Origin of the sequence: Streptomyces sp. NPDC001787 (assembly GCF_040297465.1) — a bacterium.
GTDB lineage: Bacteria > Actinomycetota > Actinomycetes > Streptomycetales > Streptomycetaceae > Streptomyces.
This window is the reverse complement of record NZ_JBEOZE010000028.1, coordinates 57672-115342: the sequence shown is the minus strand read 5'-3', so window position 1 is coordinate 115342 and position 57671 is coordinate 57672. Positions and strand designations below refer to the sequence as shown.

The 57671-nt window shown below is 72.0% G+C and carries 34 protein-coding genes and 1 riboswitch (2 of these 35 cut by a window edge); of the genes, 27 read left to right on the top strand and 7 right to left on the bottom strand.

Annotated features, from left to right (window positions below):
* Positions 1–848 carry part of the coding region annotated (locus tag ABT170_RS31045; RefSeq protein ID WP_351872875.1) for a peptidase C14 on the top strand (this coding region is incomplete at its 5' end). 780 nt of the annotated region lie to the left of the window's left edge, so 848 of the 1628 annotated nt are shown.
* Entirely contained in the window at positions 845–1774 is a 930-nt protein-coding gene (locus ABT170_RS31040; protein ID WP_329940978.1) for a GNAT family N-acetyltransferase, read from the top strand. The genes ABT170_RS31045 and ABT170_RS31040, both read left to right, overlap by 4 nt.
* Before the next feature lie 18 nt (positions 1775–1792).
* On the opposite strand, the gene ABT170_RS31035 is transcribed toward ABT170_RS31040, so the two are convergent.
* Positions 1793–3181, bottom strand: coding sequence for a uracil-xanthine permease family protein (locus ABT170_RS31035; protein ID WP_266929164.1), 1389 nt, complete (start codon positions 3179–3181; stop codon positions 1793–1795).
* A 232-nt stretch (positions 3182–3413) separates the two neighbouring features.
* Between ABT170_RS31035 and ABT170_RS31030 the strand changes: the two genes are divergently transcribed.
* Positions 3414–4499, top strand: coding sequence for a DNA glycosylase AlkZ-like family protein (locus tag ABT170_RS31030; protein ID WP_351872871.1), 1086 nt, complete (start codon positions 3414–3416; stop codon positions 4497–4499).
* A gap of 36 nt (positions 4500–4535) precedes the next feature.
* Here the strand turns inward: ABT170_RS31030 and ABT170_RS31025 are convergent, their stop codons facing one another.
* Positions 4536–7835 carry a right-handed parallel beta-helix repeat-containing protein gene (locus tag ABT170_RS31025; protein WP_329941044.1) on the bottom strand — a complete coding sequence of 1100 codons (3300 nt, stop codon included), beginning with the start codon at positions 7833–7835 and terminating at the stop codon, positions 4536–4538.
* Between the two features lie 217 nt (positions 7836–8052).
* Here ABT170_RS31025 and ABT170_RS31020 point away from each other — a divergent pair, with 217 nt between their 5' ends.
* Positions 8053–9336 (top strand): S8 family serine peptidase, encoded by a 1284-nt coding sequence (locus ABT170_RS31020; RefSeq protein ID WP_351872868.1) that lies wholly within the window; start codon positions 8053–8055, stop codon positions 9334–9336.
* Positions 9337–9516: 180 nt separating this feature from the next.
* On the opposite strand, the gene eccCa is transcribed toward ABT170_RS31020, so the two are convergent.
* Positions 9517–13443: a type VII secretion protein EccCa gene (eccCa, locus tag ABT170_RS31015; protein ID WP_329941045.1), complete on the bottom strand. Its 3927-nt coding sequence runs from the start codon at positions 13441–13443 to the stop codon at positions 9517–9519.
* 276 nt (positions 13444–13719) lie between these two features.
* Between eccCa and eccD the strand changes: the two genes are divergently transcribed.
* From eccD to ABT170_RS30960, 11 genes are all read left to right on the top strand, one after another.
* Positions 13720–15102 (top strand): type VII secretion integral membrane protein EccD, encoded by a 1383-nt coding sequence (gene eccD / locus ABT170_RS31010; RefSeq protein WP_329940981.1) that lies wholly within the window; start codon positions 13720–13722, stop codon positions 15100–15102.
* 117 nt (positions 15103–15219) lie between these two features.
* A complete protein-coding gene (gene eccB, locus ABT170_RS31005; protein WP_351872864.1) occupies positions 15220–16665 on the top strand; it encodes a type VII secretion protein EccB in 1446 nt (481 codons plus the stop codon).
* Between the two features lie 261 nt (positions 16666–16926).
* Positions 16927–17274 carry a hypothetical protein gene (locus ABT170_RS31000; RefSeq protein WP_329940983.1) on the top strand — a complete coding sequence of 116 codons (348 nt, stop codon included), beginning with the start codon at positions 16927–16929 and terminating at the stop codon, positions 17272–17274.
* A gap of 95 nt (positions 17275–17369) precedes the next feature.
* The gene (locus tag ABT170_RS30995) at positions 17370–17669 is read left to right on the top strand and encodes a hypothetical protein (RefSeq protein ID WP_329940984.1); all 300 of its coding nucleotides are present in this window, start codon (positions 17370–17372) and stop codon (positions 17667–17669) included.
* A gap of 34 nt (positions 17670–17703) precedes the next feature.
* Positions 17704–18081 (top strand): hypothetical protein, encoded by a 378-nt coding sequence (locus ABT170_RS30990; protein WP_329940985.1) that lies wholly within the window; start codon positions 17704–17706, stop codon positions 18079–18081.
* A 4-nt stretch (positions 18082–18085) separates the two neighbouring features.
* Positions 18086–20221 (top strand): hypothetical protein, encoded by a 2136-nt coding sequence (locus tag ABT170_RS30985; protein ID WP_351872859.1) that lies wholly within the window; start codon positions 18086–18088, stop codon positions 20219–20221.
* A complete protein-coding gene (locus tag ABT170_RS30980; protein WP_329940987.1) occupies positions 20218–20856 on the top strand; it encodes a type VII secretion system-associated protein in 639 nt (212 codons plus the stop codon). Before ABT170_RS30985 ends, ABT170_RS30980 begins: the two co-directional genes overlap by 4 nt.
* On the top strand, positions 20856–21314 hold the full coding sequence (locus ABT170_RS30975; RefSeq protein WP_329940988.1) for a YbaB/EbfC family nucleoid-associated protein: 459 nt from the start codon (positions 20856–20858) through the stop codon (positions 21312–21314). Before ABT170_RS30980 ends, ABT170_RS30975 begins: the two co-directional genes overlap by 1 nt.
* On the top strand, positions 21307–21618 hold the full coding sequence (locus ABT170_RS30970; RefSeq protein WP_114247089.1) for a hypothetical protein: 312 nt from the start codon (positions 21307–21309) through the stop codon (positions 21616–21618). The genes ABT170_RS30975 and ABT170_RS30970 overlap by 8 nt, the downstream gene beginning before the upstream one ends.
* Before the next feature lie 33 nt (positions 21619–21651).
* Complete coding sequence (locus ABT170_RS30965; RefSeq protein WP_502970584.1) at positions 21652–39270, top strand: glycosyltransferase; 17619 nt, start codon at positions 21652–21654, stop codon at positions 39268–39270.
* A 235-nt stretch (positions 39271–39505) separates the two neighbouring features.
* Positions 39506–41059, top strand: coding sequence for a hypothetical protein (locus ABT170_RS30960; protein WP_351872853.1), 1554 nt, complete (start codon positions 39506–39508; stop codon positions 41057–41059).
* Positions 41060–41172: 113 nt separating this feature from the next.
* On the opposite strand, the gene ABT170_RS30955 is transcribed toward ABT170_RS30960, so the two are convergent.
* Positions 41173–42432 (bottom strand): MFS transporter, encoded by a 1260-nt coding sequence (locus ABT170_RS30955; RefSeq protein WP_351872850.1) that lies wholly within the window; start codon positions 42430–42432, stop codon positions 41173–41175.
* 162 nt (positions 42433–42594) lie between these two features.
* Here ABT170_RS30955 and ABT170_RS30950 point away from each other — a divergent pair, with 162 nt between their 5' ends.
* The gene (locus ABT170_RS30950) at positions 42595–43785 is read left to right on the top strand and encodes an ROK family transcriptional regulator (protein ID WP_351872847.1); all 1191 of its coding nucleotides are present in this window, start codon (positions 42595–42597) and stop codon (positions 43783–43785) included.
* A 24-nt stretch (positions 43786–43809) separates the two neighbouring features.
* Here the strand turns inward: ABT170_RS30950 and ABT170_RS30945 are convergent, their stop codons facing one another.
* Positions 43810–44556, bottom strand: a complete 747-nt coding sequence (locus ABT170_RS30945; RefSeq protein WP_351872844.1) for an SDR family oxidoreductase — start codon at positions 44554–44556, stop codon at positions 43810–43812.
* Between the two features lie 151 nt (positions 44557–44707).
* A riboswitch (FMN riboswitch) is annotated at positions 44708–44838 on the top strand.
* Between the two features lie 159 nt (positions 44839–44997).
* On the opposite strand from ABT170_RS30945, the gene ribD reads away from it, so the two are divergent.
* From ribD to ABT170_RS30895, 10 genes are all read left to right on the top strand, one after another.
* On the top strand, positions 44998–46098 hold the full coding sequence (gene ribD / locus ABT170_RS30940; RefSeq protein WP_351872841.1) for a bifunctional diaminohydroxyphosphoribosylaminopyrimidine deaminase/5-amino-6-(5-phosphoribosylamino)uracil reductase RibD: 1101 nt from the start codon (positions 44998–45000) through the stop codon (positions 46096–46098).
* Positions 46099–46755, top strand: coding sequence for a riboflavin synthase (locus ABT170_RS30935; RefSeq protein WP_329940995.1), 657 nt, complete (start codon positions 46099–46101; stop codon positions 46753–46755).
* Entirely contained in the window at positions 46752–47396 is a 645-nt protein-coding gene (locus ABT170_RS30930) for a nicotinamide mononucleotide transporter family protein (protein ID WP_329940996.1), read from the top strand. Before ABT170_RS30935 ends, ABT170_RS30930 begins: the two co-directional genes overlap by 4 nt.
* A complete protein-coding gene (locus ABT170_RS30925; RefSeq protein WP_329940997.1) occupies positions 47393–48691 on the top strand; it encodes a bifunctional 3,4-dihydroxy-2-butanone-4-phosphate synthase/GTP cyclohydrolase II in 1299 nt (432 codons plus the stop codon). Before ABT170_RS30930 ends, ABT170_RS30925 begins: the two co-directional genes overlap by 4 nt.
* A 55-nt stretch (positions 48692–48746) precedes the next feature.
* Positions 48747–49232 carry a 6,7-dimethyl-8-ribityllumazine synthase gene (gene ribH / locus ABT170_RS30920; RefSeq protein WP_329940998.1) on the top strand — a complete coding sequence of 162 codons (486 nt, stop codon included), beginning with the start codon at positions 48747–48749 and terminating at the stop codon, positions 49230–49232.
* A gap of 35 nt (positions 49233–49267) precedes the next feature.
* The gene (locus ABT170_RS30915) at positions 49268–49540 is read left to right on the top strand and encodes a phosphoribosyl-ATP diphosphatase (protein WP_351872836.1); all 273 of its coding nucleotides are present in this window, start codon (positions 49268–49270) and stop codon (positions 49538–49540) included.
* 61 nt (positions 49541–49601) lie between these two features.
* Positions 49602–50450, top strand: a complete 849-nt coding sequence (gene hisG, locus ABT170_RS30910; RefSeq protein ID WP_266929143.1) for an ATP phosphoribosyltransferase — start codon at positions 49602–49604, stop codon at positions 50448–50450.
* A gap of 43 nt (positions 50451–50493) precedes the next feature.
* Positions 50494–50970 carry a PH domain-containing protein gene (locus tag ABT170_RS30905; RefSeq protein WP_351872832.1) on the top strand — a complete coding sequence of 159 codons (477 nt, stop codon included), beginning with the start codon at positions 50494–50496 and terminating at the stop codon, positions 50968–50970.
* 188 nt (positions 50971–51158) lie between these two features.
* Entirely contained in the window at positions 51159–52532 is a 1374-nt protein-coding gene (locus tag ABT170_RS30900) for a hemolysin family protein (RefSeq protein ID WP_329941000.1), read from the top strand.
* Positions 52529–53632: a hemolysin family protein gene (locus tag ABT170_RS30895; RefSeq protein ID WP_329941001.1), complete on the top strand. Its 1104-nt coding sequence runs from the start codon at positions 52529–52531 to the stop codon at positions 53630–53632. Before ABT170_RS30900 ends, ABT170_RS30895 begins: the two co-directional genes overlap by 4 nt.
* Positions 53633–53869: 237 nt before the next feature.
* Here the strand turns inward: ABT170_RS30895 and ABT170_RS30890 are convergent, their stop codons facing one another.
* Positions 53870–55810, bottom strand: a complete 1941-nt coding sequence (locus tag ABT170_RS30890) for an AAA family ATPase (protein ID WP_266930910.1) — start codon at positions 55808–55810, stop codon at positions 53870–53872.
* 313 nt (positions 55811–56123) lie between these two features.
* Entirely contained in the window at positions 56124–56753 is a 630-nt protein-coding gene (locus ABT170_RS30885) for a uridine kinase family protein (RefSeq protein ID WP_351872828.1), read from the bottom strand.
* 184 nt (positions 56754–56937) lie between these two features.
* Here ABT170_RS30885 and ABT170_RS30880 point away from each other — a divergent pair, with 184 nt between their 5' ends.
* On the top strand, positions 56938–57671 hold the 5' portion of the coding sequence (locus ABT170_RS30880) for a C39 family peptidase (protein WP_351872825.1). It continues 637 nt past the right edge of the window; only the first 734 of its 1371 coding nucleotides appear in the window; its start codon is at positions 56938–56940; the stop codon falls past the right edge of the window.

Here is a 57671-nt window from a genome sequence, read left to right as displayed (position 1 = left end):
TGGACATCGCCAACTCCGGGGCCCAGTGGGGGATATCGGCCAAGCGGATCACCGTACGCAGACACGTCTGCTCGTGGTTCACCGCCAACACCAAGATCACCGACCTCACCCTTGAGGACATCACGGTGATCGCCCGCCCGACGTTCGACCAGGCCGGCACCCTCACGGTCAACGCGGACGGCGCCCAGGTGCGCGGCTGCACCGCGAAGACGTTCGCCGTCGCCCAGCGCTCCGCCCGCTCCACCCGGCCCACCGTCATCAGCGACTGCTCCTTCGAGCCGCCCGCGGGCGCCGTCCTCGTCCAGACCCCGGTCACCGCCCCCGTCCACTTCGTACGCTGCACGTTCAAGGGCGTCGACGGAGCGGTCCTCCGGGGCGCCGGCCCCGTCCACTTCACCGACTGCACGGTCACCGGCGCCGACAACGCCGCCCCGCTCTCCGTGGGCTCCGCCGCCCTGTGGATCGACGGCGGACGCTACGAGGGCACCGGCTTCGAGGCCACCGCCGTGCGCGACCAGTCCGTCACCGTCACCTCCGGCGCCCGGTTCACCGGCACCAACAAGGCCAAGGCCTTCCTCGGCCGCGCCGCCGGACCGGGCACGGTCACCTGGGACCTCTCGGCGGTCAACAGCACCACCACCGACGCCGCGACCGCCCACGTCCGCATCGAGCACGGGACCAACCACTACGCGGCGACCGGCAGCCGCTTCACCGGCGGCACCCTCCATCTGGCTCCGGCGGCCCTCGCCTCCGCCCTGCACACCGCCTGTGTGGAGCGCGGCACCCGGCGCACCGCCGTGCCGGAGAACGGCGGCCCCGCCCGCACCGACGGGAACCTGATCCTGTGACCACGCGCCTGGAGACCGCCACCCCCGCCGACGAACCCGCGCTCCGCGCCCTGTGGGACACCTGCTTCGACGCCCCGCAGATCGCCGCGCTGTACGCCCTGGATCCGGACCGCCACCGGCACACCTTCGTCGCGCGGTCCGGCCCGGACGGCTCCATCGACGCGGTCGTGGTCTACGTACCGCGCCTGATCCGGGACGCGCACGGCACCCCGCAGCGCGTCGGCGGCATCGGCAGCGTCGCCACCCGGCCCGAGGCCCGGGGGCGGGGGCTGGTGCGGCGGCTGCTCGCGGAGGCCGAGCGGACGATGCGGGCCGAGGAATGCGCCTGGTCCCTGCTGTTCACCGGCACGCCCGGGGTGTACCGGAGTTCGGGCTGGCAGGAGTTCCGCAGCACGTACACCGAGGGGACGATCACCCCTGCGCCGCCCACCGGCACCCACCGGGTCAGGGAGGCCACCGCGGCGGACGGCGGCGCGGTGGCGGGCCTGCACGGCGCGGCCAACGCGGCCCGGCCCCTCAGCTCGCTGCGCGCCCCCGAGGACTGGGCGGTCCGCGTCCCCGCCTGGTACGGCCCGCCGGAGGGCGCACTGGTGGCCGAGGACCCGGTGACGGGCGAGACCGTCGGCTGGCTCGTGGCGCAGTACGCGGGCGAGTACGCGGAGGTACGGGAGTTCGCGGGCGCGCCCGGCTGTCTGGACGACCTGCTCGGCGCGGTCGCCGGCCGGGCCCGCGCGGCGGGACTCACCCGCGCCCGGGTCCGGCTGCCCGGCACCCTCCCGGGCGCCGGCTGGCCGGCCCTCCTGACGGAGCCGAGGTCCGTGGACGAGCACGTGGGAATGGCCCGGCCGCTGCTCGCCGCCCCCGAGGCGGTACGGGCCGCGGTCACGGCCCCCGGGGCGGTCCACTGGTACGGCGACTGCTTCTGAGCCCGGCGCCGCGCGGGGTCAGGACGCGTCCGGCCGGCCCCGGTCGTACCCCGGTTCGGCCGGTTCGGCGAGCGGCGGCTCGTTCTTCATGTGCGCGGGAGCCAGGAAGCGCAGGGCGTGGTAGCCGATGACGACGATCAGCGTCCCCAGCGCGATACCGCTGAGCTCGAAGTTGTCGGTGAGGCTCAGGCTGACATTGCCGATCCCGACGATGAGTCCCGCGGCCACCGGCACCAGGTGCAGCGGATTGGAGAGGTCGACGCGGGACCGGACCCAGATCTGGGCGCCCAGCAGGCCGATCATGCCGTAGAGGATGACGGTGATACCGCCGAGGACACCACCCGGGATGGCGGCCACGACGGCGCCGAACTTGGGGCAGAGACCGAACAGGATCGCGAAGCCGGCGGCGCACCAGTAGGCGGCGGTCGAGTAGACGCGGGTGGCGGCCATGACCCCGATGTTCTCCGCGTACGTGGTCGTGGCCGGACCGCCGACCGAGGTCGACATCATCGTCGCCGCGCCGTCGGCCATGATCGCCGTGCCGAGCTTGTCGTCCAGGGGATCGCCGGTCATCTCGCCGACGGCCTTGACATGCCCGGCGTTCTCGGCGATGAGCGCGATGACGACGGGCAGGGCGACCAGCACCGCCGACAGGGAGAAGCTCGGCGCGTGGAAGCTGGGCAGCCCGATCCAGTCGGCCCTGCCGACCCCCGAGAGGTCCAGACGCCAGTGGTCGACCGCCTCGGTACCGCCCGCCGGCGAGTGGATCCGGCCGAAGACGCGGTCGAGGACCCAGGAGAGGCCGTACCCGAAGGCCAGCCCCAGGAAGATCGCGATACGGGACCAGAAGCCGCGCAGCACGACGAGCGCGAAGCCGGTGAACAGCATCGTGAGCAGCGCGGTCCACTGGTCCTGGGGCCAGTAGGTGCCCGCGGTCACCGGAGCCAGGTTGAACCCGATGAGCATGACCACCGCGCCCGTCACCACCGGGGGCAGCACGGCGTGGATGACACGGGCGCCGACCGCACGGACGACCGCCCCGCACAGGAACAGGACGGCGCCGACGACCAGCAGCGCGCCGGTGAGCGTCGCCGCGTCGCCGCCCTGCGTCTTGATGACGGCGGCGACCCCGATGAACGACAGGCTGCTGCCGAGGTAGCTGGGGATACGGCCGCGGGTGATGAGCAGGAAGAGGATGGTGGCCACACCGGACGCCATGACGGCGAGGTTGGCGTCCAGGCCCATCAGGATCGGGGCGACGAAGCAGGCTCCGATCATGGAGACCACGTGCTGCGCCCCCAGGCCCGCGGTGCGCCCCCAGGTGAGGCGCTCGTCCGGTCTCACGACCTCGCCCGCGCCGAGGTGTTTCCCGTCGCCGTGCAAGGTCCAGCGCACGCCGAGACTCATGTTCGCTCCCTGTGGTCTGTGCGGTGCGCCGGTCCTGGTACGGACATCCGGGGTTCACCTGCGGAAAGATCGGAGCCATGGTAGGGCCTGCGGTACGGGGGCCCTGTACGCGGGAGGCGCGGCAGGCGTCCGCCGGGACCGGCTTCCGGGTAGGTTCGGGGGCGTCGGAAGAGCGGCCGTCGCGGACGTACCGGTCAGGAACGGACGTATCAGTGGGGAACGGAGGCCCGCCGTGAGCGGAGCGGACCGGAACAATGTGTCGCGGGAGCGGGTCCTGGACTACCGGGCCGCGGCGCAGCAGCTCGACCGTTCCTCCGCACAACCGGCGGTGCTGGAGCTGGGGGCGCAGGACACCCCGAGCGGCTCCGCCCGGCTCGCGCTCGCCGCCCGCGGCGCGTCCGCCGACGGCCTGGAAACGGTGTGGACCTTCCGCGGCGCGCCGCATCTGCACCGTCGGCGGGACCTTCCGGCGCTCGCCACCGCGCTGTGGCCCCTGGACGACGCCGACGCGACGGCGCGGATCAGCACCACCGTGATCAAGGAAGGCGCGAAGCTCGGCCTGGAGGCCTTCCGCGCCACCGCCGGGGCGCTGCGTGCCGTGGTGACCGGGCCGATGGCCAAGGGCGAGGTGAGCCGGGCGGTGAGCGCGGCGGTGCCGCCCTCACTGACGTTCTGGTGCGACCCCTGCGGAGCACGCCATATCTCCGGGTTCCTCTTCCAGCAGGCCGGACTGCCGGGCGCCGTCGGCGTCGGCCGCCGACAGGGCACGACCACCCTCTCCCCGCTGGAGCCGGGCTATCCGATGCCGACGGCGGCCGACGGGACCGGCGCCCTGGTACGGGCCTATCTGCGCTTCCTGGGACCGGCCACCCCCGCCGACGCCGCGAAGTTCCTCGGCATCAAGCCGGCCGTGGCCAGGGCGGTGTGGCCCGGGGACCTGGCCGAGGTGACGGTCGAGGGGAAGCGGGCGTGGCTGCCGGCCGAACGGCTCGACGCGCTGCTGTCGGCCGAGCGCCCCGACCTCGTCCGGCTGCTCCCGCCCGGCGACCCGTTCCTCCAGGCCCGCGACCGGTGGCTCCTCGCCCCCGAGAAGTCCCACGAGAAGGAGATCTGGCGCGCGATGGGCGCACCCGGTGTGCTCCTGGTCGGCTCGGAGCCCGCCGGGACCTGGCGCGCCAGGGCGGCCGGCCGCCGGGTCGACCTGACCGTCACCCCGTTCGCGCGGCTGACGGCGGCCACCCGCAGGGCGCTGGAGACCGAGGCGGCCACCGTCGCCGGGGCCCGCGGCGCCGACGAGGCCCGTCTGCACATCGCCTGAGTCCGCCGGACCGTCCTGACGCCCGCGCACCGCCTCTCAGTGCGGGGAGAGGTCCTCGGGCAGCAGCAGCCGCAGATCGTCCAGGCTCGGTACCGCGACGCCGCTCAGCCGCCCCGCGTGATGGGTCATCATCTGCTCCAGCGTCTGCCGGGCCAGCCGCGCGTTCCCGAACGCCGCACTCCTGGGGATGGCGTCGAAGTGGGTCCGCAGCGCGCCGGCCGTGCCCGGGGCGCACTCGTAGCCGTTGTCGGCCGCGTGCATACGGACGATCGTGACCAGTTCGTCCGAGGAGTAGTCGGGGAACTCGATACGGCGGGGGAAGCGCGAGTCGAGACCCGGATTGGAGCCCAGGAACCGGTTCATCTCCGTGGTGTACCCCGCCACGATCACCACCACCTCGTCGCGGTGGTCCTCCATCAGCTTCAGCAGTGTCTCCACCGCCTCCTGGCCGAAGTCCGAGGAACCGGCGCCCGAGCGGGGCGTCAGGGTGTACGCCTCGTCGATGAACAGGACGCCACCCAGCGCCCGTTCGAACACCTCCCGGGTCAGCTGCGCGGTGTGTCCGACATAGCGGCCCACCAGGTCCGCGCGAGAGACCTCGACGAGCTGGCCGCGCGGCAGCACACCGAGGGAGGCCAGCAGTTCGCCGTAGAGCCGTGCCACCGTCGTCTTGCCGGTGCCGGGCGGGCCCGCGAAGACCAGATGGTTGCTGATCCGGGGCGCGGGCAGACCGGCCTCCTTCCGGCGCCGCGCGGTGGCGAGCAGATTGACCAGATCGGCGACCTCGCGCTTGACGGCCGCGAGGCCCACCAGCGCGTCCAGCCGCAGCAGCGGATCCTCCTCCGGCCCGTCCTGCGGCACGCCGCCCGCCGGAACGCCCACGTCCTGCGCGGTCAGCACGGCCAGTTCCCGCTCGCCGGCCTCCGGCAGAGCGGCCAGCCGGGACGCCTGCCGGTCCACCATCTCCTCGAAGACCTTGCGGGCGGTACGGCCGTTGCCGAAGCCCGCGTCGCGGGGAATCCGCTCGAAGCGCGTGAGCAGTGCCGAGCGCGCCGCCGGATCCAGCTCGTAGCGGTGGCCGGTGCACATCCGCTCCACGATCGTGACCAGCTCGTCCGAGGTGTAGTCGCTGAACTCGACGCTGCGGGTGAACCGGGAGGCGAGACCCGGGTTGGACGCCAGGAAGTCCGTCATCTCCTTCGGGTAGCCGGCCGCCACCACCACCACGTCCTCGCGGTGGTCCTCCATCAGCTTCACCAGCGTGTCGATCGCCTCGCGCCCGAAGTCGGCGCCGCTGCCGCCGCCGTCGGAGAGCAGGGTGTACGCCTCGTCGACGAACAGCACCCCGCCGAGCGCCTTGTTGAAGGTCTCGGTGGTCTTGATGGCCGTCCCGCCGATGATCTGCGCCACCAGGTCCGCACGCGACACCTCCACCAGATGCCCGGAGCGCAGCACGCCGAGCGAGGCGAGGATGGAGCCGTAGAGCCGCGCCACGGTCGTCTTGCCGGTGCCGGGCGGGCCCGCGAAGACCAGGTGACGGCTCATCGGCGGGGCGGGCATGCCGATGCTCGCCCTGCGCTGCGCCATCCGGTTGAGGTTGATCAGCGTCAGCACCTGCTGCTTGACCTCGTCGAGGCCGATCAGCGACTCCAGTTCGGCCACCGGGCCCGTACCGGACCGGGCCTCGGCCGCAGCCGGGGCCGCACCGCCGGGCAGCCGGCCGTCACCCGCCGCCTCCGCGTCCCGCGCGGTGCCCCAGGCGTCCGGGGCGCCGTTGTCCGTACTGGTCAGCCCCTCGACGGTGAGCCGGTCGCCGGGCACCGTCTGACGCACTCCGCTGCCCCGGTTGGCGCGGACGGTGCAGCCGGTCAGCGCCATGGCGTCGGTGCCCTCCACCCGTATGCCGTCGGCGCCCGAACCGGTCACCTCGCAGCCGTTGAGCGAGGCCCGCGCACCGGCGGACAGCACTACGCCGCACTCGGCGGACCCCGTCACCACGGCACGCACGGCCGCCAGTTCGCCCTCGGGCGCGAGGTGGACGCCCGCGCCGCCGGACTCCTCGATCCCGGTGTCCCGCAGCGTGAGCGTACCCAGCGCCCCGATGTGGATCCCGGCCCCGGCGGAGGCACGCAGCCGGCCCTTGCCGACGAACAGATTGCCGTGGCCCGAGACATGGACGGCCGATTCGCCCGACCGCTCGACGACCCCTTCCTCCAGCCGCCCCCGGCCGTCCTTGACGACCTCCACGCCGTGCGTGCCGGCGCCGGTGACCGTGGCGCGCAGCAAAAGCGGGTTGGCGCCGCTGCGGATCACGATTCCGGAGCCGCCGCTGTCCCGTACCTCAAGGCGGTCGAACTCGGCGGCCGAGTCCTCGTCGAGCAGCACCCCGGTGCCCTCGGCGTCGTGGACGACGGTGTCCGTCAGCACCGGCGAGGAGAAGCCGGTGACCCGCACCGCGGGCTCCCCGGCGGTGGCGAACACACATGCGTCGAAAGTGCCACGACTGCGCTCGGTCACCAACAGGCCGTGTCCGCCGGTCCGTTCGGTGCTGCACCGGGTCAGCGTCGGGGAACTGCCGCCGCCCAGGACGAATCCGTGCCCGGTGACCTCGCTGACGGAGACGTCCTCCAGGACGACCGGCCCGGCGCTGTTCACGAACACACCCACGGCGGCCTTGCGGACCGTGCCGCGCACCATCCTGACCGAGCTCTCCTCCTCGACGGCGACGCCCGGCTTGCCGGTCGCCGATATCGCGCACTCCTCCAGGAGGACATGCGCCTGCCCGTTGGTGAGGACGCCGTTGCCCTTGGTGTCCCTGAGCCGGCTGAAGCGGGCCGTGATCCTGCCCTGCTCGCCGGCCACCACGGCGGAGGTGCCGAGGTGCTCGACGACGCAGTTCTCCAGGAAGCTCTCGGCGGAGGAGGTGGACACCACTCCGGCGCCCACCGGGTTGCTGATCCGGCACTGACGCAGCGCCAGGGACCCGCCGTCCCGGGCGAAGAGCGCCGACCAGGCCGAACCGTGGATGTCGCACCGGTCCATCGCGAGCTGGCCGCGCGGTGCGTCGACCACGGGAAGCTCGTCGTCGTGCCCGCGCAGCACGAGATCCCTGACCATCACCGCGTCCCCGGTGAGCGTCAGCGCCGTACCGCGCCGGGGCGCCAGCTCCACCGTCCCCTCGCCCTCGGCGGCGGTCAGGGTGATCGCGGCAGAGACCGTCAGGCTCTCCTCGTAGCGCCCCGGAGCGATTCTGACGACCGCTCCGGCACGGGCCCGTGCGACGGCCTCGCCGACGGTGCGGTGGTCGCCCGTCCCGTCGGCGGCGACGGTGAGCATCTGGCGTGACACTTATCTGACCTCCCGGACCCCTGCGCCGTAGGTACGGGGCGGAGACGCGCGGCATGTAGGGCATGGGAAACTGCTGTGCCCATCATGCCTGTTGCCGCAGGTCGCCCGCCATGGTGGTCGGCGATTCCGGGGCCGCCGGGGCACCGGAACCGGGCGGGTCCGGGGCATGTACCGGTGGTGCGGGGAGCGTCGTTACCATCGGCGCATGCGATCTTCGAGGTCCTCTGTGTCCCGCGCACTCGGACCGGCGGCACTGGCCGCCCTGCTCCTGATACCCGGCACCGCGTCCCCCGCCGGGGCGGCGGGGGACGCGGACAGCCCCTCGCTGCCGGGCATGCCCGCCACCGTCGCCGACGGCCGCCCGTGCACTCCGCGCTCCGCCAAGAAATCAGCCCAAGTCCCCTGGGCGCAGAGCTTTCTGGGGATCGACAGGGCCTGGGAGCTCAGCCGGGGCGCGGGGGTCGAGGTCGCCATCGTCGGCACCGGGGCGGACCTGCGGCGGGTTCCGGCGCTGGACGGCCGGGTCACCGGCGGCCCGGACGTGGTGGCGGGCGGCACCGTGCGGGAGGACTGCGTCGGATACGGCACGTTCCTCGCCGGGATCGTGGCGGGCGGGCGGCAACAGGGCCTCAAGGCGGCCGGGGTGGCCCCGGAGGCCGAGGTGATCGCGGTGCGGGCCACCGACGAACACGGTGCGACCACACCCGATGCGCTGGCCAAGGGCATCAGGGCGGCCACCGAGTCCGGGGCGCGGATCATCCAGGTGGCGCTGAGCGTCCCTGCCGCGCCGAAGCAGCTGAAGGACGCCGTCATCGCCGCGCAGAAGGCCGGTGCGCTCGTGGTGGCGCCCGCCTCGGCACGGGAGTGGGAGCGCGGCGCGGCGGCGTCGCAGGCGGTGGACGGGCCCGCCTACCCGGCGGCGCTGCCCGGGGTGCTGGCCGTTTCCTCGGTCGGGCCGGGCGGCGAACCGGAAGCGCCGGGCACGGAGAAGGGGCGGCGTACGCAGCCCAGGCTGAGCGCCCCCGGTGTCTCGGTGATGGGGCCGGGGCCGGGCGGCCCCGGCCAGTTCACCGGCCGCGGCGACGCGGTGGCCGGTGCGTTCGTGGCGGGTACGGCGGCCCTGGTCCTCTCCTACCACCCCCGGCTGACCGCCGAACAGCTCGCGCACCGGCTGGAGTCCACCGCGTACGGGGCCGTGGGCGATGTGCCGGACCCCGGTATCGGGCTGGGGGTCGTCGATCCGGTGCGGGCGCTCTCCGCGGTGCTCCCCGAGGAACACGCGCAGTCCCCGGCCGGAACGGGGAAGGCCGCCGCGCGGGCCGTCCCGCCGCTCGACCCGCCGGAGGCGCGCAACCGGGCGCTCGCCGTGGCCGGCGGGGCGACCGGGGTGACGCTGCTGGTCGCCTTTCTGGGCTTCGTCCTGCCCCGCGGGCGCCGCAGGGGCTGGCGGGCGGGCCGGGCGGCGGGTCCGGTCACGGAAGCGGACTGAGCCCCGGCCGGCCCACCCCCGGCGGACAACGGCCCCGGCGTCCAGCCGGCCGACCGACCGCCCGTCCCCGTCCGCGGGCGTCCGCCGGGATGCCCGGCGGCATCCCGGCCGCGACAGCCTGCCGGTACCACCGCGCCGGCGGCGCCCCGGGAGGCCGCCCGCCCCGTGCCGCCGGACGGATCAGTCCTCGCCCTCCGGGTCCGGCAGCAGCGGGGTCTGCACCTGCACCACACCCCTGCGGGTGATCAGCTGTGCCCGGCCCGGCGGCAGCTGCCTCGGCTTGGTGTCGTTGAACAGATATCCCTCCGAGGGCGGGCAGGAGAGCAGCGCGGCAGGCGTGTTGACCTCCAGCAGCCGGCGCAGCAGCGGATCGCTCATCGCCCGCGCCGCACCGTTGGCGCTGCGTGCCACGATCAGGTGCAGCCCCAGCTCCGCGCCCTGTGCGAGATAGTCGAGCAGCGGCCCGAAGTGGTTGCTCATGCTGCCGCCGGACACCATGTCGTAGTCGTCCACGACCAGGAAGACCTGCGGGCCCTTCCACCAGTCCCGGCGCTTCAGCTGGGCGGGCGAGATGTCCGCGCCGGGCAGGCGCTCCTTCATGGCCCGCGCGACGCCGTCCACCGCCTGCTTGAGTACGTCGACGGACACGGCGTAGCCCAGCCGGTGCGACTCGGGGACGCTCTCCAGCAGCCCGCGCCGGTAGTCGACCAGCAGCACCCGGGCCTCGGCGGGGGTGTAGCGGTCGGTGACCGCCTTGCAGACCGAGCGCAGCAGATTGGTCTTCCCGGTCTCCGCGTCGCCCACCACCACCAGGTGCGCGGTCTGCGCGAAGTCGTGCCACATGACGTCGAGCTGGTTGCCCTCCAGGCCCAGCGGCAGGCGCAGATCGCCGTCCGTGCCGACCTCGGCGTCGGGCAGTTCGGCGGGTTCCAGCACCGAGGGCAGGGTACGGACCGCGGGCGCGGACGGCCCCTGCCAGTGCTCGGCCACCCGGGCCACCGCGTCGGCGACGCCCGCCCCGAGGTCCGCGGCGCTGTCGCCGCCGTCCAGCCGGGGCAGAGCGGTGAGGAAGTGGTGCTTGGACTCGGTCATGCCGCGGCCGGGCGACTTGGGGATGGTCGCGGCGGCCCGCATGTTGATCATGGAGTCCATGCTGTCGCCGAGGCGCAGCTCGAAGCGGGTGCCGAGCTGGTCCCGCAGCGCGGTGGGGATCTCCGACCAGCGGCCGGCCGCCACGATGAGGTGCACACCGTAGTTGAGGCCCCGTGCCGCCAGCGCCGTGAAGGTGTCCATGATGTCCATGAAGTCCTGGCGGATCGTGCCCCAGCCGTCGACGACGAGGAACACATCGCCGTACGGCTCGTCGGGCATCTCACCGGCGGCCCGGCGGGCACGCAGCATCGCCATCGAGTCGATGCCCAGCTCGGCGAACTGCTTCTCGCGCCGGGCCACCAGCCCGTGCACCTCGGCCAGTGTGCGCTGCACCCGCTCCAGGTCCAGCCGGCCCGTCACACCGCCCACATGGGGCAGGTCGCGGAGCGATCCGAGCGAGCCCCCGCCGAAGTCCAGGCAGTAGAACTGGACTTCGCGCGGAGTGTGGGTGAGGGCGAGCGACATGATCAGATCGCGTACGAGCGTGGACTTGCCGCTCTGCGGGCCGCCCGCGATACCCACGTGCCCGCCCGCGCCGGACAGCTCGGCCACCAGGGGCTCGCGGCTCTGGTCGAAGGGCCGGTCGATGATGCCCACCGGCACCGTCAGCCCGCCGTGCAGCTCGGGATCGATGGTGGTCAGCCCCCGCTCCGCGTGCGGCTCCACCCCCATCAGCAGGACGTCCAGCGACAGCGGACTGTCCAGCGGCGGCAGCCAGACCCGGTGCGCCGGCCTGCCGCCCTCCCGCATCCGGGACACCGCCAGCGCCAGCAGGGACTCCTCGCTCTCCTCCTCCGCCACCGGCTGCGGGTCCGGGTCGGGCGCGGGGAGCCGGGGCGCGGTCCACTCCGTGCGGTACGGGACCACCTGCCCGGCGACGGCCGACGCGCCGACCCTGCGGACGCCCTGATAGGGCCCGGAGACATACGCGGCCTTGAACCGGACCAGGGTCCCGGTGTCCTTCTTCAGGATGGCGCTGCCGGGTACCGAGGGCAGCTGATAGGCGTCCGGCACGCCCAGGACACCGCGGCTCTCCATCGAGGAGAACGTACGCAGCGCGATCCGGTACGACAGATGCGACTCCAGCTGGGTCATCCGGCCCTCGTCCAGCCGCTGCGAGGCGAGCAGCAGATGCACGCCCAGACTGCGGCCCAGCCGGCCCACCATCACGAACAGGTCCATGAAGTCACGGTGCGCGGAGAGGAGTTCGCTGAACTCGTCGACCACCACGAACAGCGTCGGCAGCGGCTCCAGTTCGGCGCCCGCCGCCCGCGCCGTCTCGTACTCGTACGCCGACGTGTAGTTCCCGGCGCTGCGCAGCAGCTCCTGGCGGCGCATCAGTTCACCGTGCAGGGCGTCCTGCATGCGGTCCACCAGGGAGGACTCGTCGGCGAGGTTGGTGATGACGGCCGAGGTGTGCGGCAGACCGTCCAGTCCGAGGAAGGTCGCGCCGCCCTTGAAGTCGACCAGGACGAAGTTCAGCTTCTCCGAGGAGTGGGTGAGCGCCAGCGCCAGCACCAGGGTCCGCAGCAGCTCCGACTTTCCGGAACCCGTCGCGCCGATCAGCACGCCGTGCGGACCCATACCGCCCTGCGCCGCCTCCTTGATGTCCAGTTCCACCGGGGTGCCGTCCCCGGCGAGCCCCAGCGGCACCCGCAGCCTGGCACGCTCGCTGCGGTCCTCGCGCACGGCGTCCAGATCGACCGTGTGCAGGTCGGGGAGGCCGAGCAGGGTCGTCAGCTGCACGTCCGAGGTGAGTGCCTCACCGTTGTCCGTGGTGATGCCCATCCGGTAGGGGGACAGCAGCGTGGCCAGTGCCCTGGCCCGCCGGGGACCCAGCACGTCGGGCCTCCCGAGCGCCGAGGCGGTCTCCTTCCCCGACCGGTCGGTGCTGACCAGTTCGAGCCGCTGCCCGGCGATCCGCAGCCGCAGCGTGTGACGGGACTGACGCCAGGGCAGGGAGCCGGACACGTCCAGCGTCACCGTGTTGCGGTATCCGTCGGTGGCCAGCCGGGAGTCGGCGGGCGTCCTGGCGCTGTCCAGCACCACGACGCAGTAGGGCTCCTCGGCGCTCGGTACGGCGTCCGTCTCGAAGGCGGGCCGTCCGGTCAGTTCCTCACCGAGCAGCGATTCGAGACCCAGCACGGAATCGGTGACCAGGCGCACCGGCCCGCCGCCGTCGACCTCCGTCGGATGCTGGGCGTGCGGCAGCCACTTCACCCACTCCCAGGCGTCCCTGCGGTCATGGTCCGCCAGCACCACGATCCGCAGGTCCTGCGGGGCGTGGAAGACACTCAGCTGGGCCAGCAGGGCCCGCACCATCGCGTGCGCGTCCTCCTGCCCGGACTGGAGCAGGACACGGGCATAGGTCCGCAGATAGACCGCGACCGGCTGGTCGGACACCGTGCCGTACGCCTTGATGAAGCGCCGCAGGGCGTGCGCGGACAGCGGCTCCAGATCCTCGACCGGCTTGGTGCTCAGCGGTGTCAGCTTCGTCGCCAGCTGCTGCTCGCCCACCGCGATCCGCACCTCGGCGAAGTCCGCGTGCGCCGCCCGCCGCTCCCACAGCCTCGCCGTCGGCACCAGGCTCCACAGGGACGCCGGGTCCGGATGCGACCAGGCCTGCGCCTCCCGCTGCTGGGTGATCACCTTGCGGATACGCCTGCGGCTGATCGACAGATAGCGCATGTAGTCGCGCCGCTCACCGAGCAGCGCCCGCTTGCGGTCCCCGGAGGCCCGGACGATCTGCGAGACCAGCATGCCGACGGCCGACAGTGCCATCAGGCCGATGGCGACGTACATCATGGGACCGCCGCCACTGCCGGGGCGCAGGAAGATGAGCACCATGCCGAGCGAGCTGAGCGCCATCGGCATGTACGTGATCATGTTGCCCATCGCGCTCTGCGTCTCCGGCACCGTGGGCGGCTCCTGGAGGCTCAGTTCGCCATGGGGCATCTCGGGGCCAAGACGCCGGGGAGGCCTCTTGAAGAGGACCACGCTCAAAGGGAATCGCCTTCCTGAGGGGTGCCGGCGGTTGCCGTGACGCGTCTTCGGAATGACGGGACGTCAAACGCCTGCGGTACGGCCGACGGTGCGGGAACGCAGGCCGGTGGTCGGTGGGGGCGGGGCCGCCGATCTTGACGGCACCCCACAACGTACAGACTGCACGCACAAGTTAATGTGATCAATCTGACCGCGTCGACCACTGTCCTGGAAGGCGATGAAACGCGCTTGACCGACATTTCCGCGGCACCCCTGTGCCGCCTCACGGTGCTGACGCCCGACCGCTCCGTCGAACTCGCCGTACCGTCCGACATCGTGCTCGCCGATCTGATGCCGACCATCGTCGACCACGGAGGCACCGACCTCTACGAGCGTGGCGCACAGGCGGGCGGCTGGGTGCTCCAGCGCCTCGGCCAGGAGCCCCTCGACGACGAGAACACCCTCGGCGACCTGGGCCTGCGCGACGGCGAAACGGTACATCTGAGGCTGCGCGGGGACGCCCTCCCCGAGATCCACTACGACGACCTCGTCGACGGACTCTCCAGCCGGCTGCGCGAACGCCCCGACTCCTGGCGGCCGGTGTGGTCCCACCACCTCATGACCGCGCTCGCCCTGAGCACCCTCGCCACCGGCCTGCTGCTCCTGCTGCTGCCCGGTTCCACCGGGCTCAGGGCGGTCTGCTCGGCGGGGACCGCGATCCTCCTGCTGGCCGGTGCGGCGGCCGCCTCACGGGCGGTCGGCGACGTCGGAGCGGGCGGCGCGCTCGGCGCCGCGGCCGTCCCCTTCCTCGCGCTGGCCGGAGCCCTGGTGCCCCAAGGGGCGGCCTCCGACGCGGAACTGGGCGCCAGGCTGCTCGCGGGCTGCTCCGCGGCGGCCGGCGCCGCCGTGCTGGCCCTGGCCGCCGTGGGCGCGTGCGCCCCGCTCTTCCTGGCCGCCGCCCTGGCCGCGGTCCTCGGAGCGGCCGGGGGAGCCGTGATGCTCTTCGGCGTCCCGGTCACCGGCACGGCCGCCCCGCTGATCCTGGTGGTCGTCCTGCTGGGCCACTTCCTGCCGTCCCTGGCGTTCCGCCTGTCCGGGCTGAAGGTGCCGCTGCTGCCCACCAATGCGGGCCAGCTCCAGGAGGGCATCGAGCCCACCCCGGACGAGCGGATCGCCGCCCGCGGCGCCGTCGCCGACAGCTATCTGACGGGCCTCTACGGTGCCACCGGGCTGGTGGCCGCGGGCTGCCTCACGGTGCTGGCGTTCGAGACGTCCTGGGCACCGCTCACCCTGGCCGCGGTCCTGTGCGCGCTGATGTTCACCCACGCACGGGCGATCGGCGGCGCCTGGCAGCGACTCGCCGTCGTGCTCCCCGCCGCCTACGGTTCCGTACTGCTGACGGTGCAGCTGGTCCTGCGGACCGGCGACGCTTCCCGGCCCCTGCTGCTCGCCGGTCTGCTGGCGGTCGCGGCCGTGCTCGCCATCACGGGCTGGACGCTGCCCGGCCGCCGCCTGGTGCCCTACTGGGGGCGCGCGGTCGACCTGTTCCACCTCCTCTTCGCCATCGTCCTCGTCCCGCTGGCCCTGCTCGTCGCCGGTCTCTACCCGTACCTGCGGGGCCTCAACAGCTGAGCCGGCTCTCCGGCGTCCGCCGCCGGACAGCCGGCGGATCCCGGGATCCGCCGGCCGAAAGCCCCGGTACCCCGGGCCCTCGCGCGCCGGGCCGATGCCCGGTCGGAAAGGCAAGGAATGCAGTCCAGGCGGGACCAGGTCCACGCGCACATGTTCGTCATGAGCCGGCTGTCACTGGGAATGCTCCGGGACGACCCGGACGCCCCCGAGTCCGCGCACCGGCGGACCACCAAGGGCTTCGTCATCGGCCTGGTGGTCGCGGCCCTGGCCGCGCTCATCGTCGCGGTGTACGGGCTGGTGGTGCCGGGCGGCTCGAACGCGTGGAAGGCCACCGGAACGCTGGTGCTCGACGAGCGTTCGGGCGCCCGCTACCTCACGCTCGACGGAGTCCTCCATCCGGTCCTCAACGAGACCTCGGCCAGACTGCTGGCGGGTGACCGGATGAAGGTGGTGAGCGTCAAGCCCGCCTCCATCGAGGATGCCCCGCGCGGCGCCACCCTGGGCATCGTCGGCGCGCCGGACCCGCTGCCGCAGGCGGGCGCGCTCAGCCGCGAGGCCTGGTCGGTGTGCGCCACCCGGCCCGACGCCGCCTCGGAGCCGCTCCTCACCCTGGCCGTCGGCCTGAGCGCCGAGGGCCGGCCCGTGACCTCGGACGGGGCCACTTTGGTGCGTACCGTCCCGGGCGGCACCACGTACCTGCTCTGGCACGGCACCCGGATGCGGCTGAACACCGCGAACTACGCGGTCCAGGCGCTGGGTTACGACCCCGACGGGGCCTACCCGGTCCCCGACGCGTTCCTCAACGCCCTGCCGGCCGGCCCGGACCTGGCGGTGCCGGACGTGGCCGGACGCGGGAAGGCGGGCCCCTCGCTGGCCGGCCGGCCGACCCGGATCGGACAGCTCTTCGACGGCCCCGGCGGCCACTATCTGCTGACGGAGCGGGGTCTGACCGAGGTCACCGCGCTGGAGGAGGCGCTGCTGAAGGGCGATCCGCGTACCCAGCGGACCGCCTACGCCGGGGACGCCGTCGTCCTGGGGAGGATCGGCCCGGACGACCTGGCGCGCCACGAGGACCCGAAGGCGTCCCGGCTCGTGGGAGCCGGGGGCGGCACGGTCCCGACGGGGCTGCCCAAGCCCGGACCGGTCGGCGCGGGCGAGGGAGTCTGTGCCGTCGTCGGCACCGCCGACGGCAGGCCGACGGTCTCGGTCGTCCTGCCCCGCGCGGACGCGGTGGGCGGCCGGGCGGTGTCCAACCAGCCGGGGATCACCGCGGGTTCCGGAGCGGCCGACCTGTTCGCGGTACGTCCGGAGGGCGGAGCCCTCGTCACGGCGCTCTCCTCGGCGGGCACCGGTACGGCCTACTACCTGGTCACCGAGTCGGGTGCCAAGTACCCGGTCCCCGGGGGCGAGAAGGGACTCCAGCGGCTCGGGTACCGGGCCGATCAGTCCGTGCCGGTTCCGTCCGGTGTCCTCGGGCTGCTCGCGTCGGGGCCCGCGCTGGACGACACGGCCCTGCTGACGCAAGGCCTCGTGGAGGCGTCGGAGAACACGGCATCTCGATAGCCGATTCCCCTACGCCTTAAGGGAATTGAGGTTCCTTTGAGGATAGGGGGTTCGGGGGGCACGCGCTTTCCCCGGCATTCCCGCAGCTCACGCGCGTATCGCAGATGAACACTCAGATTGCCGGAGGACATTCGTTCCAAGATCCCGTACGGCGTATTAACCTGATGATCCGTCGACTGCCGGAGGCCTGATTCCCGGTCCGGTCGGCATGTCGTGCGCCCGTGGTGCCGCCGTGTTCCCGCAGTGTCCAGGAGGACCCCCATGTCTGATGTCTCCGGCTTCAACGTCAACTCGGCCGATGGCCTGTCCAACGATGAAACAGCGATGCTGGAGACGCTGAAGACGCTGGACCAGCATCTTCGCGACATGGACGAGGCGGGCCGCAAGGTCAGGACCATCCAGGGCCAGGTCCGGGCCGCCTACCAGGCCGTTTCCTCGGAGACCCACGCGGCGGGCATCGACGAGTGGCTCAGGGCGCACGCCCGGGTCATGGAGCGCACCCAGTTCTTCCGCGAGGGCACCGCGATGGCCAACCGGCTCCTCACGGACGCCGAGCACGAGGCGAAGGGCTACGCCGCCGGTATCGCCGGCACGATCAACCCCGGGTGACGTTTCCCGGCGCGTTCAACCCCGGGTGACGTTTCCCGGCTCTCTCCCCGCCTTTTCTTCCCCGTTCTTTCCATCGCCTCACGAGGAGTTCCGCCATGACCGTCAAAATCAGCCACCAAGGGGTCCTGGACGCCATCAAGAACATGGACTCGGCCCAGCAGGAGATGAAGGAGGCGCTCGCCTGGATGGAGAAGAACTTCGGCGCGCTGCGCGACACCCTGAGCGGCCAGACCCGTACCTCCTGGGAGGAATTCCAGGCGGAGCTGGGCCGGATCAAGCTGCAGCTCGACGAGCAGTACGGGGTCGCCCGGACCACTCTCCAGCGGATGCACGCCCGCCAGATCGACGGAGACCTCGACGGCGGCCGCGGTCTGAGCAACCTCCAGGGCAGCTGACCCGACCGACCGAATCGACGTGTGAGGTGTGAGCATGGCTGGCGAAGCGAATCCGGGCGACATCTTCCAGTCGACCGACGGCGTCTATCTCAGATACGCCAACCAGGAGATCCCCAGGTTCCGCCGTGACCTCACGGTCAAGCCGGACTATGTGAGCCTGGGATCGAAGATCCCGCTCGCCATCGGAAACCCCGAGAAGTGCACACAGGCGAAGGCGCTGGAAGGTCAGCTGGAGGCGTACCGCGCGAGCATGCGAACCCGGTACGAGACGGCCATCACGCTCCTGAACAACTTCTCGGCCAGCCTGCGGGACGTCGAGGCAAAGCACCAGGACGCCGAGGACGACTCGACGAGCATCGGTGGTGCCCTCGCCGACGAGTTCTCCGAGATCCTGACCCCGAAGGGAAAGTGAAACCATGGTCGCGGTGCCCCCCGGGATGCCGGCCAAGTGGGAGGACATCCTCGCCATGTTTCACGACGGCACCACCAAGCTTCCGGACCGGAACCTTGTGGCGGGGCCGGGGTCCAAGCGGTGGATCGCCTCGGCGGTGAACGGGGCCTGGTCCGATACCGCTACGAGGAGCGGCGGCGAGGACTGGGGGTTCGACGGGTACAAGGCATACTATTTTGCCTCCAGGTCGGAGAAGCCGTACCTCGTTTTCGGATTCAGGTATGACTGGAAGGAATTCGGAAACGACCCCGGGCCGTTGAGTGATTTCACGGGGGCCGCCGGGGCCATCTTCGGCTCCGTCTGGGCGGGTACCAACAAGGACACCAATCCGCTGATGTCCAAAAAAGCGGCCGAGGTGTTCAACAACATGGATCTGTGGACCGGCGGGTGGGCCGTCGAGTTCAACAAGTGGGCCGAGAGCGTGGGGAACGGCTCGGAGGAACTCGAAGGGAAGTCCGCGGCTCTCTTCGAAGCCGTGCTCCTGGCGGTCAAGCGTTCTCTCCTGGAGACGCAGTCCTACTACATGAGCGGCGCCGTCAAGAGCGACCTGGAAGCCGTGAGTTCCAAGCTGAAGACGACCATAGATGTTCTGGCGAAGAACGCCTGGGACTGGTTCGAAAAGCGGGAGACAGTGCCGGTGGTCGCAGGGCAGACGCCCCGCGAAGCAGGTCCCATCTCCATGCCCTTCACCCACCTCTACGCCGAATTCCTGCGGGCGTTGGCAGCCAAGACCTTCACCACGGATTACCGGGACAGGTTCGACGGTCTGGATTTCGAGAGTGTGGAAGGCGAAGCCAAGCTGAGCTGGCTCGCCGGAGTCAAGACCGAACTGGACGACGCGTCCGCACAGACGATGCTCGACCTGGCGACGGCCTACGACAAGGCGAGCGCGAAGCTCTCCGACGCGAATGCTGTCGTGAAGCCGACATTCACCATCTCGCTGACGCCCGAGGAGCAGAAGGACTTCTACGGCGACACGGGTACCGGCGATGACGGCGGCCCGGGCGGCGCCGACGACTTCCTCAACAAGTTCAAGGAGATGTTCGGCGGCGGCGCGGGCGGTGACGAAGGCGGCGGCGGGAATCAGGATCTCGGTGGCCCGCCACCGGTGACGGGGCCGAACGGGAGCGAGTCCTCGTCCAAGGGTCCGGGCACGAACGGCCTCGGTCTCGGTCCGAATCCGATCACCGGCCCCAATGGCAGCACCTCCGGCACGAGCAACCCCCTGGGAAGCGGCGGGCTGCCGGCCGGCTCGCGCATCGACCCCAAGACCGGAGCCGTCACCGACTCCAAGGGCAAGCCGGTCCTCGGTGCGGACGGCAGGCCCCTGGTCGTGCCGCCCGGCTCCACCATCGGCCCCGGCGGTAAGATCATCTCGCCCGCCGGCCCGAAGCCGCCGACGCTTCCGAACGGCTCCACCTCGGGGGGCAACGCGCTGCGTGGCTTCGGAATCGACGCCGAGGGCAACGTCATCGTCCCCAAGGGCACCAAGGTGGACGCCCACGGAAACCTGATCGGCGCGGACGGCAAACCGCTGACCAACGCGTACGGCGGGAAGCTCAGCGTTCCGCCCGGCTCCCGGATCAACGCCGACGGCACCATCAGCGACCCGCAGGGCAAGCACATCACCGAGTCCAGCAACAACCTGAAGACCCGCAACCCCAAGACGCTCGACGAGCTGTTCAACGGCCAGCGCCGTCCGTCCACGTCGAGCGGTGAGCTCTTCGGCGGCTCGAAGGGGGCCTCCGAGAACCTCCGCAGAATGGTCGACAGCAACGGCAACGCGATCCGGGAACCGTCTTCCGTCGTGGCCGGGCTCAGCAACCGGGCCCGTGCGGCCATGGGGCTGCCCGCGACCCCCGCCGTCCCGCCGACGCAGGGCAATGTGTCCACGCAGTCGCTCGGCGCCCTCGGACGGGGCGGCGCGGGCGGGACGGGGAGCGGGATGCCCTTCATGCCGCCCATGGGCATGGGCGGCGGTGGCGGCGCCCCGGGCGGCGGGGCCAACGGCGGTGACCGGCAGCGCAACGTATGGCTGTCGGAGGACGAAGAGGTGTGGGGCACCGAGCCCGACGCCGGAACGGGCGTGATCGGGCGATGAGTTCCACAGACGCAGAGGCGGCCGGGACCCCTCCCGGGGACCTGGATTCCGTCATGCCGCCGGTGCCCGACGACATCCGTGCCGCGGCGCGCACCGCACCCGAGCACTGGTTCGGCACGGTGGACCCCGCGTGGAGCGGAGACGGTGAGCCGCCGCTGTGGGCGGTGATCGGCCAGTGGCGCTCCGACGCCGGCGGCGAGATCGTCGAATGGCAGCGCAACGACCGCTACCGGCCCTCTCCGGGCATGCTCGGCTGGCCGGAGCCGACGGACGACGTGGATGCCGCCATGCAGCTCGCGGCCACCGGTTACGGCCCGGTCGAGGGCGTCGCCCTGGCCGTGGTCACGGCCGAGCTGGCCGTCCTGACGGCTCCCGGCGGTGGCGCGGTCAGCGTCTGCACCCCGGACGGCGATCCGGTGGTGCCGGTGTTCACCTCGCCCGCCCATCTGGAGCGGGCGGGCGCGATCGCCCACCGGGTGCTGCCGGTCGCGGAGGCGTTCGCACTCGTACCGGAAGGCCAGGACCTGTACCTCAACCCGACGGGCCCCGTCGCTCTGCGGCTGTCCGCGGACGACCTGTCCCGCGCGGTCGATGTGCTGGAAGCGGCGGCGGAAGGCAAGGAGGAGCAGTACTGATGGTGTCGTTCCAGGAACAGCTCGCGGAGGCCATGGCCGGCCTCGCGGAGCAGACGAAGAAGATCCAGCAGGTCCAGGAGGAACTGGCCAGGGCGTCCGCCTCGGCGACATCCAAGGACCGTATGGTGACCGCCTCGGTCAACGCCCACGGCGAGATCCTCTCCTTCAAGTTCCACACCGAGGGCTACCGCACCATGCCGGGGGCCCAGCTCGCCGAGGTGCTGAAGACCACCGTCAACGCGGCACGTACGGAGATGAACTCCAGGGTGAGCGGGACGGTCCGGCCACTGATGGGAAGCCAGGACGAGCTGGCGAGCGGCCTCTTCGGCGGAGGTGAGCTCGACGATCTGCTCGCCCCGCTGCGCGCGATGCAGCCGGAGGGGCTGACGGAGACGGTGCTGGGCGGCGGACGCAAGCCGTCCGGCAACCGCGGCGAGGAGGACGAGTTCTATGGCTGACGGAACCCTGAGCGTCCCGGGCGATCTCCCGCGCCGGTTCACACAGTTCGGCGCCATCTCGCGAATCGTCGGCGAACTGGGCGTCCTCAACGACCACATCAACCTGGAGAACAGGACGGCGGGCGGCAGGGACGACGTGTACGCGAAGGAGTACCACAAGTTCGTCGACTCGACGGGCAAGGGGCTCACCTACGGCCTCGAAGGCCTCTCCGATCTGCTCGAAATGGTCGGCATCAGCGGCAACAACGCCTCGGTCATCCTGAACGACGCCGAGGACGACGCCAACCACATCGCCGCCGGCTGAGCCGGCCGAACTCCGAAGACGCGGCACCACACCATGGCGATTGAGGTTTCCGGGGGATGGGCGACCCTCCTCAAGACTCTGACCGGCATGCCCTTTCCGCAGGCGAACGAGGACACCCTGCGGCTGGTCAGTGATGAATATCGCCAGATGGCCGAGAAGTTCCGCGAGGTGGAGGAGCTTCTTCGGCAGGTCGTCGGCCGCGTCGACGAGGACTTCGAGGGCGAGACCGCGACCCGGTTCGTCGCGTACGCCCGGCAGTTCGTCGAGAGGACGAACGGCAATGAGAGCATCCTCGAACGGGCCTACGAGGACGCCATCAAGCTGTCGAAGAACGCCCACAAGACAGCCGCCGACATCGAGTACACCAAGTGGATGATCTTCGGCCAACTGGCCCTGCTCGTCGTGCAGATAGCCCTGGCCCAGGCCCTGATGCCGGTGACCGCGGGGCTGTCGGAGATCTGGGCCGCCGCCGCCATCGCCGCGTTCCGCTCCATGGCGCTGCTGATCCTCAAGTTCCTGCTGGCCCAGATCATCATGCAGACCATCACCGGTCTCGTCGGCGGCCTGCTGCTCGACTCCATCCTCCAGCTCACCCAGATCGGCCGCGGTGACCGTACGGAGTGGAACAAGAACTTCACCGCGGACGCGGCGAAGTTCGCCGCCATCGGTGGCGCGCTGGGCGGGCCGTTCGCGCTGCTGGGCGGCGGGCTCGGCAAGCTGCTCGGCAATCTGACCGGCAAGGGCCTCGGCAAGATCCTCGGCAATGACGCGGGGAAGGTGCTGGGCAAGGGGCTGAGCGGGGGCGGCAAGGGCGCGGGCGGCGCCGCGGGCGGTGCGGGCAAGGCCGCGGGCGGTCTCGGCAAGGGGGCCGGCGGCGCGGGTGCGGGCGGTCTGGGCAAGGGCGCAGGCGGCGCGGGGGCCGGAGCCCTGGGCAAGGGCGCGGGTGCCGCGGGAGCGGGTACGGGCAAGGGCGCCGGCGCCGCGGGCGCGGGCCTGGGCAAGGGCGCGGGTGCCGCGGGTGACGGTGCGGCCGGAGCGAGCGGCAGGGCCGGAGCGGGCGCCGCGGGCCAGACGATCTCGGAGGAGTCCGCCCGCAAGCTCGGCGAACGCCTGGGCAACATCATGGGCCGGACCAACGAGTCCCTGAACCATGTGGGGGCGGACGGCGTCAGGGGAGCGGCCGCCGGAGCGGTCGGGCGAGAGGTCGTCAAGGACTTCGCGAACGCCTTCGAGAAGAACCTCGGCGGCTCCCTCGGCAACGAGACCGCCCGGAACCTCGGCCGCGACTACGGCGAGGCGCTGGTCAAGAACTGGGGCGGCAAGGCCGACTGGCAGGGGCTGACCCACTCGCTGGACGACGCGCTCAAGCCGTACGTGAAGGACCTGGGGGAGAACGGAGTGCGTGCGCTCTCGCACGACCTGCCCGGCTCCTTCGTCCAGACCATCAGTAAGAACATCGAAGGCAACATCGGCTTCCGGATCGGTAACTTCGTCGGCGAGATCGCCGGGGAGTCGGGCCACGCCGTGGTCACCGAGGGCATGTACAACCTGATCTTCGGGCCCGAGCACAAGTTCACGGTCAGCGGCTGGACCGCGGCCGCGGGCGCGGCGGGCGGTGTCATGGGCCGGGGAGTGGCCCATGGCTTCCAGGCCATGCACCACGCGGTCTCGGGCCCCCCGGCCGCACCGCCGCCGCGCCCTCCGGTCTTCTCGTCCGACTCGCCGGCACCGCCGTCCGGCGCGTCGCGGCCGAGCACGGAGTCGAACGCGACGGTGCGCGACGGCTCCGAACCGAAGAACGACTCCGACAACCGCACACTCACGGATTCGGCCTCGGACTCCGGTTCGGACAACGCCTCGCTGCGGAGCGACGACGACGGCTCGGACGGCGACAGCCTGTACTACCTGGACGTGGACGACTTCTCGGACAGCCGGACGCTCTACTCGCACGACGACGACGGGAACCCCGCGCCGTACGACACGTCCGGGGCATCCGCCCCTTCCTTCGCCACCAGTTCGAACGGCGCGGACTTCACGAACGGCTCGAACTCCTCGTACGACGGCAACCTCACGCATGACAACAACCTCACGCATGACAACAACCTCACGAGCAACACGGACGGGTCCAACACCGCGAACAACAGCAACACCGCGAACAACAGCAACACCAGCACCAACACCAACACCGCGAACAGCTCCGGCGACTCGACCACGCACTCCCTCACACCGGAGCCCCCCGTCCCCCCGGACTCCGTGACGGAGCTGGACCTCCTGCTGAACAGCCTTCCGGACGTGCCCGAGGCGCTGCCCGTCCCGGATCAGGTGCACGAGAACGTGACACAGGACGTGCCGGACGCGAACGCGCTCCTGGACGACCTCCCGGACGTACCCGACACCCCGCTGGGCACGGTGCTGTCGCCGGAGGCGGAGCGGCTTCTTGCGGACCTGCCCGACGTACCCCGCAACGACCTCACGCGGACGTCCGACGACGGTTCGGGCGTGTACTCGTCCGGCCGGGGCGACGACTCCGGGCAGGGCAACCGGACCGCGAACGACCTCGATCGACTCCAGGAGCGTCTGGACCGGCTCAAGGACCGGCGGAACTCCGACGACTCCGACTCCGACGCCGACCTGGCGGCACGGCTGGCGAAACTGCGGGAGGGCGGCTCGGACGGCCTCGGCAGCCCCGCACGCGTGGACGAACTGCGTGAGCGGTACCGCGCGGCCCTGGAGGAGGACGGGGTCGACGGGCCGGAGCCCGACGGGACGACGACGGGCATCGGAGGCGGGGGAGGTCTCCCGTCCCACGCCGCGGGCGGCATCGCGCCGCCGCCGCGCCCCGTACCGACCGTGTCCACGGGCCAGGGCTCCGGCTCCGCTCCCGGCGGGACACGGCAGCAGACACCCGGAGGTCCGTCCCCGGACGGGGCCGATGTGCTGTTGCCCGACGTCCCGCAGCACGAGCCCGGCACCCGGCCCTTCACGGAGGACGAGGCGGACCTCGTGTTCCCGGACGTGCCCGAGGCCCCGCCCGGTACCGAGCCCCCGTCCGGGAACCGGCCGGAGACGGAGCGGACCGAGAGCGACGGGCAGGAACCGTCCACCGAGGACCCGCCGAATCCCCTCCGTACGGAGTCGCAGGACGAACTGCCCTTCCGCGACGGTTTCGACATGCACGACGACGGCGGCATCGACGCGCTGATCGCACGCCTCGACGAGGCGGGCGGCTTCACCGACGACCCGGTGAGCCGGCTGGACCAGCTGCCCGACGTGCCCGAGGGCCTGACCCCCACCGAGCGGCGCAGGCTGACCAGGGACGTGGAGCGGGAGACCGACGCCCTGCTGGCCGACGCCCGGCGGGTGGGCGTCGACAGTGAGACACGGCAACGGCTGAGCGAGCGCATCCGCGACGACGCCCGGTCGGGCAGGCACGCCGACGCCGCCGACGGTCTGCGGGAACTCGGCGATCTCGTCGCCCTGCACGGCCTCGGTGAACGCCTCCAGCAGTTCCGCGGTCATATGGACGGCGGATACGAGGCGCGGGCCGCGCAGCTGGGCATGCGTCGCACGGAATGGCTGCGCCACGCGCTCGACATCGAGCAGTCGGCCCTCACCGGCGATCCCCGTCGGACGACCCGGCTGCTGGACGACTTCGAGAACCGTCTCGGCACCCTCGGGTCCGAGTTGAGCGCCCGCGCCGACAGCACTCCCGAGGCGCTCCGGAAGCAGTTGGCCGACAACCGGCGGGCGGAGGCGGAAGCAGCGGGCATGGACCGCGAGCGGTTCCGTGAATGGGAGGACCGCCGGGAGCAGGCGGCGACACCTGAGGATCTCCGCAGGGTGCAGGCCGACTACGACGCCGAGCTGGAGACGGCGCGGCGGCTGGCGACCCTGCGGGAGCTCGGTGCGTCCGAGACGGAGCTGGCCACCTGGAAGAGCCGGTTCGAGGGGCCGGGACGCGGAAGCGACCTCGACGCGCAGTACGAACGCCGCACGCTCACCCTCGGCAGGGATGCCGAACTGGCGTCCTTCCGGACGAGGCTGGACGCCCTGCGCGAGGGCGGCCACCAGCAGGAGTCCACCGAGCCGCTGCCCCCGCCGAACGACGGAGAGGGCGGCGACAGCGCTGACGGCACCCCCGGCCGTGACCGGTCCGAGGACTCCCGGGCGGAGAGCGACCGGATCCTGGAGGAGCGGCTCGACCGGCTGCGCGAGGGTACGGACGACACCTGGATGTCGCGGGAGGAACGGCAGCAGTGGGAGGACCGGCGCGCGAACGCCGAGGACGACACGGCGAGGCAGGCCGTCGAGCGCGAACAGTTCGACCGGATGGCACAGCTGGAGCGTGACCGGCGGCTGAAGGCCATCGCGGACGGCGGCCCCGAGGGCGCGGAGCGCAGTACCGAGCGCCGCGCCGCATGGCAGAGCAGGCTGGACGAGGCGGCGGGCGATCCCCAGGCCATCGACCGGGTCCTCGACAGCTACGACGCCGAAACGGCGGAGCTGAGGCGTGAGGGACAGGAGCGTCTGGAACAGGAACTGCGGGCTCCGGACCGCCTGCGGGACCTCGACCGGCGTATCGACCGCTCGCTCGGCAAGCTGCCCGAAGAGGTACGGGAACAGGCGGCGCACGACGCCCGTTCGCTGGTGGAACGCCTGCGGAACCTGGTCGCCACCGGCGATGAGGCCGGTGGGTCCAAGGTGGACGACGGCGTGGCGCACAAGAGCGCGGATGTCCAGGACACGGATCTGACGGACACGTCTGACACGTCGAACACGTCGAACACGTCTGACACGTCAGGCCTGTCGGGCCCGTCGAACACCGGCCCGTCGGCCACCGTGCGCAATCCGGTCTCCCGGACGGCGGACGTCGACGAGGGCGCCGGTCACTCGGCGAAGACCCCGCGGCCGGCCGGCCCCGGACAGGACAGGCGTGTTCCCGTGCAGCCGGGCGAGCAACTGCTGGAGGTTCCGCGGCAGTTGGACGACGCGTCGGAGTCCGGGGGCAAGGACGGGGACAGCCTTCACTCGCGGGAGCGGGACGACCTGCCGTCGCCGAATGCCCGGCGTGTGCGCACACAGACCGAGGACGACACACAGTCCCTCGACGACACACAGTCCCTCACCGATACACAGTCCCTCGACGACACGCGGACCACGTCGGAATCCGAACCGGACAACGACGCCGACCTCAAGTCCGGCCGCGAGCCGGAGGACAACGCCGAGGACAACGCCGAAGCCAACGCCGAGGACAGCACCGACGACAAGGCCGGCCTCACGTCCGACGACGACGCCGACTCCGTGGCCTTCGTCCCGAAGGACTCCGACATCCCGGTGAAGGAGAACGAGGAGCCGCCCGGCGGCCCCGGCGGTGGCGGCTCCGCACCCGCGGGCTCCTCGGGCGCGCACCAGCCCACGGCCCGTGACAAGGCCCTGAGCGCGCTCTCGGCCGACGAGTACGAGCAGCGGATGTACCGGGTGCGCCGCGACCGTCCGGACCTGACGACCGAGGAGGCCCTCCGGGACGAGGTGTTCCGCCGGATCGGGGACCCGGGCGTGAAGGTGGTGAAGGCGCACTTCGCCGATCCGCAGCTGACCGAGGGCGTGGATCCGCTCCCGCAGGAGCGGTCGGGTGAGTTCATCACGTTCGACGACAACGCGATGCTGCCGAAGTCGCTCAAGGGCCACGGGCACGGACGGATCACCGTCAGAGGTGTCGACGCGCTGGCCGAATCCATCGCGGCGGGAGGGCGTCTGCGTCCCGACGGGCTCGACGAGCTGAAGCGCGTGCTCATCCAGAGTCCGCATACGCTGCTCAGCCCCCGGACCTTCATCCTGCCGACCGTGGACGGCGGACTCCGGGAGATCTCCCTCTCGATGGAGAGCTACGGAAACTGGCGCCGTCACGCCGAGCCCTCACCGTTGGCTGTCGTGGACGACGTGATCGAGCCCGTACCGCACAAGGAGGACGGGAAGGGGAACGAGGGCGGTTCGAGCACCTCGAAGACCGACGCCTCCAAGACTGACGCCTCCAAGACCGACGCCTCCAAGACCGACGCGTCGACGAAGGACACGTCCAAGACCGCCGAGGCCGAGGCCAAGACCACCGACGCCCCCGTCAAGGTCGAGACCGAACTCCGTACCCGCCCCGGCGCGACGGAGACCAAGTCCCTCGGCACCTCGCGTGCCTTCGGAGTGGCGGTCCCGCTGGGGCCCTCCGCGGGCACCTTCGGCGCGTTCGGGTCGGTGTCCCTCAGCGCACGGCGGATGGAGGCCGGCTACACGTACACCCACGAGAGCCGCGCCCAGAGCAGTGTGACCGCGGTCGGCAAGGACGGCAGCCATCTGCATGTGAGCGACCTGCACATCGTCGTCGAGTCCTCACGCGTCTGGGACAGGAAGGGCCGTGAGCTGTCCCCGGACCAGCAGGGGCCCGGCACTCCCGTCCAGCAGCACTACCGCATCCAGGACGGAGTCACCTGGCGGGTCCCGGACAGCGTCACCGACCCGGCGATCCCGGACCGGCTGCCCACGGCCTTCGTGTTCGCGCCGGGCGCCCGGCCGCACCTGCTCGCCCCGCTGAGCGTCACCACGGAGACCCGTCTGCTGGACTGGGCCCTCGCGAACTACCCCGAGGCGACCCCCGGCAGCTTCCTGCGCCACCAACTGGCCGATCTGTTCGGCGAGGAGAGCCTGCGCACCATGATCGCGCAGAGCTCCGGCGAGACGGTGGTCAGCGCCCCGCTCTTCGCCGGTCTCGGCAACCGGTCACTGGGCTCCGTCGAGCTCCGGCTGGTCCCGGTCGATGCCACACTGCTCCGGGCGTCCGACAAGACCGAGATCAAGAAGGCCGACGCGCAGCGCTCCACCGCCACCACGGAGAAGAAGAACACGCAGGGCGCCGGGGCGGGGATCTCCGCCGGTCCCCAGTTCGCGCTGCTCCAGCCCGCCGGCACCCTGAGCCTCCAGATCGGGGGATCGGCGGCGCTGACCACCCAGCGTGCGGAGAGCAGCTACAGCGGCAACACGGCCGAGTCCGTACGGACGCTCAACAGCCGGGGCCACTCGGGGCTCTACGACGTCCGCTTCCGGATCGAGGTGCGCAAGCAGGGCGGCGGCTGGGAGTCGCCCGAACCGCCCGGGGCGACCGTCCGGGCCGACCGGAACGGCCCGCACGATGACGGCGTTTTCCTCAACGCCACCGTGCAGTTGCCACGGGCCGACGCACGCCGGCTGGCCGGCTGGGACGACGGCACCACGCCCCTCCAGGGTGCCGAGGCGCCCCCCGCCCCCGCATATCTGTCGCAGTCGAACCCGGCGACATTCGGCCTGCACGCGGTCGTGGACCTCGCGGCGACCCGTACCCGGGGAACGGTCCCGCCCCACGTCTCCCTGACGGACGAACTGGCCGACCGCATCCAGACAGGGCTGCACCACGCCTACCCCGACCTGGTGCTCCCGCCCCGCCGTGACCCCGGGGCAGCCGGCGACCGGGACAGCGCCAACGACCGGAAGTACAACAACGCGGTCCGCAACACCCACCTGCTGCGGCAGGCCCTCGCCCGTACGGTGCTCGAAGGCTCCCTGGACCGTCTGACGAGCACCGGACTGCGGATCCAGCTGGAGCAGCTCGACTCCCTGCACAAGCGGTACGTCGTCCTCACCGTGCGCGCGGAGGCGACGAACCGCCGGTTCGCGGGTACCCACCACGATCTGGGTCTGGCGAACAACGTCCTGTCGACCCGTCGCGCGGACAGCGCGACCACCCGCACCCACGGCTGGTCGGTCGGCATCGACGTGGGACTCACCGGGATCGAGCGCTACGGCGCCACCGGGAGCATCGGCTACCGGTACGGCAGGCAGACCGCCTACGGCATGACCTACGGCCCGACGCTGACCCCGGACGGCGGCATCACCAGTTCCGGGTCGCAGCACCTGTGGTCGTACGACCTGGCCTTCACCGCCGAAGCCACCAGCTTCACCCGGCCGCGCCAGATCGCCCGGACGATGACCGGCGAACTGCTCAGCACCCGGTGGTTCGTGAAGCAGGCGGCCGGGAGCGTCGATGTGCTGGCCACCGGGCACGGTGACGGACAGACCGCCCCGGCCCCCGTCACCGGCCGTGTCACCCTCGCCGTACCCGCCTCGCTGTCCGTCCCCGCCACCCTGCCCCTCATCCGGCCGGAGACGGTTGCCGTCCCCGAGCCCGTACCGATGGACCCGGCCCTGGCCGGACTGCTCTCCTCCGGAAAGCCCGTCTCCACGGACCACTGGACGCCCCACGCCCTCTTCGACGGCCTGCACTCCGTGCAGAGCGTCACCGCGCCCGAACTCGTGGTGCGCCATCTCAAGGAACTGCTCGCCTCCGTCTCCGGCAACTCCTGGGTCTACGGGGCCGACGGGACCCCTGCCTCCAGCGCTCTGGCCGAGGCGTTCACCCCCGGTCGCAACGAAGCGGACTTCAGCGACGCGGCGCAGACGGGCAAGCATGTCAGCGACCTGTTCGGGCGGACGGCCGTCACCGACATCACCGCGTCGGTCAGCGCCTGGCCCCAGGTGCGCGGCACGCGCGTCCTGGCCGTCGTCGACTCCAGCGACCTCGCCCTCTCCCACATCGGCTCGGGCACCAACGGGGCGGGACACTCGCTCGCCCATGTCCGCAGCCACACCGTCTCGGCCCTGCTGGCCTTCCGGGCCAAGCACACCGACGCGTTCCAGACCTCCGGCACGTACGGCCTCACCGCGTCGCCGTACCAGCGCACCAGCACCGCGACCACGGCCGAGACCTTCTCGGCGAACCCGGCCCACACCGTGCAGTACACCGGGCCGATGGTCCTGGTCAGCGCCGATGTGGCCTGGCACCTCGCGGCCCGCTCCCAGCCGTCCGGCCTGCTCCAGGCGCCCATGGAACTGATGCGCGGACGGCCGCCCCAGGGCCGGATCGTGGAGATCCCCGACGGCCTGCTCGTGTGGATGCCGCTCGCCGAGGCGAGGAAGGCCGGTCTCTTCGACGACGGTCTCACCGCTCCGCCGCCCCAGCCGCTCTTCACCGCCGTCGAGGCGGCCGCTCATGCCACGCTCACGGTCGGGCGCGTCGACATGTCCGGCGCGATCGGCGCGTTCATGAACCACCTGCTGGACACCCTGCCCCAGCACAAGAGCTGGCTCGGGCCCAAGAGCCTGCTGGCCGACCAGCTCGGCGGCCTGGCACGGCAGATGACCACCCTGTCACCGTCCGGCATCCGGGCTCTCCAGACGGGCATGGAGAACGGCGGCACCTCCCTGCGGCTGGCCCGGAACAAGATCGGGCCGGCCAAGGACGCCAGCCTCACGGTGACCCTGCGGCGGTCCGGCTTCACCCCCGGCGCCCTGCGCCACGACGTGAAGCCCACGATCACCCGCCCCACATCCACGGCGGAGACCGTCACGGAGAAGCTGGCGCGTGGGTACGAGGCCGGCTACCGGATCGGCGAGGTGCCCACCATCTGGGACCGCCCGGGTCTCCGCAGCGGTGGTTTCACCCTCGACGACCGGGTCGGATCCACCCGCTCGTCCTCCCTGGCCCACGCGGTATCCGACGCCGTCAGCGCGCAAGTGGCCTTCGAGGGACCGGTGGTGACCGGTCGGACGGCGTTCAGCGTCACCTTCACCCTGGAGCTGCCCGACGGGACGGTGGTGCTCCGGACGTACTCCGTCGGCGAAGCCGAGGTGGTGCTGCCGCTGAGCCTCGCCCGACCGCGGAGGACGGAACAGCAGGAGAGCAAGCAGCAGACCACTGACGACCAGCGGACGAACGAATCCCGGAAGACGGAACCGCAGAAGACGGAGCCGAAGAAGACCGTGACGTCGGCGGCCCACCCGCCCCTGGAGGCCACCCGTCCGACGCTGCTCCCCCCGGACCGGCAGGGGACCATGGCGCTACGGGAGCGCGGCACGGCGGGCAGGAAGCTGTTCGCCACCGGCCCGGAGAGCGTCGTCGTCACCACCGTCGGCGGCATCCCCGTGCTGCGGGACGCCGCGGCGTACGCCGTCGACCTCGCCGTCAAGGGACGTGGCAGCACGACCGACGCCCCGACGCCGATGCCCGTGGACACCAATGGCCGCTATGTGCGCAGGACCGTACTGACGCGGCCCGGCACCGCCGCGGGTGAAGCCCTCAAGGGGGGCGTCAGCACCGATGTGCTGAGCGCCTACCTCCCGCAGATGATCCGCGACAGCCTGACCGTCACGCTGCACGACACCACGTCGACGATCGGCGGTACGGACGCGACGCTGAAGATCTCCGCCGATGTCGACCTGTCGCGGGCCCGGCTGCTGGCCGTGGACCCGGGCGCGGGACTCGGCGGCAGCCGGCGGACCATGGACAACGACACCTACACGGGCGACACCACCGAAGCGCACATGCCGGCGATGACCGCGGGGCCGGCCTTCCAGACACAGCCCCTGGTACAGGCCACGGCCACCGTGCCGGGCTGGACGGACTCCGACGCGGCGGGCGGTGCCGCCGACCGCCGGACCTCCGCGCTGACCACGCTCAAGCCGTTCGCCGGCGGCGCCGTGCTCATCCAGGCCCCCCTGCACGTACTCCAGACGGCGAAGGCGTCGCACCGCATCGCGGACCTGCCGGTCGTCCCGCCGGCGCTCAGGCCCGGAGGCCGGCCGCCGGTCACCGTCGAGCACACGGTGCAGGACGGGGTGACGATGTGGGTGTCGTTCGAGGTCGCCCGCGAACACGGACTGCTGCCGGCCGAGGTCGAGGCAGCCGCGGACACCGTCAAGGAGCAGACCAAGAAGTACACCGAGGCCGCCACGAAGGCGGAGCAGGCCGAGCGGCGCCTGCGCGCGCTCGACAGTGAGGTCTCCTCCCTCCGCACGGAGCTCCTGCGCCTCCTGGAGACACCGGCTCCCACCGGCACGGACGTGGACGCGGCGCGGGACAGGCTCGCCACGGCCCGCTCCCGGTACGCCGAGGCCCAGCAGGACCTGGCCAACCACCGCCGCGACCTCGCGACCGCCGAGCAGCACCTCGCCGGCGCCTCCGAGGCCGCCTGGCAGGCGGTCGACCACTACACGATCACCGGTACCCGCCCGGCCGGTCCGCCGCCGGTCCCCTGGAGCGAGCCGGCCGCCGCCGAGGCCACCGAACAGGCTCCGGCCACGGTCGCCGGATATCCGCCGCTCGCCGAGGCCCTCGAAGCACCGGCCCCCCTGGACAGTCAGGCCGGGCCGCCGCACTCCGTCACGCGGGAGGACGTCCTCGCCCGTACGGAGTACTGGCTCGACAACGCCGCGCCGCTCTCGGACAGCGACGCCGTACGCCGGGAGCGGACCAAGGCCGCGGGCTGGGCGCAGCGCCTGCGGACGGCGGACGCCGCCTACCGGTCGTCGCTGGAGGCCGTACTGGCCGCGCGGCCACTCATGGAGGCCGCCAAGCTCCAGGAGGCGCGGGCCAACAAGGCAACGCGACCGGCGGAGGCCGAGCGACGGCTCGCCGCGCTCGACGACGGGCTGAAGAACGCGCGGTCGGTCTACGACCGGGCGGTCGCACGACTGACGGCCGACTATCGGGAACTCGGCCTGGTGCAGGCGAACTTCGATGCGGTGACCGCGGCCACCCGCGAGGTCCTGGAGCCGCGGGCCGAGGGCGGCCCGCCCCGTGTCGTCACCCCCTGGCACCCCGCACCCGAACCCGAGGGCCATGTCCGCCCGGCCGACGCGAAGTCCGCGCCCGAGCCGTACACCGCCGAGGGCGAGGACACCCAGGGGCGGCCGCTCGGCCTGAAGTCGCCGGACGGCCGCGTCCTGCGACTCGTGGAGCCGCCCGCCACCGGACCCGCGCATCTCGACATCGGCACGAGCTTCCACCGGTCCCTGCTCGACGCGGTCGAGCGTGCCCATCCGGAGCTCCTCGCCGCACTGGGGCTCCACGCGACCGGCCGGGCCCTGTCCGCCGACGACGTCCAGCACTTGAGGGGACGCCTCGCCGACCGGCTGATGGCGGACCGCGGCGAACTCGCCGAGTTCCTCGCGATCGACCCCCAGGAACGGTTCACCGCACAGGAGCTGGCCGACGCGGGAATCGAGCTCAGTCCGGCGCAGGCCGCCGAGCACCTCGACTCGCGCGGACGCCTCCCGGACACCGTGGCCGCCGGGCTGACTCCCGAGCAGCGCCTGGAACTGGCCCGTACGACACTGCTGCGCTCCGGCGACGGGCAGATCGGCGACCGCAAGGACGCGGGCTGGAACCACTCCGCGGGAGACCTGGCGGCTCTGCTCGCGGCCCGTGTGCTCGGGGTACCGGTCACCGTGGTCCAGTCGGATCTGAGCCATCTGACGTTCACCCCTCCCGCGACGGACACGGGAGCACCCCCGCGGTCGGGCGTGGTGCTGCACCTCGCCGACGACAGGTACCGGCCCGCCGTGCCCACCGGGACGGACGGCCTGCTGCTCAACGCCGACTCGGAGATCGTGGAGATTCCGGAGCACGCGCAGACGGCCCCGGCCGAGAACACCGCGGTCCTTCCGCAGCCGTCCGCCGAAGGCCCGATCCACTATCTGGGCGCCGGAAGCGGCCCGCGTACGGCGGTGCCCAGGGAACTCAACTTCATCTGGCTGGGCGGCGAACTGACCGAGGCGGCCCGCACCAACATCCGGGCATGGGCGGCCAAGGCCGAAGAAGCACAGTGGAAGCTGAGCATCTGGACCGACGACGACGGCTGGAAGAACAACAAGGAGTTCCTGAAGGGCCTGGTGGAGTCGGGCACCGTCCATCGGGGGCAGGTCAGCGAACTGTTCTCCGGCAACAGGAGCACGGACGGGAAGAGTCTGCCGTCCAAGGTGTCCAATCTGTACAAGGCCGCGCGCAAGGTGAGCAGCTTCGCGATGGCCTCCGATGTCGCCAGGTACGCCCTGCTCCACAAGCACGGCGGGGTGTACCTCGATGTGGACCTGGCGCCGGGGGCCGTGGTGCTGAGCCCCGGTGGTGTGATGCTGGCCAAGGGCGATGACACCCTGCCGATGTTCGGGCCCCTGCTCCAGGACTTCGGCAGCGTCCGGAGAGTGCTCGGACTCGAAGCGGACGCCCCGGTCGGGGAACGTATCCAGGAAGCCGCCGAACTCGCCTACGGTCAGGGGGACTTCGGTAATCAGTTCATCGTCGCTCACCCCCGCAGCCGTTTCCTGAGGCAGGTTCTGGAGAATCTGCCGGACATCAACAACAAGGACGCCTACGTCAGGGGTGTCCTTGAGGCGGCCATGAAGTCGAAGAACGTGGCCAGCAGTACGGGACCGGGGTTCCTCTCACGGCAGTTCGACGTGCACGTCAAGGACCTCGGGCTCGTGCCGGCCACGAGTTTCTCGTTCAGGGCGCCGCCCACCCGGTTCCGCGTCGACATGTCCGACTGGGAGGACTGGGCGGGGCTGGGCTGGGTGACCGCCGAGAGCGAGAACCAGGAAACCCCTCCGACGACGACGTCCGCGCCGTCCCGGCAGGGGACCCTGATCAAGCGCATCGGCGACACCGTCAGGAGGATGAAGGGCTCGACGCCGTGGGGCACGGGCAGGTCCGACGCGCAATCGGCACAGCTGTCGAACGACGGGACGTTGCTGACGGGCATCGACCCGGTAGCGGAGCGGCTCGACCCGGTCGGCGGGACGCCGAAGGACGAACTCGTCGGCAGGGACGGCCGGAAGGTCTCCTTCGAGCAGGCGCGGCAGAGCCTTCGCACGATCCGCGACGCCACGGGCGAGGTCATCGGATACGCCTCCCACAGTGACCGGGACTGGGCTCCGCGCAAGGACTTCTACGCGAACTACCGCGCGGACGAGAAGTCCTTCAAGGCCTACCGGGCGGTGGACGGCGGAAAATACGTCCCCGTGGCCGAGGACCAGGCGTCGCCCAACACGGTGCCCTGGCACCCCGGTACGAGCGCAGCGGCCGGGCAGCGGACTCCCAAGCCGGTGTTCTTCGACGCGCACGGCTCCCGGGACGGCGTCAAGCTCCACATCGACGGCGGTCTGCCGCTGGAGGTCGACGGCGCCCAGTTCGCACGGTTCATGGAGTCCCTGAGGGATCCCGACCAGCCTCCGGCCCCGGTGGTGCTGGTCGCCTGCGACACCGCGAGCGTCCGCCCCGCGGACGGGGGAAGCGTCGTGAGGGACGCGGCACGCGCGGTGCCAGGACGCCTCTGGTACGCCCCCGATGTCGCGGTCGGCCATGTGGGGCCGCCGGCCGGAACCGCCGCGGGCGGAGCGACCGGAGTGCTGGCCCTGCTCCAGGACCGGGCGACGGGGCGCCGGGGCCAGTGGGTGACCGCGAGCGAGCCCACCGAACTGGAAACCCTCCTCGCGAGCGGGGGCGGAAAGGCCGCGAGGACCGAGGAGACCGAGAGGGCCACCGAGGACGCGACGGAACTCCTGGAGGAGGGGCCGGCCCCGCGGCAGGGCGTGGACGAGCTGATGCTGAACAACCCGCCCGGGGGCAATCAGCCCGGCCTTCTGCGGGCGGGCGGCGGCCTGGGCGAGTCCACTCCCATCCCCAGGACGCTGCACTTCGTCTGGCTGGGCGGCGATCTGAAGCCCGCCGCCCAGGCGAACCTGCGGAGCTGGGCGGTCAAGGCCCAGGAGTCCGGGTGGCAGATGAAGATCTGGACCGATCAGGCGGGCGGCGACGTCAACAAGACGTTCCTGGGCACCCTGGAGCGGCAGTTCTCGACCGTGATCGAGTCCGCCCCGTCGGTGTTCGACAAGAAGTGGCCCGCGCCGCTCCGCGCGGGCACGCTGTCCAAGGCCCACGTCCTCTACAAGGTGGCGCAGGAGCGCCGGAGCTTCGCGATGGCCTCGGACGCCGTCCGGTACGCCGTCCTCTTCAAGCAGGGGGGCGTGTACCTGGACGTGGACCTGGGGCCCGGCGGAGTCGATCTGCCGATCGACGGCGTGCGGATGCCCAACGGGGACGCGCTGCCCATGCTCGGGCCCGGTCTGCGGGACGAGACCAGTGTGCGCGGGCGCCCCGGCGTTACCGGGACGGGGGAGGCGGGACAGGCCGTGAGCGCGGAGGACATCCGGGCGGCGGCCGTGGACTGTTATGCCAAGGGCGAGTTCGGCAATCAGTTCATCGCCGCCCACCCCAGGAACCCCTTCGTGAAACACCTGCTGAAGAACCTTCTGGACTGGGAAAACCTGTCGTCGCTGGAACAGGAGGCGAAGGACGGGGACATCCGGGACAAGAAGGTGGCCGGCATCACGGGGCCGGGGTTCATCGACGTGATGATGAACGACTACAACAGGGAGTGGGTGCGCGCGAATTCAGATCAGCCGAAGACCGATCTGAGGGGAACGCGCAGGTTCGTTCCGGCGGACGCGACCCGGGACCTCTGGCTCGACATGACCTGGGTGACCCCGGAAAGCGCCAACCAGGAGACCGCGTCCCTGGCCGGATCGGAGGAGCCCGCACCCGCTCCGATCGAGCGCCACCCCACCCTGAAGGAGAAGCTGAGGAAGTTCACCGGCACGCTCAGGGGAAGTTCCACCGGCGGAGGCGGCTCCTTCTCCGGGACGAAGGACCTGTTCGCCAACAGCCGGGCAGCGGACCTGTCCGGCGACGCCTCCACCACGCCGCCGCCGTCGTTCTCCCTGCTGTCGGACGAACCGCTGCTCACCTCGATGCCCGACAACCGGACGCCCGACGCCGTGCTCACCGGGACGGACGGCCGCCGGGTCACCTACGGTCAGGTCTACGAAGCCCTCCAGGTGGTCCGCGGCGCCGACGGCAGGACGCTGGGCTACGCGTCGCACAGCCCCCAGGACTGGGCGCCCCGCAAGGACTTCTACGCCACCTACCGCTCGGACGAGAACCTGTTCGCGCACTACCGGAGCAAGGACGACGGGTCCTACGTCCCCGACACCGGCGAGGCCTCCGCGGCCGGCGAGGTCCCCTGGCAGGCGGGTGCCGCCGCGCACGGGACGAAGGAGCCGGTCCAGCCGCTGTTCTTCGACGCGCACGGTACCGAGAACGGCATCGAGCTCCAGGTGGCGGGCGAATCGCCGCTGGTCGTCGACGGCGCCCGGTTCGCACGTTTCATGGAGACGCTCAGGGACCCGGCGCAGCCCCCGGCCCCGGTCGTCCTGGTCGCGTGCGAGACGGCGAAGATCCGGAGCGGCGACGGCGGCAGCGTGGCGAAGGACGCGGCGGACGCCATACCCGGACGCCTCTGGTACGCACCCGACACCGAGGTCGGCCATGTCCGACCGGCGAACGGCTCCGACCGTGCCACCGGCGTGCTGGGCCTGCTCGCGGACCCCGTCACCCGGCGCCGCGGCGAGTGGATCGTGGCGGGGGAGCCACACGGCTCCGTCGCCGCCTCCGTGCCCGTGCCGCGGGCGGAACCGGTGCCGCCCCCCACCACGTTCTCGGACATGATCTTCATGGCCCTCAACTCCACCTCGCAGCACAGTGCCGAGCAGACGATGGCGCAGGACCTGGCGCACAGCGGTCCGGAGGGCGAGCAGACGGAACCCGTGCCACCGGTGCCGGTCCACGAGGAGCCCGCCGCGCCGGCGCTCACCCAGCCACTGAACATCACCTACACGGGGGACGGCGCGCCGGAGGCCCTGGGGGCCGATGAGCACGCCGCGGACGGGGTGCGCAGGTACGTCTTCACGTCGCTGGGCCGGGGGGACCACGACGCGGTGGCGCTGCTGCTGGACCGTTTGGCGGCATCGGACCCACCGCCGGCCTATCTGGAGAATCTGCGCGTTCAGGTCGAGGCGCTCTCGGTGGGTGCCGTGGCGGCTCCCCCCATTCCGAAGGAGCTCCATTTCGTCTGGCTCGGCGGCGACCTCCCCCCGGCCGCGCTCAGCAATCTCTTCGCATGGGCCGAGAAGGCCCGTAACGCCGGTTGGAGAACCAACCTGTGGACGGACGGCAACACGAGACTGAGCACGGCGACCCAGTGGAAGATCCGGACCACGAAGGGACTGACGCGGATGCGGATCGAGACCGTCATCGACCCGCGCCTGGCGGATTCCTTCAAGACGGCCAGCGCGGGCGGCGCGTACCCGTTCGCCTCCGACCTCGCCCGCTACAGCATCCTCCGGGCGAGCGGCGGGGTGTACGCCGACGTGGACCTGGGCCCCGGTGACGTCGACCTCGCCCCCGCGGCGAACACTCCGCGGCTCCGGGGCAATGACCTGCCCGTGTTCGGCCCGCTCATCCGTGACGTGGCCAGCCTCAGGGAAACCCTGACGGTCAAGGCACAGCTGGCGGGCATGGGCGAGGTGACGCTGACCGGTCCGCCGACCAGGGAGCAGGTACGCGAGGCGGCGGAGTACCAGCTCCACACCGCTTCCTACGGCAACCACTTCATCGCCGTGCCGCAGGACTCGGTGTTCATCGACCGGCTGATCGACAAGGTCGCCCAGAACATCGAGGAACGTGGAGTCGACACCGTGGACGACATGAAGTCCGGGGGTCCGGTGGCCTCGGGGCCGTTCCCGCTCATCCAGCTGATGTTTCGCCATCTGAACGCGGAGTTCGGCGTGAGCAACCTCCAACCGGGCGAGTTCGGCTGGTTCCAGCGCCAGGGAAGCCATTTCCACGACGCCATGGAGTGGCTGACGGCGGAGAGCGAGAACCAGGCCTACGAGCAGTGACGGCTCGTCATGTCTAATGATGCGGGCGGGAATTGAGCTCGCCGCAGAACGACCGAGAGGATGAGAAGAGTCGATGGCAGGGAAAGAGGGCTCACCCGTGAAGCCAGTGCGATCCACCGGGGAGAGCGAGCCCGCGCGCAACCGGCGTGAGGCCGTGGGCACATCGGCTCCCGGCGGTGAGACGCCCGGAGCCCCGGGGAGCATAGGCGCCCCGTCCACGCCGTCGTCCCGCACGGTGACGGAAGGCGGCGGTACGCCGGCCCCCGGCGGCAAGGACGGCGGCGCACGGACGCCGACCTCGTCGAAGCCCGGTCCGCAGGAGACCGAGGAGCCCGCAGCGCGGACCCCGGCGGTGGTGCACGCGGCCGGGGTCTCCATCGGCAGGACCACGTCCGGGCCCGAGGGGCAACCGGACGGTGAGGCCTCGGCGGTCGCCCAGGAGGAGGCGCCGACGGCCGGGAAGTCCGCCGCGGTGGCCGTCTCCACCGCTGCTGCCGGCACCGCCATCGCTGTCTCGGCGGGTGCCGAGGAGAGCGCGACCGGGAAGACGGTCGAGGCGAACACATCCTCGTCCACCGCGGAACCGGCCCCTGCGAGCGCGACCTCCGCACCCGAGGCGACGACTCCTGCGGCGACGGCTTCCGAAGCGACGGCCTCCGAAGCGACGGCCTCCGAAGCGACGGCCTCCGAAGGGACGGCTTCCGAGGGGACGGCAGCTGCCGCCGGGCCGGCCGGCGCCACCGCCACGGCCACCGCCACGGCCGCGGCGTCCTCCAGCCCTCCGGGCGGTGCCGCGGCGGGCGAGGGCGGCGCCCCGGAGCGACCCGGCCGGGTGTCGCGCCCGATGGTGGTCGCGGCGGCCTTCGCCGGTGCGCTGCTGCTGGCGACCCCGTTCGTCGTGGCGAGCTCCCAGAAGGACGAGGCCAAGCCGGAGAGCCGCGAAGCGGCGGCGGCGTGGAAGGGGGACGGGCGGGCGGGCGGCTACGTACCGGACACCGACCCCGACAGTCCCGAGGGCAAGCGGGCCGCTGCCGCCGCCGACAAGCCGGGTGCCGGCCCGGCCCGGGGCGACAAGGGCCCCGTCGGTGACGTACGGGCGGACACGGGCGACGGGCGCAAGCCCGCGGACGGCTCCGCCGAGGCCGGGACCAAGGGCGCCAAGGGCACCAAGGGCGGGGCCGACAGCACGGCGAAGAGCGGTTCCGGCGCCAAGGCCCCGGCCGACACGGGCTCGGGCACCCCCACCAAGGCCCCCTCCTCCGGTTCGGTGCCCAAGTCGGCACCCGCCGTCGTCTACAGCGGCGTGTCCGGACCGGAGTGCCCCACGCAGCGCTTCCAGAAGTCCGGCTACTACAGCGACGGCAAGGAGGGCTGGGCCACCCACAGCGGTGGTTTCGGCGGCTACGGCTGTGCCGGGAAGTACCTCTCCATGCCCATGTCCGGCAGTTCCTCGAAGGACTCGGGCGGATCGGCGACCTGGCTGTTCGACCTGCCCGCCTCCGCCAGGAAGTGCAGCATCTCCGTCCACGTACCCGGGAGTTCCGACATCGCGCGGGTCGGCGGCGACCCGAGCTACTACACCGTGTACGACCGGTTCCTGCCCAGGACGAGCAACCTGGTCGGCTCCTACTACGTCCGCCAGCAGGACCGGCGCGGCACCTGGTACAACGTGCCGGGCACCTTCGCCGTGGACGCCCAGAAGCTCTCCGTGCAGTTGCACGACCGGGGCGAGGACAACGACTACGAGCACCACGCGATCTCCGCGCTCAAGGTGACCTGCACCGGCTGAGAACCCGCCCGCACACCGGCGCGGAAACCGCCGGACACGTCACACGGCCCGGTACTCCCGCACCCCGCACCACGTACGGGTGCGGGGGACCGGGCCCGGTCCGCGCGCCCGGTTCAGCTCCCGCCGCGCTCCACCGCGCTCCCGGCCGGTGCCGTGTCCGGCCCGGACGGCCCGGACGCCCCGGCGTCCGCCCCGGCGACGTTGCGGTCGCCCGCCCGCAGCACCCCGGCCCCCAGGATCAGTCCGAACGCCAGCACCGTCACCAGGCCGAACGACACGACGAGTGACGTGGCCTCGGCGAGCGAGCCGATCGCCGAGGGGGCGATGAGCCCCGAGGTGTACGTGATGGTGGCCACGCCCGCGATGGCCTGGCTCGGGTTCGGCCCGCTGCGCCCGGCCGCGGCGAAGGCCAGCGGCACCACGACCGCCACGCCGAGCCCCAGCAGCCCGAAACCGCACAGTGCCACCGCGGGGTCGGGCGACAGCACGACCAGCAGTCCTCCGGTGGTCGCCAGCGCACCGCCGACGCGCACCGTGCGCACCGCCCCGAACCGGTCGACGATCCGGTCCCCGGCGATCCGCGCCACCGCCATCGTCAGCGCGAACGCCGTGGTGGACGCGGCCGCGAGACCCGCCGAACTCCCCATGATGTCCCGGAGGTAGACCGCCGACCAGTCCAGGCTGGCGCCCTCGGCGAACACCGCGCAGAACCCGACCGCGCCGATGATCAGCGCGGACTTCGGCGGCAGGGTGAAGCGCGGCGGAGGCTCCTCGTCCGGCTCGCTGCGCAGATCCAGGACGCCCTGACAGGCGATCAGGCCCAGCACGGTGAGGGTGAGCGCGGCCATCGTGTGATGCAGCCGCGCGTCGGTCCCCAGATGGGCGGCGACCGTGCCCGCGGCCGAACCGATCAGCGCGCCCACGCTCCACATCCCGTGCAGGCCCGACATGATCGAACGGTCGAGACGGTTCTCCACCTCGACGCCCAGCGCGTTCATCGCCACGTCGGACATCCCCGCCGTCGCCCCGTAGACGAACAGCGCCGCGCAGAGCGTCAGCAGATTCGGGGCCAGCGCGGGGAGCACCAGGGCGAGCGTCCACAGCGCCAGCAGCCCGCGCAGGGCGGTCCTGGCACCGAACCGGTGGCTGATCCGGCCGGCCAGCGGCATGGCGAGCGAGGCGCCGATCGCCGGGAAGGCCAGGGCGAGCCCGAGCTGGCCGGCGCTGACCCCGGCATGGTCCTGGATCCAGGGCACCCGGGTGGCGAAGCTGCCGGTCACCGATCCGTGCACGGTGAAGACGGCGGCGACCGCGAATCTGGCCCGCCTGACCTGATCCGTGCCGAAAGCCGTACCTGTGGAATCCGTTGTCATACCGCCGTGCCCTCCCTTGGAGATTCTGGCCCGCCGGGTCTGCTCCGACGCCTCTGCCCGCGATCCGGGGCGTAAACTATCAGGAACCCTGCCTGATAAATAGAGCGTCTTCCCGCCGGATGCCCATGGAATGAGTACGACGTGATCTGGAAGGATCCCGGCATGCCCGCTTCACCGAGCACCGCCCGAGCCATCAACGACCGGCTCGCCCTGCGACTGCTCCAGCAGGACGGCCCGTTGACGGCGACCCAGCTGAAAACGCTGACCGGCCTGTCCCGCCCCACGGTCGCCGACCTGGTCGAGCGCTTGCGGGACTCCGGGCTGATCCAGGTCGTCGGAGAGAGCGGAGCCGCCCGCCGCGGCCCCAACGCGCGGCTGTACGGGATCGTCGCCGACCGCGCCCACCTCGCGGCCCTCGATGTGCGCACCGGGAGCGTCGCCGTGGTCGTCGCCGATCTGCTCGGGACCACACGCGCCGAGGCCACCATGCCCATCGGCAGCGACACCGGCACCGAACCCGCCGTCGAGCAGGCCGTCGCGCTCCTCGAACGCACCGCGCGCGAGGCCGGGGCGGCCCCCCTGCACAGCGTCGGCATCGGCGCCCCGGGGCTGATCGACCCGGTCACCGGCGAACTGCGCGACACCAGCGGTCTGCCCGCCTGGCACCGGGGCCTGGTCCGGGTGCTCCAGCAGCGGCTGCCCGCGACCGTCCTGGTGGAGAACGAGACCAATCTGGCCGCCGTCGCCGAGCACCGGGTCGGCGCGGCCCGTGACCGCGACACGTTCGTCCTGCTCTGGCTCGGCCACGGCATCGGCGCGGCCGTGATGCTGGACGGGAGGCTGCGCCGCGGGGCCTCGGGCGGTGCGGGGGAGATCGGCTTCCTTCCGGTGCCCGGCACACCGGGGATTCCCTCGGCCGTCAGCTGCGAGGGCGGCTTCCACTCCCTGGTGGGCTCGGCGGCCATCTGCGAACTGGCCGCCGGCCACGGTATCGGGGTGCCCGCGTACGCGGCCGGGGGGGACGCGGAACCCACCGCCGCGGCCGTTGTCCGGTCCGCCCTCGGGCGGGGAGCGGAGGGCGGACCGTTCCTGGACGCCCTCGCCGGGCGGCTGGCGCTCGGATGCGCCTCCGTGGCCGCGGTGCTCGACCCGGGCTGCGTCGTGCTCGCGGGCGAGGTCGGCCACGCGGGCGGGGCCGGTCTCGCCCACCGGGTCGAGGAGCGGCTGGCCGGGATGTCACCCCTGCGCACCGAGGTGCGCGCCGGCTCGCTCGGCGGCGCCGCCGTGCTGCGCGGCGCGCTGCTCACGGCGCGCGAGGCGGCCCAGGACGCGCTGTTCGCCCCGGGCGGCTGAGCCCCGGACGGCCGTGGGGGCCGCTCACACCGGGCGGCGGTACCTCCTGCTGAGGAACTCCTCGAACGTCGTCGTCCCCACGGCCCGCCCGGGTGTCAGATGGCCACCGCTCCGGAAACCCGCGTACGCCCTGCCCGCCAGCCGTACCGGCACCACGCGCCGCTTGCGGCCGGTGGCCCGGAGGTAGGCGGCGGCCAGCCCGGTCAGCTCCCGGACCTCGGGGCCGCCCATGTCGGGCACCCGTCCGGCCGGGCCGCCGAGCGCCAGCGCGGCCAGCCGCCGGGCGACCTCATCGCTGTCCACCGGCTGGACCGAGACCCCGGCGGGCACCGGCAGCACGGGCAGCCGGGCGGCAGGGGAGAGCACCCGCAGCACGAGGTCGTGGAACTGGGTGGTCCGCAGGACCGTCCAGCCGAGCCCCGAATCCTCGATCATCCGCTCGACCCGGTGCTTGACGGTGTAGTAGCCGAGCGGCACCCGGTCCACACCGACGATCGAGATATAGACCAGATGGGGCACCCCGGCCCGCTTGGAGGCCGTGAGGAGATGCCCGGCCGCCCTGTCGTCACCGCCGCCGGGAGCCGTCGCGCAGTGCACGACCGCGTCCACCCCCTCCACCGCGGCGTCCAGCCCCTTGCCGTCGCGCAGATCGACGGCGTACGAGGGGGAGCGGCGGCTCAGGACGCGTACGTCCGCCCCGGAGTCGCGCAGCCGAGAGGCGACCTGCCGGCCGAGTGTTCCGGTACCGCCGGTGACCAGAATCGTCGTCATGGACGCCAGCGTGCCAGAGCGGCGGGAGACCGGGCGGTTCATCGGCCGGACCGGGTGCGCCCACTTCTTCGAGGTTGCCCTGTGAGCCAGCGCACAGACATCACCCGCATGGCCGAGGGTGGTCCGTGGCAGACTGTTTGCGTACCAGTAGCAGCGCACTCCGGGGTCGGTGCAATTCCGAACCGGCGGTTATAGTCCGCGACCCGTCCGCAGCCAGCGGCCGGTTGACCAGGTGAGATTCCTGGACCGACGGTGAAAGTCCGGATGGGAGGCAGTGCGCGGCGGGTCGTCACAGGTACGCCGCCGTAGGCGGACGCGTGTTCCGGATCATCGGGACAGCCGCGTCCGTGCCCTCGGTTTCCGGCGTTCTCGTGGTGTTCCGCTTCATCTGTCGTCATCGACAGGCCCCGGAGTCCGTGCCCGAAGAGGCAGGAGGACCCGGTGGCCACCGCAGCCGACATCACCGCCATGCGCCGAGCGATCGTGCTCGCAGCCCGCGGACTCGGCTCCACCAGCCCCAATCCGGTCGTCGGATGCGTGATCGCCGACGCCGCCGGAGAGATTGCCGGAGAAGGCTTCCACCAGCGCGCCGGAGGGCCGCACGCCGAGATACACGCGCTGCGCGCGGCCGGCGGACGGGCCCGGGGCGGTACCGCCTACGTCACCCTCGAACCCTGTAACCACACCGGACGCACCGGCCCCTGCGCGCAGGCGCTCCTGGACGCCGGGATCAGCCGCGTCGTGTACGCGGTCGGCGACCCGAACCTGCGGGCCACCGGCGGCGCGGACACCCTGCGCCGGGCCGGGGTCCGGGTGACGGGCGGCCTCCTGGCCGACGAGGCGGCGGCGGGCAACACGGCCTGGCTCACCTCGGTGCGGCTCGGCCGCCCGTACGTCCTGTGGAAGTACGCGGCCTCCCTCGACGGCCGGATCGCCGCCGCCGACACCACCAGCCGCTGGATCACCTCGCCCGAGGCCCGCGCCGACGTCCACCGGCTGCGTGCCGAGGCCGACGCCGTGGTCGTCGGGTCCGGCACCGCACGTATTGACGACCCCCAGCTGGCGGCGCGCGGCATCGAGGGCGCCACCCAGCCGCTGCGGGTGGTCGTCGACACCGGGGCCACCGCCGTCGGGCCCGGCGCCCGCGTCCTGGACGGCACGGCGCCCACCCTGATCGCGGTCGCGGACGACGTCCCCGCCGCGCACCTGCCCGCGGCGGCCGTCCTGCGGCTGCCCCGGGCCACCGCCGGGCCCGGCCTCGATCTGACGGCCCTGCTCGACGCCCTGCACTCACGCGGCGTCCGGTCCGTACTCCTCGAAGGCGGGCCGACGCTGGCCGGTGCCTTCGTCGCCGCGGGAACGGTCGACAAGGTCGTCGGCTATCTCGCACCCGTCCTGCTCGGCGCGGGCCCGTCCGCCCTCGCCGACGCCGGAATCTCCACCATCTCCCAGGCGTTGCGCCTCGAAGTGACCGAGACCGTCCGTATCGGCCCCGATCTGCGCGTCACCGCCGTCCCTGTCACCGCTCGGAAGGGAAACTGAGTGTTCACCGGAATTGTCGAAGAACTGGGTGAGGTCACCGCCGTCGAGAAGCTCGACGACGCCTCCCGATTCCGCCTGCGGGGCCCCGTCGTCACCGAAGGCGCCAAGCACGGTGACTCCATCGCCGTCAACGGCGTCTGCCTCACCGTGGTGGACCTCGGCGACCACGAGTTCACGGCCGACGTGATGGCGGAGACGCTCGACCGCTCCAGCCTCGGCGCCCTCACGACCGGCTCCCGGGTCAACCTGGAGCGCCCCATGGCGCTCGGCGGCAGGCTCGGCGGACACATCGTCCAGGGCCATGTCGACGGCACCGGCCGCATCGTCGAGCGCACGGTCTCCGAGAACTGGGAGATCGTGAAGATCTCCCTGCCCGCGGAGCTGACCCGCTACGTGGTGGAGAAGGGGTCCATCACCGTCGACGGTGTGAGCCTGACCGTCGTCGACGCGGAGACCGACCACTTCACCATCAGCCTCATCCCCACCACCCTCGCCCTGACCACGCTCGGCATCAAGCAGCCGGGCGACCCGGTCAACCTGGAGGTGGACGTGATCGCGAAGTACGTCGAGCGGCTGCTCGGCGCCGACGCGGTCCCGGGCGCAGCCCCCGGCGCGGTCCGGGGCGAGGTGCCGGAACCCGGGGAGCCGGTGACATGAGCGCGCTCACCTGGCTGAACTCGGAGGCGTTCACCGTCCTCGGGCAGCACATCATCTGGTCGGACATGATCGGCAACACGATCGGGGTGGCGGCGCTCACCCTCGGCTGGCTGCGCTCCATCTGGACCTGGCCCGCCCAGCTCCTCTCCGGCGTCGTCCTGGTCGCGGCCAATGTCTCCGTGCACCAGGCGGGCAGCGTCGGCAAGCAGCTGGTGGTCATCGCCGTCGCCGTCTGGGGCTGGCAGCAGTGGACCCGCGGCAGGCGGCAGGCCCAGGACGGCAGCATCGCCGTACGGTTCGCCACCTGGCGCGAGCGCGGCTGCCTGATCGGCGGCGCGGCCCTCGGCACCCTGGCCGTCGGCGGCCTCTTCACCGCGTTCCCCTCACTGTCCTGGAGCCCGTGGGCGGACGCCTACATCTTCGCGGGCACGCTCGTGGCGATGCTCGCCCAGGCACGCGGCATGGTCGAGTTCTGGTTCGCCTGGCTCCTGGTCGACCTGGTCGGCGTACCGCTCAATTTCCACAGCGGACTCGCCTTCTCCGGTCTCATCTACGTCGTATACGGCGCCCTCGTCCTGTGGGGCATGCGCGACTGGTGGCTGCGTACGCGGACACCCGCTCTGGAAGGAGCCACGGCATGACTGCCCAGCCCACCTGGTTGCACCGGGACCACGCCCGTCTCGCCCCGGACCTCGCCCTGGACCCCGTCGAGCAGGCCATCGGCGACATCGCCGCGGGCCGGCCCGTCGTCGTCGTGGACGACGAGGACCGCGAGAACGAGGGCGACCTCGTCATCGCCGCCGAGAAGGCGACCCCCGAGATCGTCGCGTTCATGATGAGCGAGTGCCGCGGCCTGATCTGCGCGCCGATGGAGAGCGCCGAGCTGGAACGGCTCGAACTGCCGCAGATGGTCGACCACAACACCGAGTCCATGAAGACCGCCTTCACCGTCTCCGTCGACGCCTCGGCCGCCCACGGCGTGAGCACCGGCATCTCCGCCGCGGACCGCGCCACCACGCTGCGGATGCTGGCGGGCGGCGTGGCCGGCCCCGGGGACTTCGTCCGCCCCGGCCATGTCTTCCCGCTGCGGGCCCGATCCGGCGGCGTCCTCGTCCGCAACGGCCACACCGAGGCCGCCGTCGACCTCGCCCGGCTCGCCGGGCTGCGGCCCGCCGGGGCGATCGTGGAGATCGCGGGAGAGGACGGCGTGATGCTGCGGCTGCCCGAACTCGTCCCCTTCGCCCGCAAGCACGGTCTGACGATCATCTCCATCGAGGACCTGATCGCCTACCGCCGCAGCGCCGAGCCCGCCGTCCGCCGCGAGGCCGAGGTCAGGCTGCCGACCGCCTTCGGCGAGTTCACCGCGTACGGCTACCGCTCCACCGTCGACGGTGTCGAGCACGTGGCGCTCGTCCACGGCGACATCGGCGACGGTGAGGACGTCCTCGTACGGATCCACTCGGAGTGCCTGACCGGCGACATCTTCGCCTCCCAGCGCTGCGACTGCGGGCCCCAGCTGCACGCCGCCATGCGACGCATCACCGAGCGGGGCCGCGGCGTCGTCGTCTATCTGCGCGGCCATGAGGGCCGCGGCATCGGACTGCTCTCCAAGCTGCGCGCGTACGAACTCCAGGAGCGCGGGTCCGACACCCTCGACGCCAATCTGGAGCTCGGCCTGCCCGCCGACGCCCGCGACTACGCGGCGGGCGCCCGGATCCTCGCGGACCTCGGCGTCGCCAGTCTCCGGCTGATGACCAACAACCCCGACAAGACCGCCGCGGTCGTCCGGCACGGACTCGCCGTCACCGGCCGCGAACCCATGCCCGTACAGGCCGGCGAGCACAATCTGCGGTACCTGCGCACCAAGCGCGACCGCATGGGCCACGACCTGCCGTGGCTCGACGGCGCCACCGCGCCGGCGTGCGGCAACCAGTAGCCGGAACCACCCCACCACCCCTCCCGTGACCCACGGAACGAGCAGTAGGAGAGACATGAGCGGCAAGGGCGCACCCGAACTGTCCGTACGCAACTGCGGTGACCTGCGGGTCGCCGTGGTCGCCGCGCAGTGGCACGAGAAGATCATGGACGGACTCGTCGACGGCGCCCTGCGCGCGCTGCGCGAACTCGGCATCGACGAGCCGACCCTGCTGCGGGTCCCCGGCAGCTTCGAACTCCCCGTCGTCGCCAAGGTCCTCGCGGGCCGGGGGTACGACGCGATCGTCGCCCTCGGCGTCATCATCCGCGGCGGAACTCCCCACTTCGAGTACGTCTCCCACGGCGTCACCGCCGGCCTCACCCAGGTCACCGTGGACACCGGGGTCCCGGTCGGATTCGGCGTCCTGACCTGTGACACGGAGGAGCAGGCACTGGACCGGGCCGGTCTCGAAGGGTCCAACGAGGACAAGGGCCACGAAGCGGTCACGGCGGCCGTCGCCACCGCCGCGACCCTGCGTGCCGTCAGCGAACCCTGGCGCTGAGGACGGCCCGGCGACCCCGTATTCTAAGGACCATCATGGCGAACAAAACCTTCGAAGAGCTCTTCGCCGAGCTGCAGCTCAAGGCCGCCGACGGCGACCCCTCCACCTCCCGTACCGCCGAACTGGTGGACAAGGGAGTGCATGCCATCGGCAAGAAGGTCGTCGAGGAGGCGGCCGAGGTCTGGATGGCCGCCGAGTACGAGGGCAGGGAAGCCGCCGCCGAGGAGATCTCGCAGCTGCTCTACCACGTCCAGGTGATGATGGTCGCCCGCGGGATCTCCCTCGACGACGTCTACGCCCATCTCTGAGCCGACCGCCGCTTCCGCCCGTCCGCACAGCCCACCCCTTCGCACCAAAGGACCTGACCCCATGCTGCGCATCGCCGTCCCCAACAAGGGTTCACTCTCCGGACCTGCGATGGCGATGCTCCATGAGGCCGGATACCAGCAGCGCAAGGAGTCCAAGGAACTCGTTCTCGTCGACCCGGAGAACGAGGTCGAGTTCTTCTACCTTCGGCCCCGCGACATCGCGATCTACGTCAGCTCCGGCCGGCTCGACATCGGCGTCACCGGACGTGACCTGCTGCTGGACTCCGGCGCCGACGCGGAGGAGATCCTCCAGCTCGGTTTCGCCCGCTCCACCTTCCGTTACGCCACCAGGCCCGGCACCGCCCACGGCCCGCAGGACTTCGACGGCATGACGATCGCCACGTCCTACGAGGGCATCGTCGCCAAGCACCTGGCCGACGCGGGCGTCAACGCCTCCGTCGTCCACCTCGACGGCGCCGTCGAGACCGCCATCGAGCTCGGGGTCGCCCAGGTCATCGCCGATGTGGTGGAGACCGGAACCAGCCTGCGCAACGCCGGACTCGAAGTGATCGGCGAGCCGATCATGACGTCGGAGGCCGTGGTCATCCGGCGGACCGGCGCCCCCGCGGACGACCCTAAGGTGCAGCAGTTCCTGCGCCGCCTCCAGGGCGTCCTGGTCGCCCGCTCCTACGTGATGATGGACTACGACTGCCGCGTCGAGCACCTGGAGCGCGCCGTGGCCCTCACCCCGGGCCTGGAGTCGCCGACCATCTCCCCGCTGCACCACGAGGGCTGGGTCGCCGTCCGCTCCATGGTCGCCGCCAAGGAGGCGCAGCGGATCATGGACGACCTGTACGAGCTCGGTGCCCGCGCCATCCTCACCACGGCCATCCACGCCTGCCGTCTCTGACGGCAGGGGCACCGAGAACACCGACAGACAAGAAGAGCCCCTGATGTCCGCCTCCGCGCCCCGGCCCGAACAGCCCGCCCTCCCGGTCACCTTCAGGCCCACCCTCACCCGGGTGGTCCTGCTGGCCGTGGGTCTGGCGATGTTCCTCGTCATCACCGTCATCGCCCTGACCCTGGAGAAGCTGAATCCGGGGGAGCGGACCAGCTTCATCTTCGTCGCCGCGCTGTTCCTCGGCGTCCTGGCCCTGCTCAGCAGGCCCAAGGTGGTCGCCGACAACGCCGGCGTCACCGTCGTCAACCTCACCCGTACCCGCAGGCTGGCCTGGGCGGAGATCCTCCGCGTCAACCTGCGGGTGGGTGATCCCTGGGTGTTCCTCGACCTCAGCGACGGCACCAGCCTGCCCGCCCTCGGCATCCAGCCCGGAATCGCCAAGAAGCAGGCCATCCGCGACGCCCGTGCGCTGCGCGTCCTCGCCGAGACCCATGGCACCGGAGCGGACACCGTCACGGAGAACGACTGAGCCCCTGCCCCGTCCGGCCTCTTCTTGATTACTCTGGAGGGCGGTGGCGCCCTGTGGCGCCCCGCCCCGCACCAGAGGGGCCCCCAGGGGCCCGCGGGGCTTTTCCTGCGACCCGAGGAGTGACTCCCTCCAGCAATGGACGGATCGTCCGGTAGTACCTGCGCCGCCCCTTCCCAGGAGGCGGCGGCATGACCACCCCCCTGCTGCTTCTGAGCGCGGCATTCCTTCTCATCCTCGCCAACGGATTCTTCGTGGCAGCCGAATTCGGGCTTGTCACCGTGGAGCGGCCGGACGCCGAACGCGCGGCCGCCGAGGGCGACCGGCGGGCCCGTACCGTCGTCGAAGCCCTGCGAGAACTCTCCTTCCAGCTCTCCGGCACCCAGCTCGGCATCACCATCACCTCGCTGGTCGTCGGCATGCTCGCCGAACCGGCGCTGGCCCAGCTGCTCGCCGGACCCCTCACCGCGGCCGGACTGCCCGAAGGCGCCGCCCCCGGCGTCAGCGTGGTCATCGGCATGCTGCTCGCCGCAGCCGTCCAGATGGTGATCGGCGAACTCGTACCGAAGAACTGGGCGGTCTCCAGACCGCTCCAGGTCGCCCGCTTCGTCGCCGGACCCCAGCACCTCTTCTCGGCCGTGCTGAGGCCCGTGATCACCGCACTGAACACCGTCGCCAACCGGCTGGTGCGGCTGCTGGGCGTCGAGCCCACCGACGAGCTGGCCTCCGCCCGTACCCCGGGCGAACTGGTCTCACTGGCCAGGCACTCGGCGCGGGCCGGCACCCTGGAACAGGACACCGCCGACCTCTTCGTACGGACGCTGTCACTGGCGGGCCTCACCGCCCAGCATGTGATGACGCCCCGGGTGAAGGTGAGCGCCCTCCAGGCGTCGGCGACCGCGGCGGACGTCCTCAACCTCACCCGTGCCACCGGCCTCTCCCGCTTTCCCGTGTACCGCGACCGCATCGACGAGGTCGTCGGCATGGTCCATCTCAAGGACGCCCTCGCCGTCCCCGCCCAGGAGAGGCTGCGCACGCAGGCCGGCCGGATCGCCGTACCGCCGCTCCTGGTGCCGGAGAGCCTGCCCGTCGAACAGCTCCTCCAGCGGCTGCGCAACGAGCAGCCGATCGCCGTCGTCGTCGACGAGTACGGCGGCACCGCCGGAGTCGTCACCCTTGAGGACATCATCGAGGAGCTCGTCGGCGAGGTCCGCGACGAGCACGACGCGGAGGGGGACGACCGGCCCGAGCTGGCCACCGCCGTCGGCGACGACGGCCGCACGGTCTGGGACGCCGAGGGCAGCTGCCGGGTCCTCACCCTGCGCCGGATAGGCCTGGAGGTACCCGACGGGCCGTACGAGACCGTGGCCGGACTGGTCGCCGACCTGCTCGGCCGCATCCCCGCCCCCGGGGACCGCGCCGAACTCCCCGGCTGGCGGATCTCCGTCCGCCAGGTCGGCCACTACCGCGCCGAACAGGTCCGCTTCGCCCGCACGCCGGATCCGGCCGGGACGGGAGCGGCTGCGGCGCCCTCCGCACGAGGGCTGCTGGAGGCCGTGCGATGAGCCTGGTCCAACTGCTGTTCGCCGGGCTCCTGGTGCTGGCGAACGGCTTCTTCGTCGGCGCCGAGTTCGCACTCGTCTCCGTACGCCGCAGCCAGGTCGAACCGCTCGCCGCGAGCGGATCGGGCCGGGCCCGCCAGGTCCTGTACGGACTGGAGAACCTGCCGCAGATGATGGCCGCCGCCCAGTTCGGCATCACCATCTGCTCACTCACCCTGGGCGCCGTCGCCGAGCCGACCGTGGCCCACCTCCTCGAACCCGTCTTCCACGCGGCGCGGGTCCCCGAGGGGCTCATCCATCCGCTCGGCTACGCCCTGGCCCTCGTCTCCGTGGTCTTCCTCCACCTCGTCATCGGCGAGATGGTCCCGAAGAACCTGGCGATGGCGGCTCCGGAGAGGACCGCCCTGTGGCTCAGCCCCGGACTGGTCGGCTTCGCCCGGCTCTGCCGCCCCGTCACCTCGGCACTGGGCACCTGTGCCCGGCTGGTGCTGCGGATCTTCCGGGTCGAGCCGAAGGACGAGGTCGAGGCCGTCTTCACCAGCGAGCAGCTCAACCGGCTGGTGGAGGACTCCGGGCAGGCCGGACTGCTGGAGCCGGAGGCCCAGGAACGGCTGGAGGACGCCCTCGGACTGGGCAGCCGGCCGGTCACCGATGTGCTCCTGGAGCGGTCCTCGCTGGTGACGGTGGACCCCTCCGTCACCCCGAGGCGCATCGAGGAGCTGACCGTGCGGACCGGATACTCGCGCTTCCCGGTCTGCGCGGAGGGCGGTGGCCCCTTCATGGGCTACCTGCACGTCAAGGACGTCCTCGATCTGGAGGACGGCGACCGCGCCGTCCCCCAGCAGATCTGGCGCCCCATGGCCACGGTGCGCGCCGAGCTGCCGCTCGACGACGCCCTGAGCGTGATGCGCCGCGCCGCGACCCATCTGGCCCAGGTGGCCGACGGGTCGGGCCGGGTGCTCGGCCTGGTCGCCATGGAGGACGTCCTGGAAATGCTCGTGGGAGAGGTCCGCGACCCGGCCCACCGCGTCTCGGTACCCCGCCGCACGGTGGACGTGCCGTCCGCCCAGCAGGAACGGAAGACCCTGGCGGGACGGACCTGAGGGGAGCGCCGCACACGGCCCGGTGACAGCCGGCGCCGCAGGTGTGCGGACCTCCCCCACCGGACGGGCGCGGGATCAGGCCCGTCCGGTGGGGGAGGACACCGCCAGGCCGCTGCCCAGCCCCGGACTCCCGGACGGGCCTCAGCCGGCCGCGCCGGCCGGCGCACTCCACAACCCCGGGAGGCACCCCGGTGTCCGGCACCCCGTCACCCCGGCGGCCCGTGTCCCGGACCGGCCTCAGCCGGCCCCCGGCTCCTGCTGCGGTCCCCGGTCCACCGGACCCCGCCCCGAGAGCACCTCTCCGTACGCCTGCATCAGATCCGGCAGCCGCAGCGTCGCCAGATCGTCACGTGTCGGCATGGCCGCGTACCCCGACAGCCGCAGATCCCGGTACGCGCAGCTCTTCTCGTACAGCGTCCGCAGGAAGCGGCCGTTGCCCAGCTCGTCGATCCAGCCCTGGTCGACGACATGCCCGCTGATGCTGCGCAGCTCGTCCACCGACTCCTCGTCCCACACATCGCCGTTCTCGGCGGCCAGCACCCCGCCGATCGCGGTGAGCTCCAGGGGCCGGTAGCTCGGGAAGTCCACCCGGCTGGTGAAGCGCGAGGAGAGCCCGGGATTGGTGGCGAGCAGCCGGTCCATGCCCTCCGGGTAGCCCGCGAGGATGACGACGAGATGGTCCCGGTTGTCCTCGGCCCGCTTCAGGAGAACCTGAAGCGCCTCGTCACCGTACGCGTCGCCCTTGCTGTAGCCCGAGTTGGACAGGCTGTACGCCTCGTCCACGAAGAGCACCCCGCCGAGCGCCGAGTCGATCAGCTCATTGGCCTTGACCGCCGTCTGCCCCAGGAACTCACCGACCAGGTCGGCCCGTTGCGCCTCGACCAGATGGTCGCCGCCGAGGAGACCGAGCGCGTAGAAGACCCGGCCCAGAATGCGGGCCACGGTGGTCTTGCCGGTGCCGGAGGGGCCGGAGAAGACGAAGTGGCGCTTCGGGGGCTGGACGGGCAGCCCCTGCTCGGCCCGCAGCCGCGCCATGTTCAGCTGCGCGGACAGGGCCTTGACCTGGCGTTTGACCGGTTCCAGGCCGACCATGCGCTCCAGTTCCGCCAGCGCGCGGGCCAGCAGCACGGGATCACTGGGACCGGCGGGGAACGCGGTCGCCCTCGGCGCTCCCGCGGCCTTGTGCCGTACGCCCTCGACCGGCGGTGGCGCGGCGGCCACCGGTTCCGCGTCCGGCCACGGCTCCCTGCCCTCCACGAGCTCGGTGCCGAGCGGGGAGTCGGCCTCCGGCTGGGGTTCCGCGCCGGTGGCGTCCGCGCCGAACCCGGTCAGCGACACGGAGGCCAGATCCGCCGATTCGTCGTATCCGTCGCCCTCGGAGATCGCCGCGAGCCGGGCGGAGGTGTCCATGAAGGCCGGATCGACGCGGTGCACCGCACGGTAGAGCGGCAGGGCGGCGGCGCTGCGCCCCGTCCCCTCGTGGGCCCTCGCCAGCCAGTAGCGCAGCTCCTTGCGCTGCGGCTGTTCGCTGCGGCAGCGCATCAAGGCGGCCGAGAGGAGCGGTTCGGCCTGTCCGTACATCTCCATGCGTACCCGCGCCATGCCGCCGAAGAGTCCGGCCTCGATGCCGAGCATCGGATCGTCGACGAGCTGCTCGGTGTTGCGGACGAGCTGGTCCCAGTCCTTGACGAGATAGGAGCGGCAGGCGTGCAGGAACCGCACCTGCGGGTCCGTGTCGACCGGGGGCAGCCCGGCCAGCGCCCGGTCCAGCTCCGGCACATGGCGGCCGTCCAGCCAGTGCGAGGCGTGCGCGAGCAGCAGATCGCGCGGGCTCTCCAGCACCGGCTGCACCCACCAGCCCAGCCAGTACCAGGAGTTGAGTGTGCGGCGATGGCGCGAGCGCTGCTCGCCGAAACGCTCGCGGTGGCGGTACATCCGCAGCAGCGCCGTGGTGGTGTCGATGCGCAGCGCGTGCAGTCCGAGCCAGCCGTCCGCCATGCCGGGATCGAACCGCACCGCGGTTCTGAACTCCTCCTCGGCCTGCGGATACGCGCCCATGGTGTAGGCGTCCACGCCGCGCAGCCAGGCGAGGTCGGCCGGGGCCTGTGCGCCCTGCGTGCCGATGTCCATCAGGTCCCCCACAAACCGTGCCCCCAGGATGTCCCGCCCGCACAGCATGCCCACCGGAGCGCGCTGAATCACTGTGCCGAGGAGGGGAATTGACCGCACCGAGGTGCATCGTACCGGTACGGAGGGTGAGCGGCTAAGAGGCCGTCGGCGCAGGTGAGACCGTGACCGAGGGTGATCGGATCGCCCGGTGCGGCAGGACGGGAGAGGGTCATGAGCGCAGAACGAAGCCCCCGATCACGGGGGAACAATCGGGGGCTTCGCGTCTGCGGGGGCTCCGAAAAGCCGCACAATGAGAACGTAAGACCTGTAAGGCCCCTCGGTCAAGCCGAGTTGGGGTACTTCCGGGGCGATTTCCGGCTGCTCAGCACGATCCCGTAAGCCGTTCACCCTGGGTGACGGAACGGTTCATTCCTGCATCCGTACGAGGCCCCGGCAGCCACTCGTACCCCTCGGGCAACTGGCGTACCAGAGCATCGGCGAAGGGACGTGAGGGGTCCTCGGCGAAATGCCGCTCCTCGGCGACGGTCCAGCCGTCCCAGAACTCCGCGAGCTCCGGCCCGTCGCGATGCCTGCCCCGCGCCCAGGAAGCGGCCCGGTCCCACTCCATCCAGTACAGCGCGGCCAGCCGCGGGCGCAGCGCCCGGCGGCCGGCCCCCACCCCCTCGATCAGCACGACGGGCGCGGGCTCCACCGTCCGCACCGGTCCGAAGCGCCGGGCGGTCCAGTCGTACGGGGCACAGCGGGCGGGCTCCCCGCGCGAGAACGGCCGGAGCACCTGCTCGTACAGCCGGTCCGTCCAGTCGAAGAACTGTTCGTGGGTGGCGAAGTCGTCCAGGTGCAGTACGGGTGCGCCGCCGAGCGCCGCCGCGAGCCGGGCCGCGAGGGTGCTCTTGCCCGAGCCCGCGTGTCCGTCGATCGCGATCAGCCGCACCGGCCCGCAGGAAGGCTGCAGGGAGCGCAGGGCCCCGGCCGGGCCGGTCAGGTCGTTCATGTGTCCAGCGTACGCAAGGGCCGCCGCCGGTCCGGAGCCGCCGCAGGTCACGTCAGTGGAGCAGACCAATATTGGTGGAGCGGCACAGGACGAATCACTGGCCGAATGCGGCGGTGACCCGGGATAGTTGGCGCACCGATCGGCATCCGCAGCCCCATTCCGCTCACGACCGGGGGTCTCGCCCATGACCAGACCGACTTCACGCAGAACCGTACTGACCGCCGCACTCGCCGCGGCGGCGGGCACCGGCCCGGTGATCGCCGCAGGCCCCGCGACGGCCGCGGCCCCTTCCTCCCACCGCTCCCCAGCACCCCCGGCGGCACTCTCGGACGTGGACAACCGTTTCTGGAGCACCTACACCGACTGGCGCTGCGGCTCGGGGGACGGAACCCGTGCCGTGGCCGGCCGCAGGCCCGGTCTGGTGATCGCCGCCCCCGCCGGGCGCACCGACTACACCGATCCGCACACCGGGAGGACCACCGCCTGGGAGTACGCGACCTGGACCTCACCCGTCCACCGCTCCACCGTCGCTGCCACCGAGGTGATCGCCTCGTGGAACGCCGACACTCCGGCAGGCACCTGGATCCAGGTGGAGCTGGGCGGCGAGTACACGGACGGCACCGCCACGCCCTGGTTCGTCATGGGTCGCTGGGCGGCCGGCGACGGCGACATCCGGCGCACCTCCGTCGACGACCAGACCGACGGCAGGAGCTCGGTCTGGACCGACACGTTCTCCATGGACGACCCGGCGAGCGGGCTGCGGCTGGCCTCGTACCGGCTGCGGGCGACGCTCCACCGCACCCCGGGCAGCCGGCTCACCCCGACGCTGTGGCGGCTGGGAGCGATGGCCTCGGACGTCCCCGACCGGTTCACCGTTCCGGCCAGCACCCCCCGCCTCGCCCGGGAACTGCCGGTGCC

Coding starts and splice junctions, on each gene's coding strand:
- ABT170_RS30905 (WP_351872832.1), top strand. CDS start 50,494: ATGTCCGCCTCCGCGCCCCGGCCCGAACAGCCCGCCCTCCCGGTCACC.
- eccCa (WP_329941045.1), bottom strand. CDS start 13,443: ATGCCCCATGGCGAACTGAGCCTCCAGGAGCCGCCCACGGTGCCGGAG.
- ABT170_RS31025 (WP_329941044.1), bottom strand. CDS start 7,835: ATGCTCACCGTCGCCGCCGACGGGACGGGCGACCACCGCACCGTCGGC.
- ABT170_RS31035 (WP_266929164.1), bottom strand. CDS start 3,181: ATGAGTCTCGGCGTGCGCTGGACCTTGCACGGCGACGGGAAACACCTC.
- ABT170_RS30995 (WP_329940984.1), top strand. CDS start 17,370: ATGACCGTCAAAATCAGCCACCAAGGGGTCCTGGACGCCATCAAGAAC.
- ribH (WP_329940998.1), top strand. CDS start 48,747: ATGAGCGGCAAGGGCGCACCCGAACTGTCCGTACGCAACTGCGGTGAC.
- ABT170_RS30900 (WP_329941000.1), top strand. CDS start 51,159: ATGACCACCCCCCTGCTGCTTCTGAGCGCGGCATTCCTTCTCATCCTC.
- ABT170_RS30980 (WP_329940987.1), top strand. CDS start 20,218: ATGAGTTCCACAGACGCAGAGGCGGCCGGGACCCCTCCCGGGGACCTG.
- hisG (WP_266929143.1), top strand. CDS start 49,602: ATGCTGCGCATCGCCGTCCCCAACAAGGGTTCACTCTCCGGACCTGCG.
- ABT170_RS31020 (WP_351872868.1), top strand. CDS start 8,053: ATGCGATCTTCGAGGTCCTCTGTGTCCCGCGCACTCGGACCGGCGGCA.
- eccB (WP_351872864.1), top strand. CDS start 15,220: ATGCAGTCCAGGCGGGACCAGGTCCACGCGCACATGTTCGTCATGAGC.
- ABT170_RS30890 (WP_266930910.1), bottom strand. CDS start 55,810: ATGCTGTGCGGGCGGGACATCCTGGGGGCACGGTTTGTGGGGGACCTG.
- ABT170_RS30965 (WP_502970584.1), top strand. CDS start 21,652: ATGGCGATTGAGGTTTCCGGGGGATGGGCGACCCTCCTCAAGACTCTG.
- ABT170_RS30930 (WP_329940996.1), top strand. CDS start 46,752: ATGAGCGCGCTCACCTGGCTGAACTCGGAGGCGTTCACCGTCCTCGGG.
- ABT170_RS30915 (WP_351872836.1), top strand. CDS start 49,268: ATGGCGAACAAAACCTTCGAAGAGCTCTTCGCCGAGCTGCAGCTCAAG.
- ABT170_RS31000 (WP_329940983.1), top strand. CDS start 16,927: ATGTCTGATGTCTCCGGCTTCAACGTCAACTCGGCCGATGGCCTGTCC.
- ABT170_RS30895 (WP_329941001.1), top strand. CDS start 52,529: ATGAGCCTGGTCCAACTGCTGTTCGCCGGGCTCCTGGTGCTGGCGAAC.
- ABT170_RS30970 (WP_114247089.1), top strand. CDS start 21,307: ATGGCTGACGGAACCCTGAGCGTCCCGGGCGATCTCCCGCGCCGGTTC.
- ABT170_RS30885 (WP_351872828.1), bottom strand. CDS start 56,753: ATGAACGACCTGACCGGCCCGGCCGGGGCCCTGCGCTCCCTGCAGCCT.
- ABT170_RS30975 (WP_329940988.1), top strand. CDS start 20,856: ATGGTGTCGTTCCAGGAACAGCTCGCGGAGGCCATGGCCGGCCTCGCG.
- ABT170_RS30990 (WP_329940985.1), top strand. CDS start 17,704: ATGGCTGGCGAAGCGAATCCGGGCGACATCTTCCAGTCGACCGACGGC.
- ABT170_RS30945 (WP_351872844.1), bottom strand. CDS start 44,556: ATGACGACGATTCTGGTCACCGGCGGTACCGGAACACTCGGCCGGCAG.
- ABT170_RS30955 (WP_351872850.1), bottom strand. CDS start 42,432: ATGACAACGGATTCCACAGGTACGGCTTTCGGCACGGATCAGGTCAGG.
- ABT170_RS30950 (WP_351872847.1), top strand. CDS start 42,595: ATGCCCGCTTCACCGAGCACCGCCCGAGCCATCAACGACCGGCTCGCC.
- ABT170_RS30985 (WP_351872859.1), top strand. CDS start 18,086: ATGGTCGCGGTGCCCCCCGGGATGCCGGCCAAGTGGGAGGACATCCTC.
- ABT170_RS30925 (WP_329940997.1), top strand. CDS start 47,393: ATGACTGCCCAGCCCACCTGGTTGCACCGGGACCACGCCCGTCTCGCC.